General features: G+C 66.2%; 44 protein-coding genes and 1 pseudogene (1 of these 45 running past the window's edge). 26 read left to right on the top strand and 19 right to left on the bottom strand.

Translation table 11 applies throughout. From position 1 onward, the window contains the following. Positions 1-77: pseudogene (locus V9L21_RS06275) on the top strand (superoxide dismutase [Fe]); the annotation flags it as partial. 30 nt (positions 78-107) lie between these two features. Here V9L21_RS06275 and V9L21_RS06270 read toward each other — a convergent pair. Next, complete coding sequence (locus V9L21_RS06270) at positions 108-485, bottom strand: VOC family protein (protein ID WP_337310076.1); 378 nt, start codon at positions 483-485, stop codon at positions 108-110. Between the two features lie 206 nt (positions 486-691). Here V9L21_RS06270 and V9L21_RS06265 point away from each other — a divergent pair, with 206 nt between their 5' ends. Further along, entirely contained in the window at positions 692-1,687 is a 996-nt protein-coding gene (locus V9L21_RS06265; RefSeq protein WP_337310074.1) for a tripartite tricarboxylate transporter substrate binding protein, read from the top strand. Between the two features lie 61 nt (positions 1,688-1,748). Continuing rightward, a complete protein-coding gene (locus V9L21_RS06260; RefSeq protein WP_337310072.1) occupies positions 1,749-2,792 on the top strand; it encodes an MBL fold metallo-hydrolase in 1,044 nt (347 codons plus the stop codon). Positions 2,793-2,925: 133 nt separating this feature from the next. Here V9L21_RS06260 and V9L21_RS06255 read toward each other — a convergent pair whose 3' ends face one another. The 4 genes from V9L21_RS06255 to V9L21_RS06240 form a co-directional block, all read right to left on the bottom strand. After that, complete coding sequence (locus V9L21_RS06255; RefSeq protein WP_337310070.1) at positions 2,926-3,183, bottom strand: hypothetical protein; 258 nt, start codon at positions 3,181-3,183, stop codon at positions 2,926-2,928. 29 nt (positions 3,184-3,212) lie between these two features. Then, positions 3,213-3,977 carry an SDR family NAD(P)-dependent oxidoreductase gene (locus V9L21_RS06250; RefSeq protein ID WP_337310068.1) on the bottom strand — a complete coding sequence of 255 codons (765 nt, stop codon included), beginning with the start codon at positions 3,975-3,977 and terminating at the stop codon, positions 3,213-3,215. Positions 3,978-4,038: 61 nt separating this feature from the next. Then, positions 4,039-4,509: a hypothetical protein gene (locus tag V9L21_RS06245; protein WP_337310066.1), complete on the bottom strand. Its 471-nt coding sequence runs from the start codon at positions 4,507-4,509 to the stop codon at positions 4,039-4,041. Beyond that, complete coding sequence (locus tag V9L21_RS06240) at positions 4,506-5,276, bottom strand: Crp/Fnr family transcriptional regulator (protein ID WP_337310063.1); 771 nt, start codon at positions 5,274-5,276, stop codon at positions 4,506-4,508. The genes V9L21_RS06245 and V9L21_RS06240 overlap by 4 nt, the downstream gene beginning before the upstream one ends. Positions 5,277-5,360: 84 nt before the next feature. Between V9L21_RS06240 and V9L21_RS06235 the strand changes: the two genes are divergently transcribed. The 7 genes from V9L21_RS06235 to V9L21_RS06205 all read left to right on the top strand — a co-directional run bounded on the left by V9L21_RS06235 (position 5,361) and on the right by V9L21_RS06205 (position 13,808). Beyond that, positions 5,361-7,316: an AMP-dependent synthetase/ligase gene (locus V9L21_RS06235; protein ID WP_337310061.1), complete on the top strand. Its 1,956-nt coding sequence runs from the start codon at positions 5,361-5,363 to the stop codon at positions 7,314-7,316. Continuing rightward, entirely contained in the window at positions 7,313-8,101 is a 789-nt protein-coding gene (locus tag V9L21_RS06230; protein ID WP_337310059.1) for an ABC transporter ATP-binding protein, read from the top strand. The genes V9L21_RS06235 and V9L21_RS06230 overlap by 4 nt, the downstream gene beginning before the upstream one ends. 1 nt (position 8,102) lies before the next feature. Continuing rightward, positions 8,103-9,032 carry a branched-chain amino acid ABC transporter permease gene (locus V9L21_RS06225; protein WP_258502809.1) on the top strand — a complete coding sequence of 310 codons (930 nt, stop codon included), beginning with the start codon at positions 8,103-8,105 and terminating at the stop codon, positions 9,030-9,032. Between the two features lies 1 nt (position 9,033). Then, positions 9,034-10,098 (top strand): branched-chain amino acid ABC transporter permease, encoded by a 1,065-nt coding sequence (locus tag V9L21_RS06220; protein ID WP_337298838.1) that lies wholly within the window; start codon positions 9,034-9,036, stop codon positions 10,096-10,098. A 56-nt stretch (positions 10,099-10,154) separates the two neighbouring features. Next, on the top strand, positions 10,155-11,486 hold the full coding sequence (locus V9L21_RS06215) for an ABC transporter substrate-binding protein (RefSeq protein ID WP_337310057.1): 1,332 nt from the start codon (positions 10,155-10,157) through the stop codon (positions 11,484-11,486). Positions 11,487-11,581: 95 nt separating this feature from the next. Then, on the top strand, positions 11,582-12,394 hold the full coding sequence (locus V9L21_RS06210) for an ABC transporter ATP-binding protein (RefSeq protein ID WP_126748491.1): 813 nt from the start codon (positions 11,582-11,584) through the stop codon (positions 12,392-12,394). A 166-nt stretch (positions 12,395-12,560) separates the two neighbouring features. After that, positions 12,561-13,808: a phenylacetate--CoA ligase family protein gene (locus V9L21_RS06205; RefSeq protein WP_337310103.1), complete on the top strand. Its 1,248-nt coding sequence runs from the start codon at positions 12,561-12,563 to the stop codon at positions 13,806-13,808. Here V9L21_RS06205 and V9L21_RS06200 read toward each other — a convergent pair. Then, positions 13,799-14,809, bottom strand: a complete 1,011-nt coding sequence (locus V9L21_RS06200; protein WP_337310055.1) for a hypothetical protein — start codon at positions 14,807-14,809, stop codon at positions 13,799-13,801. The genes V9L21_RS06205 and V9L21_RS06200 overlap by 10 nt on opposite strands. Before the next feature lie 127 nt (positions 14,810-14,936). Next, positions 14,937-16,055, bottom strand: coding sequence for a citrate synthase/methylcitrate synthase (locus tag V9L21_RS06195; RefSeq protein WP_337310053.1), 1,119 nt, complete (start codon positions 16,053-16,055; stop codon positions 14,937-14,939). 77 nt (positions 16,056-16,132) lie between these two features. Between V9L21_RS06195 and V9L21_RS06190 the strand changes: the two genes are divergently transcribed. Beyond that, on the top strand, positions 16,133-17,299 hold the full coding sequence (locus tag V9L21_RS06190) for a citrate synthase (protein ID WP_337310052.1): 1,167 nt from the start codon (positions 16,133-16,135) through the stop codon (positions 17,297-17,299). 24 nt (positions 17,300-17,323) lie between these two features. Here the strand turns inward: V9L21_RS06190 and V9L21_RS06185 are convergent, their stop codons facing one another. Both V9L21_RS06185 and V9L21_RS06180 read right to left on the bottom strand, forming a co-directional pair. After that, on the bottom strand, positions 17,324-17,893 hold the full coding sequence (locus tag V9L21_RS06185; RefSeq protein ID WP_337310050.1) for a type 1 glutamine amidotransferase domain-containing protein: 570 nt from the start codon (positions 17,891-17,893) through the stop codon (positions 17,324-17,326). A 125-nt stretch (positions 17,894-18,018) separates the two neighbouring features. After that, entirely contained in the window at positions 18,019-19,209 is a 1,191-nt protein-coding gene (locus tag V9L21_RS06180; protein WP_337310048.1) for a M48 family metalloprotease, read from the bottom strand. Between the two features lie 203 nt (positions 19,210-19,412). Here V9L21_RS06180 and V9L21_RS06175 point away from each other — a divergent pair, with 203 nt between their 5' ends. Beyond that, entirely contained in the window at positions 19,413-20,390 is a 978-nt protein-coding gene (locus V9L21_RS06175) for a tripartite tricarboxylate transporter substrate-binding protein (RefSeq protein WP_258502815.1), read from the top strand. A gap of 79 nt (positions 20,391-20,469) precedes the next feature. Here the strand turns inward: V9L21_RS06175 and V9L21_RS06170 are convergent, their stop codons facing one another. After that, positions 20,470-22,590: a PQQ-dependent dehydrogenase, methanol/ethanol family gene (locus V9L21_RS06170; RefSeq protein WP_337310046.1), complete on the bottom strand. Its 2,121-nt coding sequence runs from the start codon at positions 22,588-22,590 to the stop codon at positions 20,470-20,472. Positions 22,591-22,750: 160 nt separating this feature from the next. Here V9L21_RS06170 and V9L21_RS06165 point away from each other — a divergent pair, with 160 nt between their 5' ends. Further along, positions 22,751-24,034, top strand: coding sequence for a helix-turn-helix domain-containing protein (locus tag V9L21_RS06165; RefSeq protein ID WP_337310044.1), 1,284 nt, complete (start codon positions 22,751-22,753; stop codon positions 24,032-24,034). A 4-nt stretch (positions 24,035-24,038) separates the two neighbouring features. Here V9L21_RS06165 and V9L21_RS06160 read toward each other — a convergent pair whose 3' ends face one another. The 6 genes from V9L21_RS06160 to V9L21_RS06135 all read right to left on the bottom strand — a co-directional run bounded on the left by V9L21_RS06160 (position 24,039) and on the right by V9L21_RS06135 (position 31,565). Continuing rightward, the gene (locus V9L21_RS06160; RefSeq protein ID WP_337310042.1) at positions 24,039-26,492 is read right to left on the bottom strand and encodes a membrane-bound PQQ-dependent dehydrogenase, glucose/quinate/shikimate family; all 2,454 of its coding nucleotides are present in this window, start codon (positions 26,490-26,492) and stop codon (positions 24,039-24,041) included. 140 nt (positions 26,493-26,632) lie between these two features. Then, the gene (locus V9L21_RS06155) at positions 26,633-27,793 is read right to left on the bottom strand and encodes an ROK family transcriptional regulator (RefSeq protein ID WP_337310040.1); all 1,161 of its coding nucleotides are present in this window, start codon (positions 27,791-27,793) and stop codon (positions 26,633-26,635) included. Between the two features lie 34 nt (positions 27,794-27,827). Continuing rightward, positions 27,828-28,604, bottom strand: a complete 777-nt coding sequence (locus V9L21_RS06150) for an ATP-binding cassette domain-containing protein (RefSeq protein WP_337310038.1) — start codon at positions 28,602-28,604, stop codon at positions 27,828-27,830. A gap of 314 nt (positions 28,605-28,918) precedes the next feature. Then, positions 28,919-30,109, bottom strand: a complete 1,191-nt coding sequence (locus V9L21_RS06145) for a sugar ABC transporter permease (RefSeq protein ID WP_337310036.1) — start codon at positions 30,107-30,109, stop codon at positions 28,919-28,921. Between the two features lie 127 nt (positions 30,110-30,236). Further along, the gene (xylF, locus tag V9L21_RS06140) at positions 30,237-31,259 is read right to left on the bottom strand and encodes a D-xylose ABC transporter substrate-binding protein (protein ID WP_281147070.1); all 1,023 of its coding nucleotides are present in this window, start codon (positions 31,257-31,259) and stop codon (positions 30,237-30,239) included. A 126-nt stretch (positions 31,260-31,385) separates the two neighbouring features. Continuing rightward, on the bottom strand, positions 31,386-31,565 hold the full coding sequence (locus V9L21_RS06135; protein ID WP_337310105.1) for a hypothetical protein: 180 nt from the start codon (positions 31,563-31,565) through the stop codon (positions 31,386-31,388). On the opposite strand from V9L21_RS06135, the gene V9L21_RS06130 reads away from it, so the two are divergent. The 5 genes from V9L21_RS06130 to V9L21_RS06110 all read left to right on the top strand — a co-directional run bounded on the left by V9L21_RS06130 (position 31,555) and on the right by V9L21_RS06110 (position 35,940). Beyond that, positions 31,555-31,995, top strand: a complete 441-nt coding sequence (locus tag V9L21_RS06130) for a VOC family protein (protein WP_337310034.1) — start codon at positions 31,555-31,557, stop codon at positions 31,993-31,995. The genes V9L21_RS06135 and V9L21_RS06130 overlap by 11 nt on opposite strands. 11 nt (positions 31,996-32,006) lie before the next feature. Beyond that, on the top strand, positions 32,007-32,918 hold the full coding sequence (locus V9L21_RS06125) for an amino acid ABC transporter substrate-binding protein (protein WP_337310032.1): 912 nt from the start codon (positions 32,007-32,009) through the stop codon (positions 32,916-32,918). Positions 32,919-32,987: 69 nt separating this feature from the next. After that, positions 32,988-33,875: a LysR family transcriptional regulator gene (locus V9L21_RS06120; RefSeq protein ID WP_337310030.1), complete on the top strand. Its 888-nt coding sequence runs from the start codon at positions 32,988-32,990 to the stop codon at positions 33,873-33,875. 74 nt (positions 33,876-33,949) lie between these two features. Continuing rightward, positions 33,950-34,984: a thiamine pyrophosphate-dependent dehydrogenase E1 component subunit alpha gene (locus V9L21_RS06115; protein WP_337310028.1), complete on the top strand. Its 1,035-nt coding sequence runs from the start codon at positions 33,950-33,952 to the stop codon at positions 34,982-34,984. Then, entirely contained in the window at positions 34,975-35,940 is a 966-nt protein-coding gene (locus tag V9L21_RS06110) for an alpha-ketoacid dehydrogenase subunit beta (protein WP_337310025.1), read from the top strand. The genes V9L21_RS06115 and V9L21_RS06110 overlap by 10 nt, the downstream gene beginning before the upstream one ends. 33 nt (positions 35,941-35,973) lie before the next feature. Here the strand turns inward: V9L21_RS06110 and V9L21_RS06105 are convergent, their stop codons facing one another. After that, a complete protein-coding gene (locus V9L21_RS06105; RefSeq protein WP_337310023.1) occupies positions 35,974-36,738 on the bottom strand; it encodes an SDR family oxidoreductase in 765 nt (254 codons plus the stop codon). A 111-nt stretch (positions 36,739-36,849) separates the two neighbouring features. Between V9L21_RS06105 and V9L21_RS06100 the strand changes: the two genes are divergently transcribed. Both V9L21_RS06100 and V9L21_RS06095 read left to right on the top strand, forming a co-directional pair. Continuing rightward, on the top strand, positions 36,850-37,776 hold the full coding sequence (locus tag V9L21_RS06100) for a LysR family transcriptional regulator (RefSeq protein WP_337310021.1): 927 nt from the start codon (positions 36,850-36,852) through the stop codon (positions 37,774-37,776). Between the two features lie 72 nt (positions 37,777-37,848). Beyond that, entirely contained in the window at positions 37,849-38,865 is a 1,017-nt protein-coding gene (locus V9L21_RS06095) for a Bug family tripartite tricarboxylate transporter substrate binding protein (protein ID WP_337310019.1), read from the top strand. Positions 38,866-38,878: 13 nt separating this feature from the next. Here V9L21_RS06095 and V9L21_RS06090 read toward each other — a convergent pair whose 3' ends face one another. Both V9L21_RS06090 and V9L21_RS06085 read right to left on the bottom strand, forming a co-directional pair. After that, positions 38,879-39,205, bottom strand: coding sequence for a DUF1840 domain-containing protein (locus V9L21_RS06090; RefSeq protein ID WP_337310018.1), 327 nt, complete (start codon positions 39,203-39,205; stop codon positions 38,879-38,881). Positions 39,206-39,217: 12 nt separating this feature from the next. Then, positions 39,218-40,486 (bottom strand): class I SAM-dependent methyltransferase, encoded by a 1,269-nt coding sequence (locus V9L21_RS06085; protein ID WP_337310016.1) that lies wholly within the window; start codon positions 40,484-40,486, stop codon positions 39,218-39,220. A 157-nt stretch (positions 40,487-40,643) separates the two neighbouring features. On the opposite strand from V9L21_RS06085, the gene V9L21_RS06080 reads away from it, so the two are divergent. The 6 genes in view from V9L21_RS06080 to V9L21_RS06055 are tightly spaced (at most 5 nt apart) and all read left to right on the top strand, a layout consistent with a single transcriptional unit that may run on beyond the window. Further along, a complete protein-coding gene (locus V9L21_RS06080; RefSeq protein WP_443304508.1) occupies positions 40,644-42,992 on the top strand; it encodes a bifunctional salicylyl-CoA 5-hydroxylase/oxidoreductase in 2,349 nt (782 codons plus the stop codon). A 1-nt stretch (position 42,993) separates the two neighbouring features. After that, positions 42,994-43,470, top strand: coding sequence for a MarR family winged helix-turn-helix transcriptional regulator (locus tag V9L21_RS06075; protein WP_126748516.1), 477 nt, complete (start codon positions 42,994-42,996; stop codon positions 43,468-43,470). Further along, a complete protein-coding gene (locus tag V9L21_RS06070) occupies positions 43,467-44,321 on the top strand; it encodes an enoyl-CoA hydratase family protein (RefSeq protein ID WP_337298184.1) in 855 nt (284 codons plus the stop codon). The genes V9L21_RS06075 and V9L21_RS06070 overlap by 4 nt, the downstream gene beginning before the upstream one ends. Before the next feature lie 4 nt (positions 44,322-44,325). Then, positions 44,326-45,519, top strand: coding sequence for an acyl-CoA dehydrogenase family protein (locus tag V9L21_RS06065; RefSeq protein WP_337310012.1), 1,194 nt, complete (start codon positions 44,326-44,328; stop codon positions 45,517-45,519). A gap of 5 nt (positions 45,520-45,524) precedes the next feature. Then, a complete protein-coding gene (locus tag V9L21_RS06060) occupies positions 45,525-47,147 on the top strand; it encodes an AMP-binding protein (RefSeq protein ID WP_337310010.1) in 1,623 nt (540 codons plus the stop codon). Continuing rightward, positions 47,144-47,329, top strand: the 5' portion of a protein-coding gene (locus tag V9L21_RS06055) for a RidA family protein (RefSeq protein ID WP_126748520.1). The gene runs 213 nt beyond the window's last position; the window shows 186 of its 399 coding nt (coding positions 1-186); it begins with the start codon at positions 47,144-47,146; its stop codon lies off the right edge, out of view. Before V9L21_RS06060 ends, V9L21_RS06055 begins: the two co-directional genes overlap by 4 nt.

Raw genomic sequence — 47,329 nt, 5'->3', positions numbered from 1 at the left:
ACCTGCGCCCGAAGTTCGTCGAGACCTTCCTGGCCAAGCTGGTGAACTGGGACTTCGCGGCCAAGAACTTCGGCTGACGCCAGCCGAAGTTCCCGCCGGCGGCATCCTCACTCGTTGACGAGGTTGAGGATGTTGCCGTCCGGGTCCTTGAACCAGGCGACCTTCATCTTGTCCATGACATGGACGTCGCCCGCAAGCGTTGTGTTCGGCATGTCGTAGTGCTCGAAGCGCACGCCCTTGGCCTTGAGCGCCGCCACGAGCCCCTCGATGTCGCCACCCACCGCCCAGGTCACGGCCGTGGCCTGGTTGGTTCCGGCAAACGAAGAGCAGTAGACATTGATACGGCTGTTACCGCTGCGATAGGCGATCATGTCCTCGCAATCCGTGTCGGCCGGCGTGAGGCCCAGCGTGTCTTCGTAGAAGCGGCGAGCCACGGCAAGGTCTTTCACCGCGAGGTTGGCCACAGCATTGATATTTCCGAGCATGGCTGTCTCCTGTGTGGATGGGCACCCATCTTCTGCCCCGCAGCGGGCGTGTCAAGCCGCCGTTACCCGATACGGGGCCCATCGCGAACGAAGAAACCGCGGGGCCCGGGTTCCGGCACACTGCACCCTTGGTGCAGTGCTTGGCAAGGCCTGAAAATCTGCCCCGCGATCCGCACCCGACAAGCCCCCGATACAGAGACAAACCCATGATCCGCAAATTCACCCGCCCGCTGGCCCTTGCGCTGGCCCTTCCCCTGGCCGCCCTTTCCCTCACGTTCGCCGCCCCTGCCGCGCAGGCCCAGGCCTACCCCGCCAAGCCCATTCGCATGATCGTGCCCTTCCCGCCCGGCGGCGGCACCGACATCCTGGCGCGCCTCGTGGCCCAGAAGCTCACCGAAACCAACCACTGGACCGTGGTGCCCGACAACCGCGGCGGCGCCGGCGGCACCATCGGCATTGCCGAGGCCGCACGCGCCGCGCCCGGCGGCTACGACATCGTGATGGGCCAGAAGGACAACATGGTCGTCGCGCCGTGGCTCTACAAGAACCTGAGCTACAACCCGGTGAAAGACCTCACCGCCGTCGCCCACGTGGCCTACACGCCGGTGGTGATCGTCACGCAGGCCAACTCCAAATTCAAGACGCTGAACGACGTGGTGACCGCCGCGCGCGCCGCGCCCGACACCGTCACCTACGGCTCGCCCGGCAACGGCACCACCATTCACCTGGCCGGCGAAATCTTCAACGGCGCCGCCCAGATCAAGATGCGCCACGTGCCCTACAAGGGCTCCAACGCGGCCATGATGGACGTGCTGGCGGGCAACGTCGACCTGATGGTGTCGTCGGTGCCTTCGGCGCTGGCGCAGATCAAGGCGGGCAAGCTGCGCCCGCTGGCCGTGACCTCGGCCAAGCGCAGCACCTCGCTGCCCGACACGCCCACCGTGGCCGAGCTCGGCTACAAGGGCTTCGACGTGTCCACCTGGTACGGCCTCTTCGTGCCGGCCAAGACGCCGAAGGACGTGATCGCCACGCTGAATACCGAAGTGAACAAGCTGCTGGCCACACCTGAAATGAAGGCCGCCATCATTGCGCAGGGCGCCGAGCCGCAGGCCATGACGCCCGAGCAATTCGAGACACTGCTGAAGACCGACTACGACAAGTGGAAGGGCATCGTGCAAGCCTCCGGCGCGACTATCGAATAAGCGCCGGGCATCGCAGAATGGTGTCTCCACAACAGGCCGCACCGACGGCACGGAGACAGCGATGGCACTGCGCAAGAATTCCAACAACGCCTTTCTGCTGAACACCACCGCGCTGGCCGCGGTGGCGGTCGCCCTGTTGCAGGGCTGCGCGCAGACGCCGCAGCAGCAGATGGCCCCGTCGCAGGCCAGCGTGGCCGCGCATGTCGCCACCGCCACGCGCGCCGCCGGCTCCGACCTGGCGGCGCTGCTGACCCTCTGCAAACCCGCTCCCGCCGCACGGCCGCCCCAGGCCGAGTTGGACAAGGGCCTTGCGGCATTCATCGCCAGGCCCGCGCCGCCGCCGGGCCAGGCTTTCGACAACCTGTACTTCGTCGGCGCCGACTGGGTCAGCGCCTGGGCGATCAAGACCTCGGACGGCATCATCCTCATCGATGCGCTCAACACACAGGCGGAGGCCGCGGCGCTCATCGAAGGCGGCATGCGCAAGCTGGGCCTCGACCCGGCGCAGATCAAGTACGTGATCGTCACGCACGGCCATGGCGACCACTACGGCGGCGCGCCCTACCTCGCTGAGAAGTACCGTGCGCGCGTGGTGATGAGCGAGGCCGACTGGACCATGACCGAAACCCGGCTCGAGTTTGCGACGCCGATCTGGGGCGCGCCGCCCAAGCGCGGCGCAGGCGGCATTTCCGCGAAGGACGGCGACCGCGTCACGCTCGGCGACACCAGCGTTACGCTGTACCTCACGCCGGGCCACACCATGGGCACGATCTCTCCGGTGTTCGACGTCACGTCGAACGGCCGGAAGCACCGCGCCATGCTATGGGGCGGCACGGGTTTCAATTTCGGCAAGGACGTGCCGCGGCTCGACAGCTACATCGGCGCCACGGAGCGCATGGGCGCCATCGTGCAGACCCAGCGCATCGATGTGCTGCTGTCTAACCACTCGAACATCGACGGCTCGCAAGCCAAGCTCGCCGCGCTGCGGCAGCAGCCTGCTCCGGCCGCAAATCCCTTTGTGCTTGGCACGCCGACGGTCGAGCGGTCGCTGGCGGTAATGGGCGGGTGCGCGCGGGCGCAGCGCGACAGGTTCTTGATGCAGTGACGTTGCCTTGCTCCTTCCCCCTCTGGGGGAAGGCTGGGATGGGGGCAGTTCATGCGCTTGAGGCTGCGCGGCAATGAAAGCCGTCGTGCCCCCACCCCTGCCCTCCCCCGAAAGGGGAGGGAGAAAAGACTGGTCAGTCGGGCGTGAACTTCTTATTGAATATCTCCACGTCCGACGGCAGCTCGAACGTCGCCACCTGCCCCATCTTTCCGTCGCTCAGGCGGCAGGCAGAGAACAGGCTGTAGCGGCCCTTGAAGTAGAACTCGTCCATCACGATCAGCGCGTACGGGTAAGGCACGAAGACCTGATGCTCGAAGACGATGCGGTGCACATTCCTCGGCGAAGGAAAGAGCTTGTACTCGGTGGTGTCGATCGACTTTGCGGTGGCCATGTGCGTTCTCGGTTCTCTGTGCGCGGCGTTCAGGCCGGGTCGCGCACGTCGGCCACGGGGTTGCTGCCGAAATCGGCGCGCGCCAGGTACTTGAGCACCTTGGCTGCGGCAGTCTCGGGGCTGTCGAGCATGCCTTCGTTCTTCAGCTTTTCGAAGCGGCCGCGGTCCGGAAACTTCTCGGCCGATGCGCCGCGCAATTGCACCTGCATGTCGGTGTCGATCACGCCCGGCGCGAGAGACACGATGCGGGCGCCGTTCGGCAGGTGCGCCTCTTCGAGCGCCACGGCGCGCGAGTAGTGGTCCATGCCCGCCTTGGCGGCGCAGTAAGGCGCCTGGCTGCCCATGGCGTTGCGGCCCAGGCCCGACGAGATGTTCAGCACCTTGCGCGCGCCGCGCCATTCGCGGGTGGCGCCCAGGAAGGCGGCGGTCAGCAGCATCGGCGCTTCGAGGCCGATGCGCAGGGCCTGCGCCAGTTCGGCCGGCACCGCGCTTGCGAGCGGCGCCGGGTTGCCGACCGTGCCCGCGTTGTTGATGAGGGTCACGCCGTCGAAGCGCTGGCCGTCGATCGTCTTGAGCCATGCGGAGACGCGCGCCGCCGCGGCGACAGGCTCCGACAGGTCTTGCTCCCATTGGATGAGTTCGGCACCGGCCTTGGCAGCCAGTTCGGCCAGCTGCGGGTCTTGCCTGCGCGAGATGCCGAGCACCATGTGGCCGGCCTGCAGCAGCTGTGCGGCCATGGCACGGCCCAGGCCGCGCGACGCGCCGGTGATCAGGGTGAGTTGGGAGGTAGTCATCAAAAGAACTTTCTTGAACGAAGGCGGAAGGTTAAGCGGTATGCAAACAAGGGCCGGCGGCTCAACCGGTGCGGAACTGCTTGCGCAGGAAGTTGCGGTGCCGCGCGATGTGCTGCAGCTGGGCGGGTGCGATGGTGCCGCCAAGGTCGACTTCGTCCGCACCGTTGAGCACCGCGTTGGCGTGGGTCATGGCGCGCGCCACCACTTCTTCCTCGCTCACGCCGAGTTGCGCTGCAAGGTCGAGTGCCACGCGCCGCATGGCGCGCTGCGAAAGCATCCACATGGCGCCGAAGCGGTCCCACGCAAGAGCAGCCTCGTCGGCCTTCTCGCGTTCGGCAAGAATTTCGGCAAGCGGCTTGGCGAGCACCGCGTCGAGCGCATCGAGCTTCTCGGTGAGCGCCTCGTTGCGCGCCATGGCTTCTTCGAGCGTGGGGCCGGTCTCGCCGGTGTCTGGTTTGCGCGTCTCGGGCGGCGGAACAAGGGCCGCTTCGGCATTGGCGGAAACGATCTGGAGCTGGTCTTGGAGGGTCATGAGGTTTCCGTTTCCCGTGAAGTGTTCTTCTTGTTCGACATTGCGGTTGCGCGCAGGCCGGGCAGGTCGAGCACGCGCAGCCCACCGTACTCCACCCGGATCAACCCCTGCGCCGAAAGGCCGTTGAGCGCCTCGTTCACACGCTGGCGCGAAAGGCCGACCAGGTAGGCCAGCTCCTGCTGCGTGATGCGCAAGACTTCGCCCACGCCGGGGTACAGCACCGGGTTGAACAGCGACACCAGGTTGCGCGCCACGCGCGCGTCGGGGTTGTTGAGGCGGTCGATCTCCAGCGCCGCAATGAACTGGCCGAGCCGCTCGTTGAGCTGGTTCATCACAAAGCGGTTGAAGCCGATGGAGTGATCCAGCAGCCAGTGAAAGCTGTCGATCGGCAGGCCCGCCACCACGCTGCGCCGCAGCGCCTGGATGTTGTAGCGGTAGGGCTCGCGCTTCATGACCGTGCCTTCGCCGAACCAGCCGCCCGGCGGTATGCCGGCATAGGTGACGGAGCCGCCGTCGGCGTTGTCGTTGCTCATCTTGAGCAGGCCCTCGACCACACCGAACCAGTAGGTGGGCGAGCGGCCGACACGGCACACGAGGTCGCCGACCTCGGCCTCGCCCACCACCAGCGCGGCCTCGGCGCGGCGCCGCTCGGTGGGCGTGAGCGCGGGCAGCCACGGAATGCCGTCGAGCTCTTCGGCATTGGGAGAACGCGCGCGGTCCTTGATCGAAGCGCCGTGCAGGCTGTGGTTTGAATGGCCGTGAAGCATCGGGAAACTCCGGGGAGTAGTGTCCCTAGGATTGTCGTTGGAACGACAACCCAGCGTCAAAGTGAGGCCTACGATCCGCCCACTGTGCAAACCACCGACCCCACCTTTCCCCGCCTGCTGCTCGCCCACGCCCAGGCCCAGCCCGATGCGCCCGCCGTTCGCGAGAAGGACCTGGGCATCTGGCAGACCTGGAGCTGGAGCGCCGTGGCCCAAGAGGTGCGCGAGATGGCCTGCGGCCTCGCGAGCCTGGGCTTCAAGCCCTTCGACAACCTGTCCATCGTGGGCGCCAACCGCCCGCACCTGTACATGGCGGTGCTCGCGGCACAAAGCCTGCGCGGCGTGCCGGTGCCGCTTTACCAGGACGCGGTGGCCAGCGAAATGGTCTTCATGCTGCAGGACGCGGCCATCGACTTCGTGATCGTCGAAGACCAGGAGCAGGTCGACAAGCTGCTCGAGTGTCGCGAGCTGCAAAAGAACGAGCAGCACGGCATCCGCCACATCATCTACGACGACCCCAAGGGCCTGCGCCACTACGACCAGCCCGGGCTCATGAGCTACGACCAGCTGCGCGAACTGGGCCGCACATTCGACGCAGCGAACCCCGGCTACTACGACCGTGCGGTGGCCAGCGGCGAGGCCAGCGACGTCGGCGTGATCCTCTACACCTCCGGCACCACCGGCCGCCCCAAGGGCGTGTGCCAGACGCATGCGAGCTTCATCGCGGCGGGCCGCGGCGGCGTGGAAACCGACAAGCTCGGCCCCGGCGACAACATCATGAGCTACCTGCCGATGGCGTGGGTGGGCGACCACTTGTTCTCGGTGGCGCAGTGGCTGGTGGGCGGCTTCACGCTCAACTGCCCGGAGTCGAGCGAGACGGTGATGAACGACATGCGCGAGATCGGGCCGAGCTATTACTTCGGCCCGCCGCGCACCTTCGAAGGGCTGCTCACGGCCGTGTCGATCCGCATGGAAGACGCGGCGGCGCCCAAGCGCTGGCTGTACGCAAAGTTCATGGCGCTTGCGCAGCGCGTGGGCGCGGACATTCTCAACGGCGCGCCGGTGGGCACGGGCGACCGGCTGATGTACAGCCTGGGCAACCTGCTGGTGTACGGGCCGCTGCGCAACGTGCTGGGCATGAGCCGCATCCGCGTGGCGTACACAGCCGGCGCGGCCATCGGGCCCGACCTGTTCCGCTTCTATCGTTCCATCGGCGTCAACCTGAAGCAGTTCTACGGCCAGACCGAAACCTGCGCGTATGTGTGCCTGCAGCAGGACGGCAAGGTCAAGCTGCAGACGGTGGGCACCGCCGCGCCGGGCATCGAACTCAAGATTGCCGACGATGGCGAAGTGCTGGTGCGCGGCGTGTCGGTGCTGAAGGAATACTACAAGCGCCCCGACGCCACCGCCGAAGTGCTCGACGCGAACGGCTACTTCCACACCGGCGATGCGGGCGTGCTCGACAGCGAAGGGCACCTGCGCATCATCGATCGCGCCAAGGACGTGGGCCGGCTCGTGAGCGGCGCGATCTTTGCGCCCAACTACATCGAGAACAAGCTCAAGTTCTTTCCGCAGATCAAGGAAGCCGTGTGCTTTGGCAACGGACGCAACGAGGTCTGCGCGGCCATCAACATCGACTTCGAGGCCGTGGGCAACTGGGCCGAGCGGCGCGGGCTGGCCTACGGCGGCTACGTCGACCTGGCCGGCAAGCCCGAGGTGCTGACGCTGGTGGGCGAATGCATCGCCAAGGTCAATGCCGACCTTGCGAGCGAAGACGGCATGGGCGAGACGCAGATCGCGCGCTTCCTGGTGCTGCACAAGGAGCTCGACCCCGACGACGATGAGCTCACCCGCACGCGCAAGGTGCGCCGGGGCTTCATCGCCGAGAAGTACGCGGTGCTTGTCGATGCGCTCTACGGCCGCAAGACCGAGCAGTTCATCGAGACCCAGGTCAAGTTCGAGGACGGACGCACGGGGGTTGTCAGCGCCACGCTGAAGATCGTCGAGGCCAAGACCTTCCCCATCGTGAAGGCAGCGGCATGAGCAGCAACAGAAAAACCGGCGACGTCATTCTCGACGTGCAGAACATCTCCTTGAGCTTCGGCGGCGTGAAGGCGCTCACCGACATCAGCTTCAACGTGCGCGAGCACGAGGTGCGGGCCATCATCGGTCCCAACGGTGCGGGCAAGAGTTCGATGCTGAATTGCATCAACGGCGTGTACTGGCCGCAGCAGGGCTCCATCACCTTTCGCGGCCAGACCTTCAAGCACATGAACTCGCGCCAGGTGGCCGAGATGGGCGTGGCGCGCACCTTCCAGAACCTTGCGCTCTTCAAGGGCATGAGCGTGCTCGACAACATCATGACGGGCCGCAACCTCAAGATGAAGAGCGGGCTGTTCGCACAGGCGCTGCGCTGGGGCCCGGCCGAGCGCGAGGAGCTGAAGCACCGCGAGTTCGTCGAGCACATCATCGACTTTCTCGAGATTCAGGCGCACCGCAAGACGCCGGTGGGCCGCCTGCCCTACGGCCTGCAAAAGCGCGTCGACCTGGGCCGCGCGCTCGCCATGGAGCCGCAGGTGCTGCTGCTCGACGAGCCGATGGCCGGCATGAACGTGGAAGAAAAGCAGGACATGAGCCGCTTCATCCTCGACGTGAACGACGAGTTCGGCGCCACCATCGTCCTCATCGAGCACGACATGGGCGTGGTGATGGACATCTCCGACCGCGTGGTGGTGCTCGACTACGGCAAGAAGATCGGCGACGGCACGCCCCATGAGGTGCGCAACAACGAAGACGTCATCCGGGCGTATCTGGGTGTGGAGCACTGACATGGGCTTTTTTCTAGAGACATTGTTTGGCGGCCTGATGGTCGGCATGCTCTATTCGCTGATCGCCATCGGCTTCGTGCTGATCTACAAGGCCTCGGGCGTCTTCAACTTTGCGCAGGGCGCAATGGTGCTGTTCGCGGCGCTGGCCATGGCGCGATTTGCCGAATGGTTTCCGCAGTGGTTCGGCTTCGAAAGCCAGATCCTCGCGAACATCCTGGCCTTTGTGGCGGCCATGGGCGTGATGGTGATCGTGGCCTGGCTCATCGAGCGGCTCGCGCTCAGCAAGCTGGTGAACCAGGAAGGCATCACGCTCCTGATGGCCACACTGGGCATTGCCTACTTTCTGGACGGCGTGGGCCAGACGATCTTCGGCAACGACATCTACAAGATCGACGTGGGCATGCCCAAGGAACCGCTGATGGTGCTGCAGGGCACTTTCCAGGGCGGGCTGCTGCTGAGCCAGGAAGACCTGATTGCCGCGCTGGTTGCGGCGGGCCTTGTGGTGGTGCTGGCCATCTTCTTCCAGAAGACCGCCACGGGCCGTGCACTGCGCGCGGTGGCCGACGACCACCAGGCCGCGCAGTCCATCGGCATTCCGCTCAAGCGCATCTGGGTGATCGTGTGGTCGGTAGCCGGCTTCTCGGCGCTGGTGGCCGGGATCATCTGGGGTTCGAAGCTGGGCGTGCAGTTCTCGCTTTCGCTGGTGGCGCTGAAGGCGCTGCCGGTAGTCATTTTGGGCGGTCTCACCTCGATTCCGGGCGCCATCATCGGCGGCCTGCTGATCGGCGTGGGCGAGAAGCTTTCTGAAATTTATCTCGGCCCCATGCTCGGTGGCGGCATCGAGATCTGGTTCGCTTATGTTCTTGCACTGGTCTTCCTGCTCGTGCGGCCTCAAGGGCTGTTCGGCGAAAAGATCATCGATCGGGTCTGAGATGTTCTACAGAGAAAACGGCCAATTCAAGTCGAGCTACAGGGCCGACCAGCAGATCTTTCCGATCGCGCAGGACCGCATCGCCATCCTGGTGCTGCTGCTCGTGGCTTTCATCGTGGTGCCGCTGGGCGTGTCCGACTACTGGATGCGCGCCATCCTCACGCCCTTTCTTATTCTTTCGCTTGCGGCGCTGGGCCTCAACATCCTGGTCGGCTACTGCGGGCAGATCTCTCTGGGCACCGGTGCCTTCATGGCGGTGGGCGCATATGCGGCGTACAACTTCCAGGTGCGCATCGACGGCATGCCGCTGATTGCATCGCTGCTGCTCGGCGGCCTGTGCGCCACGATGATCGGCGTGCTGTTCGGTATTCCCAGCTTGCGCATCAAGGGGCTGTACCTCGCGGTGGCCACGCTGGCGGCGCAGTTCTTTACCGACTGGGCGTTTCTTCGCATCCAGTGGTTCACCAACAATTCGTCTTCGGGTTCTGTGAGCGTGGCGGGGCTCAACGTGTTCGGCGTGCCGATCGAGTCGCCGGTGCAGAAGTACCTGTTCTGCCTGGTCTTTGTGGTGGTGTTCGCATTGCTCGCCAAGAACCTGGTGCGCAGCGCCATCGGCCGCGAGTGGATGGCCATGCGCGACATGGATGTGGCCGCCGCGGTGATCGGCATTCGCCCGGTGTACGCCAAGCTCACGGCCTTTGCGGTGAGCAGCTTCATCGTCGGCGTGGCCGGCGCGCTGTGGGGCTTCATTCACCTGGGCGCCTGGGAGCCGGCAGCATTCAGCATCGACCGCTCGTTCCAGCTGCTCTTCATGGTGATCATCGGCGGGCTCGGCTCGATCATGGGCAGCTTCTTCGGCGCCGCGTTCATCGTGCTGCTGCCGCTCTTTTTGAACCAGCTGCCCGGGTGGCTGGGCTTCTCGATCTCGACCGCGCTGGCCTCGCACCTGGAGACCATGATCTTCGGCGCGCTGATCGTGTTCTTCCTGATCGTGGAGCCGCACGGCCTTGCAAGGCTGTGGTCCACGGGCAAGGAGAAATTGCGGCTCTGGCCCTTCCCACACTGATTTTCTTGATTCGTTCGTAGAAACCGGCACAGAGGTGCCCACATAAGGAGACAGGCATGAAACTGAAATCGCTCGCTCTGACCGCCGCCCTGGTGGCCGGCACCGTCGGCAGCCTACTGGCGCCATCGCTCGCGCAAGCCCAGGCCAAGGAACAGTTCTTCCCGCTGCTGGTGTACCGCACCGGGCCGTACGCGCCCAACGGCACGCCCTGGGCCAACGGCAAGCAGGACTACATCAAGTACGTCAACGCCACCGGCGGCATCAACGGCGTGAAGATCGCGTACGAAGAATGCGAGACCGGCTACGCCACGGACAAGGGCGTGGAGTGCTACGAGCGCCTGAAGGGCCGCCCCGGCGTGACGCTGTTCGACCCGCAGGCCACCGGCATCACCTTTGCGCTGACCGACAAGGTGCCCACCGACAAGATCCCGCTCATCACGCTGGGCTACGGCCTCTCGGCGTCGCAGGACGGCAGCGTGTTCAAGTGGAACTTTCCGCTGATGGGCAGCTACTGGACCGCAGCCGACATCCTGATCCAGCACATCGGCAAGAAGGAAGGCGGCATGGACAAGCTCAAGGGCAAGAAGATCGCCCTTGTCTATCACGACTCGCCTTTCGGCAAGGAACCGATTCCGCTGCTGCAGGAGCGCGCCAAGCAGAACGGCTTCGAGCTGTCGCTCATTCCGGTCACCGCGCCCGGCGTGGAACAAAAGTCCGCCTGGCTGCAGGTGCGCCAGTCGCGGCCCGACTACGTGATGCTGTGGGGCTGGGGCGTGATGAACTCCACCGCCCTGAAGGAAGCGGTGGCCACGGGCTATCCGCGCGAGAAGATGTACGGCGTGTGGTGGGCCGGCGCCGAGCCTGACGTGAAGGACGTGGGCGCCAATGCCAAGGGCTACAACGCGCTGGCGCTCAACACCTCGGGTACCGAGCCCAAGGTGATCCAGGAAATCCTCAAGCAGGTGCACGACAAGGGCCAGGGCACGGGGCCGAAGGAAGAAGTGGGCTCGGTGCTCTACACGCGCGGCGTGATCATCCAGATGCTCGGCGTCGAAGCCGTGAAGCGCGCGCAGGAGCGCTTCGGCAAGGGCAAGGTCATGACGGGCGAGCAGGTGCGCTGGGGCATGGAAAACCTGGCGCTCGACCAGAAGAAGCTCGACTCGCTGGGCTTCTCGGGCGTGCTGCGTCCGCTGAGCACATCGTGCCAGGACCACATGGGCTCGACCTGGGCGCGCGTGCACACCTGGGACGGCGCCAAGTGGGGTGGCATGTCCGACTGGTACCAGGCCGACGAGCAGATCATCAAGCCGATGGTGAAGGTTGCGGCCGAAAAGTACGCGGGCGAGAAGAAGCTCACCCGCCGCGACGCGGCCGACTGCAGTTCCTGATCACTGGTTGATGAACCGTGGCGGCTCGCAAGAGCCGCCATTCGAAAGAACAGCCTCTTTGTGTCGTTGTTCTTTCGAATGCTTCGGACCACACCATGAGCGAATCCAAAATCCTTCTCGACGTCAACGGCATCGAGGTCATCTACAACCACGTGATCCTGGTGCTGAAGGGCGTTTCGCTCACAGTGCCCGAGGGCGGCATCGTGGCACTGCTCGGCGGCAACGGCGCGGGCAAGACAACCACGCTGCGCGCGGTGAGCAACCTGCTCGCGGGCGAACGCGGCGCGGTGACCAAGGGCACCATCGAATTGCGGGGCGAGCGCATCGAGGCGCTCTCGCCCTCCGAGCTGGTGAAGCGCGGGCTGATCCAGGTGATGGAAGGCCGCCATTGCTTCGCGCACCTGACGATCGAGGAAAACCTGATGACCGGCGCCTACACGCGCACCGACGGCAAGGCGGCGGTGCAGCAGACGCTGGAGAAGGTGTATGCGTACTTCCCGCGCCTGAAGACGCGCCGCACATCGCAGGCGGCCTACACCTCGGGTGGCGAACAGCAGATGTGCGCCATCGGCCGCGCGCTGATGGCCAACCCGACGATGGTGCTGCTCGACGAACCCTCGATGGGCTTGGCGCCGCAGATCGTCGAAGAAGTGTTCGAGATCGTGAAAGACCTGAACACCAAGGAGCGCGTGACCTTTCTGCTGGCCGAGCAGAACACCAACATGGCTCTGCGCTACGCCGACTACGGCTACATCCTGGAGAACGGCCGCATCGTGATGGACGGCGAGGCCAAGAGCCTGCGCGAGAACGAGGACGTGAAGGAGTTCTACCTTGGCGTCGGCGGTGCGGACCGAAAGAGTTTTCGCGACGTGAAGAGCTACAAGCGGCGCAAGAGGTGGCTGGCTTGATGGCGTGCATTTCGTGTTGTTCCCTCTCCCTCCGGGAGAGGGCCAGGGTGAGGGTGCAGCGGCACTTGCACATGACCGTCTCTGCTTCGAGGCTGCGGCCCTCACCCCAGCCCTCTCCCCAAGGGGAGAGGGAGCAAGACCGAACCAAAAGATGAAGGGTACGGACATGACCGACCACTACGACAAGCTGGAAATCCGTGACCCCGCCGAACGCGAACGCGACCTCCTGGCCGCGTTGCCGAAGCAGATTGCGCAGGCCCAGACCGCCGCACCCGCTTTCGCAAAGATTTTCGACGGCGTAAAGCCCGCCGACATCACCACACGCGAAGCACTCGCCAGGCTGCCCGTCACGCGCAAGACCGAGCTGCTCGAGTTGCAGAAGCAGCGCCGCGCCGACGATCCCTTCGGCGGCTTCTCGACCATTGGCCGCGGCACCCGCATGCCCCGGGTGTTCGCAAGCCCCGGCACCATCTACGAACCCGAAGGCGAAGCGCGCGACTACTGGCGCACCGCGCGCGCATTGCATGCGGCCGGCTTTCGCACCGGCGAACTCATTCACAACAGCTTCAGCTACCACATGACACCGGCCGGCTCCATCATGGAGAGCGGCGCGCGCGCCATGGGTTGCACCGTGTTTGCGGGCGGCACCGGCCAGACCGAGCAGCAGCTCGAAGCCATGGTCGACCTGAAGCCCGAAGGTTATGCGGGCACACCGAGCTTCTTGAAAATCTTGCTCGAGAAGGCCGAAGAGAAAGGCCTGAAGCTGCCCTCGCTCACCAAGGCCCTTGTTTCCGGCGAAGCCTTTCCGCCGAGCCTGCACGACTGGATTGCCGCGCACGGCGTGAAGGGCACCCAGTGCTATGCCACCGCCGACCTGGGCCTGATCGCTTATGAGACCAGCGCGCGCGAAGGCCTGGTGATCGACGAAGGCGTGCTGGTCGAGATCGTGCGCCCCGGCACCGGAGACCCCGTGCCCGACGGCGAGGTGGGCGAGATCGTGGTGACCACCTTCAACCCCGACTATCCGCTGGTGCGCTTTGGCACCGGTGACCTCTCCGCGGTGCTCGCGGGCACCTGCCCTACGGGCCGCACCAACAAGCGCATCAAGGGCTGGCTCGGCCGGGCCGACCAGACCACCAAGGTGCGCGGCATGTTCGTGCATCCTTCGCAGGTCGCGGAAATCGTGCGGCGTTTTCCGGAGATCGTGCGTGCGCGCCTCGTGGTGTCAGGCGAAATGGGCGACGACCAGATGACCTTCAGGCTCGAGTGCGCCGGCGCACCGGCCGGGCTCGAAGCGCGCATTGCCGATGCGGTGCGCGAAGTGACCAAGCTGCGCGGCACCATCGAGCTGGTGGCGCCGGGCACGCTGCCGAACGACGGCAAGGTGATCGAGGACGCGCGCAGCTACAAGTAGCGGCGGTAGAAGCGGTGCGTGATGGCGCGCACCAGCACCACCAGCAGCACCAGGTAGACCGCCGCCATTGCAACGGCGAGCATCAAGAGGTTGCCGTCGCTGCTTCGGCCCGAAAAGCTTACGCTGGCAACCCACACCAGCCCGCCGACCGCGAGGGCGATGCAGACCGCCTGCAGCAGGGCAAAAGCCGCGACCGCCGCCGCCACGGCCCTGAAGGGACGCGCTTGCGCGGGCGCCGGCGCGGCACCGAGCCATGCGCCCCAGAACGCCAGCCCATAGACCAGCAGCGGCACCGCGAACCAGCCGAGAAGAAGCGGCAGCAGGTCGGAGTCCCTCGAGGTGTCGACCCAGCCGCTCGCAACGTTGCCGATCCACATCTGCAGCGAGACGAACATCGCGGCGATCACGAGCGCCACCGCGCGGCGGGTCGATGCCGCGGCAGCGGGCGTTTCATCCGCGATCGCCACGCTGCGCTCGCGCAGCGCGAAACGGGCGGCAAGCCACACGCTCGCAACGAGAACAATCATCTGGATGACCGACTGCACCAGCATCGACACGGCCATGATCGAGCGCAGGCCGTACATGTCGACCGTCTCGTGCAGCGAGCCGCCCGGCATGAAGAGCACCTGTGCCTGGTAGAAGAGCGGCGTCAATGCAAGCGCGTTGACCACCATCGCCGGCAGGAACACGGCGGCAAAGCGGCTCCCTGGGCTGCGAAGCTGCGCAACACGGGCCGCGCCGCGCTCGTCGAGCGCCTTGCGCGCATGGCACCACGCCAGCGTGGCGGCCAGCAGCCACACCGTGGCAACGCGGGACAGCAGCGGAACCCACACGCCCGGCTGCGCGTACACGCTGCGCATCTGCTCGCTGTGAGGCGACGAGGGCAGCAGCTGCACTGTCATGTTCACGATGAAAAGGGCCGCATCGATCGCCACCACGATCCATGCGAACTCGCTGGGCAGGCGCTGCGCGCGCTCGAAGGAAGATGGGGATGCCGCCATACGATAGGAATACTTTCGCCTTGATGAACCCGTCGCCCGGCATGCATGGGCCGGGCAATTCGAAAACGGCGAGCGTACCGGAACGCGGCGGCAAACCCGAGACCGCGCGATGCGCGCGGTCTCGAGCTCAGTGCGCGAGCGCGGCCTCGGCCTCTTCGGGTGCGGGCCCCACGTACACCGATTGCGGACGTATCAGCCGCCCCTTCTTCACCTGCTCGCGCGCATGCGCAACCCATCCGCTCACACGGCCAGCTGCAAACACGCAGGTGAAGCTCTCGCGGCCGAAGCCCAGGGCTTCGAGCAGCAGCGCGGTGTAGAACTCCACATTGGTTTCCAACGCGCGACCGGGCTTCTTCTCGCGCAGGATGGCGAGCGCGGCTTTCTCGGCGGCCTCGGCGAGTTCGAAGCGCGCCGCATTGACGCTGCCCTCGGCGCCCAACCGGCGCAGTGCCCCCTTGAGCGCATCGGCGCGCGGATCGCGCACGCGGTAGATTCGGTGGCCGAAGCCCATCAGCCGCTGGCCGCCGGCCACGGCCTCTTCGAGCCAAGCACGTGCATTGGCCGCGGTTCCGATGGCGTCGAGCGCATCGAGCACCGGACCGGGCGCACCGCCATGCAAGGGGCCCTTGAGCGCGCTGATGCCGGCGAGCACCGCCGACGCAAGCCCTGCGCCGGTCGAGGCCACCACCCGCGCGGCAAAGGTCGACGCGTTCAAGCCGTGATCGCACACGGTGACCAGGTAGGTGTCGAGCGCCGCAACCTGCGCCCCGGTGGGTGTGCGGCCGTGCAGCATGCGAAGCACGTCGGCGGCTTGCGGCAGCACTTCGTCGGGTGCGAGCGCCTGCACGCCCAGCCGCCAGTGCATCACCGCTGCGGTGTAGACGGCGGGCGCCGCCACCAGCCGCAGCGCGGTGGCCAGGTCGTCACCGTCGGGCAGGCGCGCGAGCAGGGCGCGAACCGCTTCGATGGGCGGCAGCTTGCGCAGCATGGCATCGTCGTTCGGCTGCAGCCGCTCGAAGGCCTCGCGGCGCGCGCGGCCCAGCGCTGCACGCAGGCCGGCCGCATCTGGCAGTTTGTCGAAGAAGCCCTGGAACAGCAGCGCCACCGCGTCTTCGTAGCGCCAGTGCTGCGCAATTTCATCGAGCTCATGGCCGCGGATCACCAGCCGCCCGGCCGCGCCGTCCACTTCGGACAACACCGTGTGCGCGGCCACCACGCCTTCGAGGCCGCCATCTTCGTCTTTCATTCCTTGTGCTCCTTGATGAGATGGCGTTCATTCTGTCGACGCTAACATTGACGTCAATCTTGATTTATTCCATCAACATGACCAAGCCACCGCTCTGGCTGCCCGCCGCCGAGGCGCTCGAACTGATGCAGGTGCGCCCGCAAACGCTCTACGCGAGCGTGAGCCGCGGCCGCATTCGCGCAAAGCCCGACGCAGCGGACCCGCGCCGCAGCCTCTATCACCGCGACGACGTGCAGCGCATTGCCGCGCGCACCCGCGGGCGGCGCAGCAGCGAAGCGGTGGCAAGCGAAGCCATTCAATGGGGCGAGCCGGTGCTGCCCTCCAGCGTGTCGACCGTGGCTGAAGGACGGCTCTGGTACCGCGGGCAGGACGCCTGCCTGCTGGCGGAACATGCAACGCTCGAAGACGTGGCCGGCCTGCTGTGGGAGAGCGCACCGCCGCGCTTCGCATGCACTGACTCCTTACCGGTGAACAACACGAAGCAAGCGACGCCCCTGCAGGCCGGCCTGCTCGCACTCGCGGCACGCGCCGCGGTCGATCCGCCCTCGCGAGGCCGCTCACGCGCGGTGCTGCAGGCCGAGGCAGCGGAAGCGATCGGCACGCTGGCCAATGCACTGCTGGGCCCCGCCTCTTCCGCCGCCCTGCCCTTGCATGCGCGGCTTGCCGCGGCCTGGCGCCGCCCCAAGGCGGCCGATGCATTGCGCCGCGCGCTGGTGCTGATGGCCGACCACGAACTCAACGCATCGACCTTCGCGGCGCGCGTGACTGCATCGACCGGTGCTTCGATGGCGGCGTGCCTGCTCACCGGCCTTTCGACGCTGACAGGTCCGTTGCATGGCGGCGCCGCGGCGGCGGTTCAGGCGCTCGTGCGCGATGCCGCCGCATCCGGCAGCGAGGCCGCGGTGCGCGAATGGCTCGCGCACGATCGTCCACTCGCGGCTTTCGGCCACCCGCTGTATCCGCAAGGCGATGCGCGCTGCGCGGCACTGCTCGCGGACATCGAGCTTCCGCCCGTGTTCGCGGACTTGCGCGCCACCGGCGAAAGGCTGCTGGGCGAAGCGGCGAACATCGACTTTGCGCTGGTGGCCATGGCAGCCGTGCACAAGCTGCCGGCCGATGCGCCGTTCACGCTTTTTGCGCTCGCGCGCACGGTGGGCTGGACAGCCCACGTGCTCGAGCAGCAGGCCACGGGGCAACTGATAAGGCCGCGTGCGCGCTACACGGGGCCGGACTTCACACGCTGAATACCGGCCCCGTTTCAGCTCGCATCAATGAATGGCGTCTTCGTAGGCAAGTTCGAACAGTGTCGTCATCTCGCGGTTGAACGCCGGCAGGTCATCGGGTTTTCGGCTCGTCACCAGGTTCTGGTCAACCACCACTTCCTTGTCGAACCACTTTGCGCCGGCGTTCTGCAGGTCGGCGCGGAGCGACGGCCACGACGTCATCTTGCGGCCCTTGACGCCGTCCGCGTCGATGAGCGTCCAGGGGCCATGGCAGATGGCGGCAATGGGCTTGCCCGCTTCGACGAATGCGCGAACGAAAGCCACGGCCTGCTGGTTGATGCGCAGCGCATCGGGGTTGACGACGCCGCCGGGCAAAAGCAGCGCATCGAATTCATCGGCGTTGGCGTTCTTCAGCGGCACGTCGACTTCGAAGGTGTCGGCCGGGTCGAGATGTTTCCAGCCGCGCACGCTGCCGTCGAGCGGCGAAACGATCTGCGTCTGCGCGCCGGCGCCGTCCAGCGCCTTGCGCGGCTCGGTCATCTCGGCTTGCTCGAAGCCGTCGGACACGAGGATGGCAACCTTCATTCCGTCGAGTGAAGAAGAAATTACGGGCATGGGTGAAGACTCCTTAGACAAGAGTTCACCCTAAGGCCCGCACCCGCGCCGTGCATCGGCACTGGCCGGGTCCGCCTGTCGGACAGTTCGACAGGCGGAAAACTTCTCTTACGCTTCGCCTGCCGTTACTTGCGGCAAGAAACCGGCAAGGCTTTTTGCGACAGGTCGTCGCCGGCCACGCAATTCCACGCAATGCCGTCTTCGGTGGCCGAGGGTTCCATGCGCAGCGTGCCCTTTGCCTTGGGGAGCTCCACATCGACCACCATGGTGTCGGTGTCGAGCGTCAGCACCGAGCCGCCGGGCAAGGCCTCGGGCGCGCCGGCGGTTGCAAGAGATTCGGGGATCTCCTGCTTCTCCTTGTAGTAGTTGCCAAGTGCTTCGCGCACCGGCGCGGCTTCGGACCAAGCCTGCGAAACCGCGGCGCGCGACTCGTAGTCCTTGTAGGCCGGCAGGGCCACCGCAGCCAGCACGCCGATGATGGCGACCACCACCAGCAAGCCCAGCGCACCGCCGCCGGCACGGCCGGTGTAGGGCACGAAGATCGCGAGCACATAGGCCAGCGGATTGCGGCTCGGCAACTTCGCGGCCGGGTCGATGGTGCGCGCCACGCGCTTGGTGAGCCACGGATAGCCGGCGATCAGCTCATGGAACGACGCCCAGAAGCCGCTGTTGCCGGCCGATTGGTTGGCATAGCGCTGCAGGTCGACATTGCGCCATTGCTGCGCGCCGGCCGCCAGTGCCACGAGTGCGCGGGGCGCGGAGTCGGCCTGCTCGCAGCAGGCGGCGCCGTGCAGGTCGCAGGTGTATTCCTGCGCGCGCGAATAGGCGGCGCCGAGCAGCGGAATCCAGAGCACCGGTGCACGCCAGATGTGGCCCGTGAGGTGGCCGCGGCGGATGTGGCCGAGTTCGTGGCCGATGTAGAAGTTGATGCCGTCGGGCTGCGCTTCCATGGCGTCGACCACGTCGGACAGCAGCACGACGAAGTTGCGGCCGAAGAAGCGCGTGGCAAAGGCATTGAAGATGCCGTCGCCGTGCAGCAGGTAGGCCTCGGGCGGCTCCTCGATGCCGAGATAGCCGCAGCACGCCTGGAAGCGTGCATGCAGCTCGGGCAGCTGCGTGGGCGAAAGCTTGACGGCCGTGCCCTTGATCCAGGCAATGACGGCCGATTGCGCGAATACGTAGCCGATGAAACCGAGCAGCACATAGATGAGTGCAATGCCGAAAGTGCCGAGCACCAGCGCCGCCCAGACCAGCAGGCCGAGCCCGAGCGTGATGTTGCCGAGCCAGCGCTCGCGCGGATAAACCCAGGGATCCATTGAAATTCCTCCTCGATGCGGCCTTGGGGCCTGCAGTGTTGTGGTTATTTTTCGCGCCCCCTCAGGCGCGAGTTGCGAGCGCGCATCATGCCCCAGGAAAGGGCATATTTCGGGCCCGCCCTAAGGGCTATTCGCTAGAGGTCAGGTCGCGGTCAGCCCTTATGATCGCGGCCATTTTCAATTTCACCGTCTCCGGAGACACCATGAAGAAACTGCTTGCACTCACGGCGCTTGCCGCTGCCGCCGTCGGCGTCCACGCCCAGGATTTCCCCGCAGGCAAGACCGTCACCATCGTGGTGCCGTTCACGGCCGGCGGCCCGACCGACCGGGTGGCCCGCGACTTGGCCGAATCGCTGCAGAAGACCCTCGGCGCGACCATCGTGGTGGACAACACCGCCGGCGCCGGCAGCTCCATCGGCACCGCCAAGGTGGCCCGCGCCGCACCGGACGGCCACACCCTGCTGTTGAACCACATTGCCATGTCGACCATGCCGGCGCTGTACCGCAAGCTGCCGTTCAACGTCGAGAACGACTTCGAATACCTTGGCATGGTCAATGAAGTGCCGATGACGCTCATCGGCAAGCCCGGCCTGCCGGCCAACAACTACAAGGAACTGACGGGCTGGATCGAGGCCAACAAGGGCAAGATCAACCTCGGCAACGCCGGCCTGGGCGCAGCCTCGCACCTGTGCGGCCTGCTGTTCCAGAGCGCGCTCAAGACCGAAATGACGCCGGTTCCCTACAAGGGCACGGCACCGGCCATTGCCGACCTGCTGGGCGGCCAGATCGACCTGTTGTGCGACCAGACCACCAACACCACGTCGCAGATCGAAGCCAAGAAGGTCAAGGCCTATGCCGTGACCACGTCCAAGCGCCTGACCACGCCGGCGGTGCTGAAAGACCTGCCCACGCTCTCCGAATCGGGCCTGAAGGACTTCGAAGTCACCATCTGGCACGGCGTGTACGCGCCCAAGGGTACGCCGGCGCCGGTGCTGAAGAAGCTCAACGAAGCCATCAAGGCCGCCATGAAGGACCCGGGTTTCATCAAGCGCCAGGAAGGCCTCGGCGCGGTGATCACCACCGACAAGCGCGTGGAGCCGGCCGAGCACAAGAAGTTCGTCTCGGCTGAAATCGCCAAGTGGGGCCCGATCATCAAGGCCGCAGGCGTGTACGCCGACTGATCGTTTTCGAATCTTCGGATAAGTAAAAAGCCGCCGGACCTCAGGTCCGGCGGCTTTTTTCATGCCGCGCCTCCTTGCTCTACTTGGGCCGGATCGCGTCCGCGGTGCCCTGGATGAAGGCCTTGATGCTTTCGATGTCGTCGCCCGAGAGCTTGCCCGTGAAGTCGGGCATGCCGCGCGCCATGGCCGGGCCCTTGAGCACGAACTTGTCGAGATTCTCGATGTACGCCGCGTCCATGTAGCCCAGGTTCGGAATGTTGCCGCCGCGGTCCACACCCGGCACGCCGTGGCAGAACACGCAGTTGCTCACGTAGAGCATGGTGCCGGCCTGCACCTTGGCGGGGTCGTACTTCACGCCTTCGACCAGCTTGCTCATGCGGTACTGCACGAAGTCCGGCATCTTGGCGGTGCCGCCGACGGCAAAGGTGTACACGGTGCCCGGGCCCTGCCTTTCGGTGGCGCGCTGCGCAAGCCCGTAGACGCCGCCCCAGCCCACCGCAACCGACACGTACTGCTTCCCGTCGACCATGTAGGTCGAGGGTGCCGCGACCACGCCGGTGCCCGTGGGGGTTTCCCACAGCTTCTCGCCGGTCTTGGCGTTGTAGGCCAGAAGGCGCCCGTCCGCCGTGCCCTGGAACACCAGGTTGCCCGCGGTGGTGAGCGTGCCGCCGTTCCACGGCGAGGCGTAGTCGACGCCCCAGGCTTCCTTTTGCGCCACCGGGTCCCACGCCACCAGCCGGCCGAAGGGCTTGCTCTTGGGCGGCTCGGCGTTGGCGAACATGGCGGTGTTCCAGCCCATGGCGCCATGCGGGCGGCCAGGCACGTTCTGGTCGAACTTCCAGTCCTTGTCGTCCATCAGGTTGAGCGGCACGTGCTGCGCGGGCACATAGGCCAGGCCGGTCTGCGGGTTGAACGACATCGGGTGCCAGTTGTGCGCGCCGAAGGGCCCCGGAATGCTGTCGCCGGGCTTTTCGTTCTGGCGTGCGGCGGCAATCTCGATGGGCCGTCCGTTGGTGTCGTAGCCCGTGGCCCAGTTCACCTCGACAAAATTCCTGGCCGAGATGAACTTGCCGTTGGTGCGGTCGATGACAAAGAAGAAGCCGTTCTTCGGCGCATGCAGGACTACCTTTCGCGGCTTGCCGCCGATCTGGATGTTGGCCAGGATCATGGGCTGGGTCGAGGTGTAATCCCAGTTGTCGCCGGGCGTTTCCTGGTAGTGCCACACGTACTTGCCGGTGTCGGGGTTGAGGGCCACCACCGAGCCGAGGTAGAGGTTGTCTCCGCCGCCGGGGCTGCGCTTGCTGCGCGCCCACGGCGAGCCGTTGCCGGTGCCCACGTACATCAGGTTGAGCTCGGGATCGAAGGCAAAGGTGTCCCACGCGGTGCCGCCGCCGCCGGCCTCCCAGTACTTGCCGCTGGGGTCCCAGGTCTTGGCCGCGCGCGCCATCGACTCGTCCTCGAAGGGCTTGGACGGATCGCCCGGCACGGTGAACCAGCGCCACTTCTGCTCGCCGGTGGCGGCGTCGTAGGCCGTAACGTAGCCGCGCACGCCGTACTCGGCGCCGCCGTTGCCGATGATGACCTTGCCCTTGAAGACGCGCGGCGCGCCGGTGATGGTGTAGGAGCCCTTCTGCCCCTCGATGGTGTTCTTCTCCCAGACCTTCTGGCCCGTGGCCGCGTCGAGCGCGATGAGGCGCCCGTCGTACGCGCCGACGTAGACCTTGCCCTCGTACAGCGCCACGCCGCGGTTCACCACATCGCAGCAGCCCCTGAAGCCCTTGGACTTGTCGACCTGCGGATCGAAGGTCCAGAGCCTCTGCCCGGTGCGCGTGTCGACGGCGTGCACCACGCTCCACGAGGCCGTGACGTACATGATGCCGTCCACCACCAGCGGCGTGGCCTCCACGCCGCGCGTGGACTCCAGGTTGTACGACCACACCAGGCCCAACTGCTTCACGTTGCCGGCGTTCACCTGGTCGAGCTTGCTGAAGCGCGTCTCGGCGTAGTCGAGGCCGTAGCTTGGCCAGTCGGGTGTCTTCTTCTGGGCTGCGTTGGCGCGAATGAAATCGCCGTTCACCTTCTTGACGGCGGCTCCCGCACGGTCTTGCACGCTGGCGGAACCCTGGGCCGTGGCCATCGGCGCGCACAGGCTCAGCAATGCACCGGCAAGCACAAGCAGGCCGGAGTGGATCTTTTTCATCGTGAGTCTCCTTTGTGCCGCAAGGATCGTTTTTGCCGTCCTCGCGTTCACCCTCGGGATTTCCCCAGTCCGGCGCTGTTCCATTGCGGAACACATTCGCAGGGTCAGCAATTCCCTTTCGTCCCCTTCGATTTTCCCACTTCGAGGAGCAGCGAACAGCATGGCTTTCGAAAGGCTGGGCAAGGCCAACGCGCCGCGCCAACTCTTTTCAACGACGCCGGCGCAGCGCGTGGCGCTCGCGCGGCAGCAGTTCTTCGAGGAAGGCGTGCGGCCCTCGGGCCTGGTCGGCGAAGCGGTGATCCAGTCGTGGCTGCGCTGCACCCGCACGCACAGCGACAGGCAGCGCATCGTTCCCTTCGACGCGGTCACGCCCAGCCGGCTGCACGCCACGCTGGCGCGCAACCGCGAGCTGCTCGAAGTGGCGCGGCAGGAGCTCGCGAGCATGGAAAGCGCGCTCGCGGGCACCGATTGCCGCGTGATCCTGACCGACGGCGAAGGCGTGGTGGTGCATGTCACGCAGCAGCCGGCCGCCGCATACCAGCCGGTGCTGCGCAAGACCGCGCGCGTGGGCGTGAACATTTCCGAGCGCATCGTCGGCACCACCGCGCCGGGCATCGTGGCGACCACCGGGCAGGCCTGCACGGTCGACGGGGCGGAGCATTACTTCGACGTGCTGTCGCAGATGCAATGCGCCGCGGCACCCATTCGCGGCGTGACAGGCCAGCTTGCCGGCGTGCTCGACATCACGATGGAAGCGCGGCGCTTCGGTTTTGACGCGGCGTCGATGGTGGCGCTGTACGCGACGATCATCGAGAACCGCTTGCTGCAGGCGCAGTCGCGCGACCACCTGATCCTGCGCTTTCAGGCCAGCCCCAACCTGCTCGGCACGCCGATGGAAGCGCTGGCCGGCGTGGCGCCCGACGGCACCATCGCCTGGCTGAACGGCGCCGGCGCGCGGCTCATCGGCCGCCTGCCCGAAGACAGCTGCGAGCGCGCCGTGGAGTCGATGCTGGGCCACGATCTGGCGAGCCTGCTCAGGCTGGGCCGGCGCGAAGCCGCGCAGCCGATGCGCCTGGCGAGCGGCCTCGGCGTATGGGTGCAGGCGCGGCTGAAGGCTGCGGACGGCGCGGACTTCAGGCACGCGGTGGCAATGCCCGGCGAGGCCGCGCCGGTGTTGCCGATCGAACCTGCAGCCGCGATGAAGGCGCCCGCGGCAGAAGGTTGCGCGGCCCCGGCCATGCCGAACCCCATGCACGCGGAAGCAGCGCACGGTGAAACCCTGCGCGAGCACAGCCGCAAGCTGATCGAGGAAGCACTGGCGGCGCAAGGCGGCAACGTGTCGCAGGCGGCACGCCAGCTGGGCGTGTCGCGCGGCACGCTGTACCGCCGGTTGCGCGGCTGGCGCGAAGAGGACGGCCAGGGCGCGCCGCTCGCAGCGGGCTGAACCCTCAGCGCTTGGGCAATGCGTAGGCGATCACATGGTCGCCCGTGCGCGTGCCGAGCGAACCATGGCCGCCCGCGGCCACCACCACGTATTGGCGTCCGTCGCTGCCGGTGTAGGTCATGGGCGTGGCCTGCCCGCCGGCCGGCAGGCGGCTGCGCCACAGCTCCTTGCCGTTGGCGACGTCATAGGCGCGCAGGTAGTAGTCGAGCGTGCCCGACAAGAAGGCTACGCCACCGGCCGTCATGATCGGCCCGCCGAGGCTGGGCACGCCCATCGCAAAGGGCAGCGGCAACGGCGAGCTGTCGCGCACGGTGCCGTTCTTGTGCTTCCACACCACCCTGCCGGTGCGCAGGTCGGCTCCCGCCACGTGGCCCCAGGGCGGCGCCTGGCACGGCAGGCCCAGCACCGATGTGAAGGCGCTGAGCTGCACCGCGAACGGCGCGCCGAAGTTCTCGTTGAGCGCGGGCAGGCTGTCGTTGGGGCGGTCCTTGCCCTGCACGTAGAGCGAGGTGTCGTCCTTGCGCGGAATGAGCTTGGACACGAAGGCCAGCGAAGCCGGCGTGGTGAACGCCATCTGCCGCTGCGGATCGACCGCGACGCCGCCCCAGTTGAAGACGCCGAAGTTGCCCGGGTAGATCAGCGAGCCTTCGGTCGAGGGCGGTGTGTAGCGGCCCTCGTAGCGCAACCGGTGGAAAGCGATGCGGCATGCGAGCTGGTCGAACACGGTGCCGCCCCACATATCGGCCGGCGTGAGCGCGGGCGGATCGAAAGACAGGTCTGACACCGGCTGCGTGAGCGATGTGTGGTCGCCTTCGGCCGGGCCTTGCGGCGCGGGCCGCTCATGCACGTTCACCACGGGCTTGCCATCGCGGCGGTCGAGCACGAACAGCTCGCCCTGCTTGGTGGGCTGCACCAGCGCGGGCACTGTTTCATTGCCTACGCGCAAGTCGATGAGGCTGGGCTGCGAGGGAACGTCGTAGTCCCACAAGTCGTGGTGCACAGTCTGGAAGCTCCAGCGCACGCGGCCGGTGGCCAGGTCGAGCGCCACCACCGACGACGAGTAGCGCTCGGCCCCTTCGGTGCGCTTGCCGCCCCACTGGTCGGGCGGCTGGTTGCCGGTGGGCACATAGACCATGCCCAGCGCCTCGTCGACGCTGGAGATCGACCAGCTGTTCGGCGAATTGGCGGTGTACGTGCGGTCGGCCGCAATGGGCGCAGTGTCGTCGGGGTTCCCCGAGTCCCAGTTCCACACCAGCGCGCCGGTGTCGATGTCGAAGGCGCGGATCACGCCCGAGGTCTCCTGGGTCGAGACGTTGTCGAGCACGGTGCCGCCGACGATGATGAGCGAGCGCGTCACGACCACCGGAGAAGTGGAGTAGTACGAGCCCGGCTTCACGTTGGGCATGTTCTTCCAGAGATCGATCTGCCCGGTGCCGCCGCCGAAGCGCATGCAGGGTTTGCCGCTCTCGGGGTTGAGCGCGAGGATGCGGCCATCCGCGGTGGGCATGAAGAGCTTGGCGTCGCAATCGCCACCGGCGGGTGCTGGTGCAGCGGGTGCCGGGGTGGCGGTGGAAGCAGCCGCAGGCCGAACGGCACTGCCCGGGTCATACGAAAGGCCGCGGCAGGTCAGGTGCTGCAATGCCAGCGGGCGGCGGATTTCGGGCGTGTAGCGCCACAGCTGCTCGCCGGTGGTCGCGTTCAGCGCCACCACCGACTGGTGCGGCGTGCAAAGAAAAAGCCGCTCGCCGATTTTCAGCGGCGTGACCTCGAAGGTCGTCTCCTCGGGGTCGCCGCTCTGGCCGCGCACGTCGCCGGTGCGAAAGTGCCACGCCTCCTGGAGCTGGCCGACATTGGCCGGCGTGATCTGGTCGAGCGCCGAATAGCGCTGGCCCATGCCGTTGCCGCCGTAGGCTGTCCAGTCCTGCTTGGGGGGCGGTGGGCTGGCGGGTGTGGCGGCGGCGGCCACAGGTGCCGTGGGTGCGGGCATGGTGCCTTCCACACGCGTGGCGGGGTCTCGCGTCCACGAGACCACCGCGGCGAGCAGAAAGGCCAGCAACACCACGCCAAGAAAACCGCGCGCGGGCGCCACGCCGGCGGCATTGCGGCGCGCGAGTGCGCGCGCCACCCACGGCGTGAGCAGGAACACGCCGATCACGAAGAACACATCGCCCCGCGCCGCCAGCGGCCACCAATCGAAGCCCACCTCCCACAAGGCCCACGCCAACGTGAATGCCACCACGAGCGCATAGACCCACAGGCCAGCGCCGCCGCCGCGCGGCAGCAGCACCGCGGCAAGGATGAGCCCGAGCCCCGCGGCCAGGTAGTACCAGGAGCCGCCGAGCACGACGAGCCATGCGCCCGCCGCAGCCAACGCCAGGCCCGCAAGGCCGATGACGACGGCAGTGACAGTCAGCAGCGCGGAAGATGGCGCACGTAGGCGCGCGGCGGCGTCGGGCATGGCATGAAGCTCCTTGTTGTTCCCGGGTTCTTGGAGACTGCGAAGTGAAGAACCTAGGCCAAGGCCACGGCGACGTGCGTAGGCGGTTTGCGCATGTGGCCGTGCAACGCCAGTGGCGATGCCGCGTTGAAGAGAGTCTTTTAGTTCGAAGGTACTCGGTCTTCGCGCGCGGCGCGGGCACGGCGCGTGCGCGCATCGGGCTGCAGCGGCCGCAGGTATTCATGCAGCGCCAACGCGGCCGCGCCGACAGCGGCTGCAAGCTCGCCGTAACGCGCCAAGCGCAAATCGGGCGCGGGCATGCCGACCACGTCGGCCTGTCGCCTGACCACCTCGAAGGCCGCTTGCAACAGGGCGCGATGGTTGGTGCACGATTTGCCGCCGAGCACGATGGCGCGCGGATCGAAGGTGACCCACAGGTTCTGCAGCAGCACGCCCAGCACCGCGGCCGCATGCGCCATGCCGGGGCCTTCGCGTTCCAGCGCACGCGAGCCGAAGAAGGCCTCGGCGCAGCCATGTCGGCCGCACGAACACAACGGCCCGTCGATCTGCAGGATGGTGTGGCCGATCTCGCCGGCCATGCCTTGCGCACCGGTGAAGAGGCGGTCGTTCAGCACCACGCCGGCACCCACGCCAACGTCGCAGCTGACGAAGATCAGCGGGTCTCCGCCTTCGCTGCCAAAAAATTCATACTCGCCGAGCGCGCCGGCATCGGCATCGTTCTGCAGTTGCACGGTCACACCCGGCAGGCCCGCCGCGGAAAAGGCTTTTTCGAGCGCAGGCAGCAAGCTCACATTGCGCCAGCCGAGGTTGGGTGCAAAGCGGACCACACCGGTGCAGTCGTCCACCGCACCCGGCACGCCGACACCGATGCTCGACAGGCGCAGCCCGAGGCCTTTCAGCTGCGCATGCGCCGCCGCGGCCATGCGCGCGACCTGCGCGCACACGCCCGCGGGCGTGCCGTCGGCCAATGCCTGCGTGTCGGCATGAAGCACCTCGCCCTGCAGCGAGACGCAGACGAGGCGCACGGTTTCGACTGCGATCTCGACGCCCATCAATGCGCGCACGCCGACGTTGATCTGCAGCGGCGTAGAGGGCCGCCCCAAGCCATCGGCAACAGTGGCACCCGCTTCGCTGAGCCAGCCCTCGTCGAGCAGTTCGCGCACCAGCAGGCTCACGGTCGATTTGGTAAGGCCGCTTTCTGCGGCCAGCCGCGCACGTGAGAGGCCGGGCCGCGCGCGCAGCAGGCGCAGCAGTGCGCTGCGGTTCATTCGCTTGAGCAGTTGCTGGTCGCCGATGGTCATGACCCAGCCTCCGGCGCACGGACCACGACCGCGTTCACCTGTGCGCCTGCTCTTTTCCTTCGGGGCGCTTGCCGGCGATGATCATGCCGAGCACTTCGTCTTCGGTAACGTCAGCGGTGCGGTAGGTGCCCACGAGCTTGCCGTTCTTCATGACGGCGACGCGGTCGCTGAGCGAGAACACATCGGGCATGTCGTGCGTGATCAGGAAGATGCCGACACCGTCGGCCTTGAGCTGCTTCACGAGCCCGCCGACCATGGCGGTTTCTTCGGGGCCGAGGGCGGCACAGGGCTCGTCCATGATGAGAATGCGCGCGTTGAAATACAGCGCACGCGAGATCGCCACCACCTGCCGCTGTCCACCCGAGAGCCTGCGCACCGGAATGCGAATGTTGGTGAAGTTCTTGTTCAGGCGCTGGAACACCCTGCGCGCCTGCACTTCCATGAAATGATCGTCGAGCGTGTTCCAGCGCGTCATCTTCTCGCGGCCGAGAAAGAGGTTGGACACGGAGTCGAGGTTGTCGGCCAGCGCGAGCGTCTGGTAGATGGTCTCGATGCCCAGCGCCTGCGCCTCGGCGGGGGTGCGGATGTGGACCTTCTCGCCCGCGATCAGCGTGTCGCCCGAATCGATGGGGTAGGCGCCCGCGAGCATCTTCATGAGCGTGGACTTGCCTGCGCCGTTGTGGCCCAGCACTGCGACCACTTCTCCGGGGTGGAGGTTGATGCTCACACCGTCCACGGCTTTTACGCCGCCGAAGGCCTTGCGGATTTCGCGCAGTTCGACGAGGGGGGCTGAGGTGTCAGGCGTGGTCATCTGGTTTCTGTTGCGATTTGCGCGATGTTGTTCAGGGCGTGTGCAAAGGCCACCGGGTACTCCCCTCCGCGAATGTCCCCCGGCCTTCGGCCTCCTCCTTTATTTCGCTGCGGGGAGCACCCGATGCCCTGTGCACCAGGGCACGCTGCTGGTGTATCGCTGATCAACCACTGCTCTGTGCAACGCACCCGCTGGCGGGGTGCCTTGCGCAGCGAAATAAAGGAGGAGGCCGCAGGCCGGGGGACATTCGCGGAGAAAGGTACCCCGTCGGCGGGTGCGCGCCCCGAACCAGACCGTGAACGACGCAAGTTCATCTAGTTCTCCCCAAACTTCCGCCGATACAGCACGTCGAACACAACGGCCACGATCAGCACCTGCCCGATGATCACCATGCGCTTGCCGATCGGTACGTCGAGCAGCAGCATGCCGCTGTCGAGCGACTGCATGATGAGTGCGCCCAGCACCGAGCCAAAGATGGAGCCGGTGCCGCCCGCGAGTGCGGTGCCGCCGATAACGGCCGCCGCAATCACGTACAGCTCCATGCCGGTGCCCAGCGAGTTGGTGCCGGCATTGAGGCGTGCAATCGACACGATCGCCGCCACCGTAACCAGCACCGCCAGCAACGCGAACAGCATCAGCGTGACGCGCTTTACCGGAATGCCCACCAGCGCCGCCGCATCGGGGTTGCCGCCCATCGCGAAAACGTAGCGGCCGAAACGCGTGCGGTGCACGATGAACGACAGCACGATGGCCACCACCGCCCAGATCAGCACCGGGATCGGCAGGCCTTGCGGCGCATCCTTCGAGGCAATCTGGTAGTTGTTCATGACCGCCGCGAAGACGAACACCACGGCTGCTGGCACTGCCGTCAGCAGCACCTCCATCCACAGCGGCTCGTTGGGCATTTCATGGTGGGCGCGGGCGCGGCGCTTCTGCAGCATGCGGGCGAACAGCACCAGCGCCACGAAGACCGCGATGGCCCATGTTGCGGTGGTGCCGATGCCGCCGTCGTAGCCTCCGCCGAGCCGCTGAAAGAACTCGTCGTTCACGGGCTGCGTCTTGCCGTCGGCCACCAGGAAGGCCGCGCCGCGAAACGACATCAGGCCGCCCAGCGTGACCACGAAAGACGGTACGCCCAGCATGGCGGTGAGCCAGCCCTGGTAGATGGACACCAGCAGTGCGACGGCAAGGCCCGCCAGGCAGGCCGTGGGCCACGACCAGCCCGAGGTGTATTGCAGGTAGGCGATCAGCACGCCGACGAAGCCCATGACCGAACCGACCGAGAGGTCGATGTGGCGCGCGACGATGACGAGCACCATCACCGTCGACACGATGCCCACCACGGCCGTCTGCTGCGCCACGTTGTAGAGGTTCTCGGGCGAAAGAAACACGCCGCCGGACATTACGTTGAAGACCACGCCCATGGCGATCAGCAGCACGCTCATCAACAGCAGCCGCAGGTCGACGCCGGTGCGCCGCCACCAGCCTGGTGTTTGGTTGCTCATTTTTTTGCCCTCTCGAAGGTACGGGTGCGCGGCGGCTCTCCGGCCGGGCCCGCGGGCCGGCCGGCGCAGTGCTGCGCGGATCAATTGCGAGCGGCTGTGTTCGCCGCTGTGGCTGTCGCTACTGTTGCTACTTGCAGGCCGCGGGCGCGCTGGCCGCCGGAACGCCCTTGCAGAGCTCGTCCTTCTTTATCCAGCCGGCCTTCACGACCACGTCGAGGTTGTCGCGCGTGACAGGCACCGGCGTGAGCAGGCGGGATGACAGCGAAATCTTCTTCGGCCCCGAATTCCACGGCGCGGCCTTTTCGACCGGCTTGCCTTGCGACAGCGCGATGGCGGCGCTGGCGGCTTCACGCCCAAGCTCGCGCGAGTCCTTGAAGATGGTGGCGGTCTGCGTGCCGAGTGCGATGCGGTTGAGCGCCGCGAAGTCGGCGTCCTGGCCCGACACCGGAATGCCGCGCAGGCCCTTGGCCGTGAGCGCGGCCACCGCACCGCCGGCGGTGCCATCGTTCGCTGCCACCACCGCGTCGACCTTGTTGCCGTTCTTGGTGAGGATCTGCTCCATGTTCTTTTGCGCGACCTCGGGCTTCCAGCCTTCGGTGTATTCGTCGCCGACGATCTTGATGTCGCCCTTCTTCACGGCGGCGTCCAGCACCTCTTGCTGGCCCGCACGCAAAAAGTCGGCGTTCGGGTCGCTTGGGGAGCCCTTGATGATCACGTAGTTGCCCTTGGGCTTGACCTTGAACACCTCGCGCGCCTCCATGCGGCCGACCTCAACGTTGTCGAACGTGATGTAGAAAACACCGGGCGCTTCGATCAACCGGTCATACGCCACCACGGGCACCTTCTGGCGCGTGGCCTTGGTGATGGCGGGCAGGATCGCATCCTTGTCCATTGCCAGCACGATGAGCGCCTTGGCACCCTTGGACATCAGCCCCTCGATGTCGCCCAGCTGCTTTTCAGGCGAGCCACCCGCATCGGCGCTGATGTACTTGGCGCCGAGCTTCTCGAGCTGGGCCTTGATGGCGGCCTCGTCCGTCTTCCATCGCTCTTCCTGGAAGTTGGACCAGCTCACGCCGACCACGGTCTGGGCCAGTGCGCTCACTGCGGTGAGGCCGAAGGCCATGGCGGCCAAGGTGTGCTTGAGTTGCATCGATGTCTCTCCTGTGGTGGTGCCCGGCGAAAACGCCGTGTAAGAAATTAGTTAGTTTGAAGGGCGAACTAACTATCCCATTGCTGCCCGGCCAAGGTCATCCGGGAATTCCCGATAAGCCTGGTTTCAAAGTGCAAGGCGATTTCGTGCGCGGGTGGCACGCGAGACACGCAATAGAAGAGCGCCGGTGGTGCGCTGCAAAGCATTGAAAAAATCGATGCTCAGCAAGTAAATATATCGTTTTCGGTTATGAGGCTCGCTGCTTAAAGTTTGCCCACCTTCAACTCCAGCCGCGATGTCAGCCATGAATGCTCCCCACGAAAGAATCCCTTTTCACCTGGCTTTTCCGGTGCGCGACATTGCCGAAGCCCGTGCGTTCTATGGCGATCTGCTCGGATGCCCCGAGGGCCGCAGCGCGCCCGAATGGGTCGACTTCGATTTCTACGGCCACCAGATCGTGGCGCACCTTGCACCCGACGAATGCGGCCACAAGGCCAGCAGCGCGGTGGACGGCCACGACGTGCCGGTGCGCCATTTCGGCGCCATTCTTCCAATGGACAAGTGGCAGGCCATGGCCGACAAGCTCGTCGCGCGGCAAACCAAATTCGTGATCGAGCCCTACATCCGCTTCAAGGGCGAGCCGGGCGAACAGGCGACGATGTTCTTTCTCGACCCCTCGGGCAATGCCATCGAGATGAAGTCGTTCGCGAATCTGGATTCGCTGTTCGCCGTTTGAGAAAGCGCCGCGTGAAAACACATTTGCTCATCGCGGGCGCCACTGCCGCGGCCCTTTTGCTTTCGGCAGTAAACGCTGCCGCGCAAACCGATACCCTGAAGAAGATCAAGGAGTCCGGCGCCATCACCATGGGCGTGCGAGACGCTTCGGGCGCCATGTCCTTCACGCTCGGACCGGGCAGCTACACGGGCTTTCATGTCGAAGTCTGCGAGCGTGTCATCGCCGACATTCGAAAGACGTTGCAGCTCGAAAAGATCAACGTGAAGTACCAGCTGGTCACGCCGCAGAACCGCATTGTCCTGGTGCAGAACGGAACGGTCGACATCGAATGCGGCACCACCACCAACAACACGGCGCGCCAGAAAGACGTGGCGTTTGCGCCTACGCTCTATGTCGAAGGGGTTCGCATCGCCGTCAAGGCAAGCTCGGGCATTGCTTCTGCGGCGCAATTGGCCGGCAAGGCCGTGGCCGCGACAACGGGCACCACGTCTGTGCAGATCCTGCGAAAGCTCAAGCGCGACGGTGCGGGCGAAATTGCGGAGGTGCTGGCCAAGGACAACAGCGAGGGCTTCCTGCTGCTCGAATCGGGTCGCGTGGACGGCTTTGCAGCCGATGGCCAGATTCTTGCCACGCTGATTTCCAAGAGCAGGGAGCCGGCGCAGTACAGGCTGCTCGACCAGGTGCTCAGCGTGGAGCCGATTGCAATCATGCTTCCGAAGGGCGACGCGGCATTCAAGAAGCTCGTCGACCAGAGCGTGGTGTCGCTCGCCAGGAGCGGAGAGGCCGCGCGCATTTACGACAAGTGGTTTGTGCAGCCCATTCCGCCTCACAACTCGAAGGTCGGTCTGCCGGCGAGCGCACTGACCAAAGCGGCATGGGTGAACCCGACCGACAAGCCGATGGAAGAGTACGAGGCGCGATGACGCTGGGCAATGCATGGCTCGAAGCGATGAATCGTTGAACCGGGCATCGATTCTTGAGATGCTCGGGCCATGATCAACGAGCTCAGAACCTTCATCGCCGTGTGCCGACACGGCACCTTTGCCGCCGCGGGCGAGCGCATCGGCCTGACGCAATCGGCCGTCAGCAGCCAGATCAAGCGGCTCGAAGAGGCGCTGGGGTTCGAGCTCTTCGACAGGACGGGCCGGTCGGCCACCCTGAATGCGGCCGGCGAGACGACGCTGGCACGCGCGGAGGAGATCTGCGCGCTCTATGCAAAGCTTGGCGAGCTGCCGGAGGATGCCGCCCACGGTGGGCTGCTGCGGATCGGCGCCATTGCATCGACCCAATCGACGCTGCTCGCGCGTGCGCTTGCCAGCCTGCGCAAGGAGCTTCCGCAACTTCGCGTGCATGTGTCGCCCGGTGTGTCGATGCGGCTGATGGACGACCTGGATGCCGGTGTCATCGACGCCGCAGTCATCATCCGGCCGCCTTTCGGGATTCTTCCGGACCTGACGTGGCAATCGCTGGTGCACGAGCCGTACGTGCTCATCGCGCCCAAGAAGATGCCGGGGAAGGACTGGCGCACCCTCATCCAGGAGCAACCGTTTCTTCGCTACGACCGGGCATCGTTCGGCGGGCGCATGGTGGAACGGTTCCTGCGCCGCGAAGGCATCGTGGTCAACGATTCGATCGAGCTCGACGAAATACCGGGGCTCATCCACATGACTTCCAAAGGGCTGGGCGTTGCCCTGGTGCCGCTGGTGGAGGCGCACCTTCCGCTGCCTGCGAGCGTTCGCGTGCTCTCGCTCGGCGAGCTGACGTTCTACAGGGAGGTGGGCCTTCTCCAACGAAAGCCGCGGGCCAGTCCGCCCATCGTGGGACGGCTCGCGCACTGCTTGCAAGAAGCGGCCGAAGCAACCGAGACACCTCGGGGGTAAGCCCCGTGCCGAAGGGTTGTCGCGCTTGATACCATTTTTTCCATCGCGCCAGCATCACCGGCGCTGGAGACGAAATGGATTCGAGCAATTCAAACGCCACGCCAAAGATCATCGGCGAGGCGCTGTACCGCACCATGGTGCGCATTCGCGCATTCGAGAACGCCGCTGAAGCGGCCAGCCAGGGCGGCGTGAGCGCTTATGGCCAGCAGGCCGCCGGCTCTGCCAAGGTGCGCGGACCGCTGCATCTTTCAACCGGCCAAGAGGCGGTGCCGGCCGGCGTGTGCGCCCACCTGCGCGCGAGCGATTACCTCACCTCCACGCATCGCGGCCACGGCCACACGCTGGCCAAGGGCGCGGACCTGGTTCGCATGATGTGCGAGCTGTTCGGCAAGGCCACGGGCTTCAACGGCGGCAAGGGCGGCTCGATGCACATTGCGGATTTTTCGGTCGGCATGCTGGGCGCGAACGGCGTGGTGGCGGCCGGCCTGCCGATTGCCGTGGGCGCGGCACACGCGCAAAAGGTGCTCAAGAAAAGCGGTGACATCACGGTCTGCTTTTTCGGCGACGGCGCAATCAACCGCGGGCCTTTTCTCGAAGCACTGAACTGGGCGCGCGTGTACGACCTGCCGGTACTCTTCGTTTGCGAGGACAACCGCTGGAGCGCCACCACGGCGAGTGGGCCGATGACGGCGGGCGAAGGCGCATCGGCACGCGCCGCATCGATGGACATTGCGGCCACGCAGGTCGATGGCAACGACGTGTTCGCGGTGCACGAAACCGCCGCACGGCTGGTGCGCGAAGTGCGCGACGGCGGCGGGCCGCGCCTGCTGCATGCGCTGACTTACCGGGTGAAGGGGCATGTCTCGGTGGATCTCGCGGCGTACCGCGATCCGGCCGAACTCGCCGCGGCTCTGGAAACGGATCCGATTGCACGGGCGCGCGGGCACCTGCTTTCGCATGGCGTGAGCGCCGCCACGCTCGACGCCATCGAGAACGCTGCTCGCGACGAGGTCGATACCGCCCTGGCCATTGCCGATGCGGCGCCCTGGCCCGACGCCAGCACCGCTTTCACCGACGTGCAGACCATCGGAGCCGGCCAATGGCGCTGAGCAAGGATCTAAGCTACTCCGAAGCCGCGGTGCTCGCGGTTCAGCGCGAGATGGAAGCCGATGCACGCGTGGTGGTGCTCGGCGAAGACGTGGGCCGCGGCGGCATCTTCGGCCAGTACAAGGGGCTGCAGCAGACCTTCGGCGCCGAGCGCGTGATCGATACGCCGATCAGCGAGGCCGCGATCATGGGTGCCGGCGTGGGCATGGCGCTCGCGGGCCTGCGCCCGGTGGTCGAGATGCGCGTGGTCGACTTCGCGCTCTGCGGCATGGATGAGCTGGTGAACCAGGCCGCCAAGAACCGCTTCATGTTCGGCGGGCAGGGGCGGGTGCCGCTGGTGGCGCGCACGCCGGGCGGCATCTGGGACGCCTCGGCTGCGCAGCATTCGCAGTCACTCGAAGCCTGGTTCGCGCACCTGCCGGGCGTGGTGGTGGTGAGCCCTTCGACGCCGCAGGACAACTACAGCCTGCTGCGCGCCGCGCTGCAGTGCGGCGATCCGGTGGTCTACATCGAGCACAAGACGCTGTGGGGCCTGCGCGGTAATGTGGACGAAGACATGGCCGTGCCGCTTGGCAAGGCGCGGCGCGTGCGCGAAGGCAACGCCATCACGATCGTGAGCTGGAGCAAGCAGGTGCAGGCATGCGCGGCCGCCTGCGATGCGCTAGCGGCCGAAGGCATTGCGGCCGACCTGATCGACCTGCGCACGCTCTGGCCGTGGGACCGCGAGACGGTGCTTGCTTCTTGCGCGCGCACGCAGCGGCTGCTGGTGGTGCACGAGGCGGTGCAGGCGGCCGGCTTCGGCGCCGAGATTGCGGCCAGCGCCGCCGAAGCCACCGGGTGCCGCGTCGCGCGGCTCGGCGCGCCGCGCATTCCGGTCGGCTATGCGCCGGTGCTGGAGGCGCAATCGCGCGTCGGTGCCGAAGCCGTGGTGGCGGCCGCAAAAAAACTGCTGGGCTGATGCCGGGCCCTGAGGGCCCATCAGTTCAGCTGTTCAGGCCGCGAAGCCGCCGTCGATGTTGAGGCTCGCGCCCGTCACAAAGGCGGCCTCGGGGCTGGACAGGTAAGCCACCATGCCTGCGATTTCTTCCGGGTGCGCATGGCGGGCGAGCGCCATCAGGCCGTGCATGGCGGCGGCGTTCGGGCCGTCGACCGGATTCATGTCGGTGTTGACCGGGCCGGGCTGCACGTTGTTGACCGTGATGCCGCGCGGACCAAGGTCGCGCGCAAGGCCCTGCACCAGCCCCTTCAGCGCCGACTTGCTCATGGCATAGGCGCTGCCGCCAGGCCAGGGCATGCGCTCGGCATTCGTGCTGCCGATGTTGATGATGCGGCCGCCTTCGCCCATGTGGCGCGAGGCCGCCTTGGCCGCAACGAACACGGCGCGCACGTTGATGTCGAGCGTCTTGTCGAAGTCCTCGAGCGAGAAGTCGTCGAGGCTGCCGCCCAGGAACACGCCCGCGTTGTTCACCAGCACGTCGATCTTGCCGAACGCGCGGGCCGCTTCGTCGATACCGGCCGTGAGCGCCGCGGCGTCGGCGCTGTCGATCTTCAGTGCCAGTGCGCGGCCGCCTTCCGCTTCGATGCTGCGTGCGAGCTCGTCGGCCGGAGCGCTGGAGCTGGCGTAGCTAAAGGCCACGGCGGCGCCGTCGCGAACCAGGCGGCGCACGATGGCGGCGCCGATTCCGCGCGAACCGCCGGTGACGAAAGCGACCTTGCCGGCCAGGACGGGAGTGGTGGGTTGGGGAGTGGAGGCCATGTGGTTTCCTGAAGTTGTGAGCTGGAAGACCTTCAGTGTCAGGATTTAATTACCTTCCCGGTAGCCGTCAATTGGTGCAATCAAATTCAACCATTGGTTGAAAATGAGCGGATGGAACCGCTCAATCACCTCGATTCCTTTGTCCAGAGCGCGGAAAGCGGCAGCTTCTCGGCCGCCGCCCGGCGGCTGGGGCTCACGCCTGCGGCGGTCAGCAAGAATGTTGCGCGACTCGAAGCGCGCCTCGGCGTCCGGCTCTTTCAGCGCAGCACGCGCCGGCTGACGCTGACGGAGGGCGGCGAGCGATTCCTGGGGCAGATCGGCGGGGCGCTCGCAACGCTGAAAGACGCCGTGGCCGATGTTTCGAAGGACGACGGCCAACCTGCCGGAACGCTGAAGGTGAGCATGGGCCAGGCGTTCGGCCGCGAGCATGTGTTGCCGCTGATGGGCGACTTTCTTGCGCGCTACCCGTCGATCCTGCCCGACTGGCACTTCGACAACCAGCAGGTGGACCTGGTGGGTGAGGGCTTCGACGCGGCCATTGGCGGGGGCATCGAGCTGTCGCCCGGCATGGTGGCGCGTGAGCTGGCGCGCATTCATGTGGTGGCAGTGGCCGCCCCGGGGTATCTGGCAGGCCGCGCGTTGCCCGGCCATCCGGCGGATCTGGTGCAGTTCGACGCGCTGCTGCGCCGTTCTTCGCCCACGGGCCGGCTGCGCAGCTGGACGCTGCAGCACGCCAAGGGCGACCAGACCACGGTGGAGCTGCCCCGGCCGCGCGCGATCTTCAACGATCCGGAAGCAATTGCACATGCCGCGCTGATGGGCCTGGGCGTGGCCATGCTGCCGATGCCTTTCGTCGAGCGGGGCCTGCGCAGCGGCGAACTGGTGCGCCTGCTGCCGGAGTGGCATTTCGATGCGGGCGCGGTCTGGCTTTATTACCCGAGCAAGAAGCTGCTGCCGGCCAAGACGCGGGTGTTCGTCGACTTTGTGCTCGAGCGCTTTCGCCGCGAGCGCTTCGCCGAGCGGATGCAGGTGGCCTAACCGGCATACCCGGCGCGCCACCGGGGTTTTTACCCGCGACGCACGATGCCGTTCACCTGTACAAACGCGCGCATGACTTCTTCAACTTTCAAATCGAATCGCCGGGTTGCGCTTGCCGCTTCCGCGGCAGTGATCGCCCTTGCGGCTGCTCCTTCCTGGGCCCAGAACACCTGGCCGAACAAGCCGGTGCGCATCGTCGTGCCCTTTGCAGCCGGCGGCACCACCGACATCCTGGCGCGCGCCGTTGCGCCCGAGCTCTCGAAGGCCTTCGGCCAGCAGTTCATCGTCGACAACCGCGCGGGCGCGGGCGGCAACGTGGGCGCAGAAATCGTCGCGCGCGCGCCGAACGACGGCTACACGCTGCTGATGGGCACGGTAGGCACGCACGGCATCAACCGCGCGCTCTATCCCAAGCTGCCGTTCGACCCCATCAAGGATTTCGCGCCGATCACGCTGGTGGCGGCCGTGCCCAACGTAATGGAAATGAACGCCGACAAGGCCAAGACCCTGAACATCCGCAACGTGCAGGATTTCATCAAGTACGCCAAGGCCAACCCGGGCAAGCTCAACATGGCTTCGAGCGGCAGCGGCACGTCCATCCACCTGGCGGGCGAGCTCTTCAAGAGCATGACCGGCACCTACATGGCGCACATTCCGTACAAGGGCTCGGGCCCGGCGCTGCTGGACATGGTGGGCGGCAATGCCGACGTGATGTTCGACAACCTGCCCTCGTCGATGGCTCAGATCAAGGGCGGCAAGCTCACGGCGCTGGCCGTGACCAGCGCCCAGCGCTCGCCGGCACTGCCTGATATTCCGACGGTCGAGGAAGCGGGTGGCCCGGCGCTCAAGGGCTTCGAGGCGAGTTCCTGGTTCGGCTTGCTCGCGCCGGCCGGCACCCCGCCCGACATCGTGAATCGCATCCAGCAGGAAGTGGCCAAGTCGCTCGGCACGCCAGCCATCAAGGAAAAGATGCTGGCCCAGGGCGCTATTCCGAGCGGCAATTCACCCGCCGACTTCACGAAGCTGATTGCCAGCGAGCATGTGAAGTGGGCAAAGGTGGTGAAGGACTCGGGCGCAAAGGTCGACTAACCCCCCGGCCTGGTCAGGTGCTCCAGGTGACGTCTTTTTCCTCGGCCAGCGAATCCCTCAGCATGTGAAGCAGCGGCGCGGCGCGCTGGTGCAGGCTCACATGCTGCTTTTCGGCGTCGTCGGCATGGCCTTCGACGACGTGGTCGTCGTGGTTATGGGGGGCGTTGCTTGCTTCGCGAGCCAGCGCGGACTCGAGCGCCGCGATGGCGGCAGGAATCTGCTCGACGGTGATGATGCCCTGGGGTGCAGCCGGCTTGCCGACGATGTCGAGCAGCTGGCGCGCATGCACCTCCAGCATCACGAAGTCAGGCGTAGCCCGCGACTGGAATTTGTACAGCATGGTTGTTTTTACTCACTTGTAGATGTAGTCACGGGCAAAAGGGTACACCGATTGCGAACCGCGCAGCGCACCGTGCTCCACCCTGCCGTCCGGCTTGGTGGAAAGCATCTGGTGCAGTGAGATCCAACCCTGCTCGAAGCTCATGGCGGAGCCCGCCAGGTACAGGCGATAGGCCCGCAAGATGCGCTCGGCATTCCGGCTTTGCGCCCCCCCGGAGCGCTCGAGCACCTCGCGCGCGGTGCCAAGCTGCGCCTCGAGCGCGTCAGACCAAGCCCAGAGCGTGCGCGCGTAGTGCGGCCGCAGGCTTTCGGTATCGACCATCTCCAGCCCCGCAGCGGCCGTTTCGCGCAGCACATGCGTCACATGCAGCAGCTCGCCGCCCGGAAAGATGTACTTCTCGATGAAGTCGCCCATGCCCGCGCCCAGCTGCCGGTAGTCGAGCTGGCCCGAGGTGATGCCGTGGTTCAGCACCAGGCCGCCGGGCTTCAGCAGCGAATGGATCTTGCGGAAATAGGTCGGCATGTTGGCCGCACCCACATGCTCGAACATGCCGACCGACGCGATCTTGTCGAAAGGCGCGTCGGCGGAAAGCTCGCGGTAGTCGCGCAGCTCCACCCGCACCCGGCCCTGAAGGCCTTTTTCCTCGATGAGCTGTTGAACATGCGCGTGCTGGTTCTTCGACAGCGTGATGCCGGTGGCGTCCACGCCGTAGTGCTCGGCCGCCCACATCAGCAGGCCGCCCCAGCCGGAGCCGATGTCCAGGAAACGCTCGCCGGGCTGCAGCAGCAGCTTGCGGCAGATGTGGTCGAGCTTGGCCTCCTGCGCCTGTGCAAGCGTCAGCTCCGGGGTGCGGAAGTAGGCGCACGAGTAGACCCGGCGCGGGTCGAGCCACAGCGCGTAGAAGTCGTCCGAAACGTCGTAGTGGAACTGGATCTGCTCCGCATCCTTGTTCAGTGAGTGCGAGCCGCGGGACTTGGCCAGCCGCGCCAGGCGGGTCCACCAGGTGGTGTCGGTCTCGGCGGGGTTGCCGGGCAGCATGCCGACCGTTGCGTCGACCAGGTCGCGCATTGCGCCTTCGATCTGGACCTTGCCTTCTACATACGCCTCGCCAATGGCGCCCACCTGACGGGCGGCCAGCTTGGCCAGCGCCGACCACTCGCTGAACGCCAGGGTGACGCGGGACCCCGGCTTGGCAACTCTTCGGCCATCAGGCAATTCCAGCGCGATGGGCACGGGCAGCGACGCAAGCTGCGACTCGATCTTGGGTATCAAGCTTTGCATGGTGCGGCCATGGTATTGATTTTTTCAGTTTTTTGCATGACATCGCACAACCCATGCGGTACCCCCTGTGGTAGTGGTCCCGTTGACATCAGATTGTTTATGCTTAAACTATTCAATCATGAACAGCCTTACTGTCGGCGCTTCAGCCGCCCCCGCCATGGACCTTCAACGCATCCTGTGCATCGGCGGCGGCCCTGCCGGGCTGTATTTCGCGCTGCTGATGAAGGCGCGCAACCCGGCGCTCGACATCACCGTGGTCGAGCGCAACCGCCCCTTCGACACCTTCGGCTGGGGCGTGGTGCTCAGCGACCAGACGCTGGCCAACCTGGCGGCAGCGGACGGCGAGACCGCGGCGCTCATCGGCAACGAGTTCCATCACTGGGACGACATCCAGGTGTTCTTCAAGGGCCGCCAGGTGCGCTCCGGCGGGCACGGCTTCTGCGGCATCGGCCGCAAGCGGCTGCTGAACATCCTGCAGGAGCGCTGCTTGGCGCTGGGCGTGAAGCTGGTGTTCGAAACCGACGCGACGGACGACCAGGCGATTGCCGCCCAGTACAACGCCGACCTGGTGATTGCCAGCGACGGCCTCAACAGCCGCATCCGCCAGCGTTATGCCGATGTATTCAAGCCCGACATCGACCTGCGCAACTGCCGCTTCGTGTGGCTGGGCACGAACCAGACTTTCGACGCATTTACCTTTGCTTTCGAGCAGACCGAGCACGGCTGGTTCCAGGCGCATGCCTACCAGTTCGACGACAAGACCTCCACCTTCATCGTCGAAACGCCCGAGGCGGTGTGGAAGGCCCACGGCCTCGACCAGATGGAGCAGCCGGAGGCCATCGCCTTCTGCGAAAAGCTGTTCGCCAAGTACCTGGGCGGGCATCCGCTCATCAGCAACGCCACGCACCTGCGCGGCTCGGCCAACTGGATCCGCTTTCCGCGCGTGGTGTGCGAGCGCTGGACGCACCGCATCGACGTGCAGGGCCGCTCGGTGCCCGTGGTGCTGATGGGCGACGCGGCGCACACGGCGCACTTCTCGATCGGCTCGGGCACCAAGCTCGCGCTGGAAGACGCGATCGACCTGGCCAATGAATTCGCGCAGGGCGGCACGGTCGACCACGTGCTCGAGGGCTACGAGGCGCGCCGCAGCGTCGAGGTGCTCAAGATACAGAACGCGGCCCGCAACTCCACCGAATGGTTCGAAAACGTGCCGCGCTATACCGGCATGCAGATCGAGCAGTTCGCCTATTCGCTGCTCACACGCTCGCAGCGCATCAGCCACGAGAACCTGCGCGTGCGCGACACCGAATGGCTCGGCGGCTACGAACGGTGGCTCGCGGGCGGAAAGCCCGTGGCGCCCATGCTGATGCCTCTTACGGTGCGCGGGCTCACGCTGAAGAACCGCATCCTGGTGTCGCCGATGGCCACCTACAGCGCGGTCGACGGCGTGCCTCAAGACTTCTTGCTGGTGCACCTGGGTGCGCGCGCGCTCGGCGGCGCCGCCATGGTGTTCGTCGAAATGACGAGCCCGACGCCCGAGGGCCGCATCACCCCCGGCTGCACCGGCCTCTACAACGACACGCAGCAGGCCGCGTTCAAGCGCATCGTCGACTTCGTGCACACGCAGTCGAGCGCAAAGATCGCCATGCAGCTCGGCCACAGTGGGGCCAAGGGCTCGACGCGCGTGGGCTGGGAGGGCACCGACGAGCCTTTGGAGAGCGGCAACTGGCCGCTGCTGTCCGCAAGCGCGGTGGCCTATGGCGAGCAGAACCAGTTGCCGGCCGCAATGACGCGCGAGCAGATGGACGACATGCGCGAGCGGTTCGTCGAATCCACCCGCCGCGCGGCCGAATGCGGCTTCGACTGGCTCGAGCTGCACTGCGCGCACGGCTACCTGCTGTCGGCCTTCATCAGCCCCCTGACCAACCTGCGCACCGATGAGTACGGCGGAGGCATCGAAGCGCGCTGCCGCTATCCGCTCGAAGTGTTCCGCGCGATGCGCGCCGCCTGGCCTGAAGACAAGCCCATGAGCGTGCGGATCTCGGCGCACGACTGGGCGCCGGGCGGCAACACCGATGCGGACGCGGTCATCGTCGCGCGCCTCTTCAAGGAAGCCGGCGCCGATTTCATCGACGTGTCTTCCGGCCAGACCACGCGCGCCGCCAAGCCGGTGTACGGCCGCATGTACCAGACGCCGTTCTCGGACCGCATTCGCAACGAAATCGGCATCTCGACCATTGCAGTGGGTGCCATCACCGATGCGGACCAGGCCAACAGCATCATCGCGGCGGGGCGCGCCGACCTCTGCGCCATCGCGCGCCCGCACCTCGCCGACCCCGCCTGGACGCTGCACGAGGCGGCCAAGCTGCAGAGCCGCGATGTCGATTGGCCGAAGCAATACCTGAGCGGGCGGGACCAGATGTACCGCGAGATCGCCAAGCAGCAGCAGATGGCTGCGGCGGCCAATGCCGCAATGGCCGCGCAGAACAACGAGGAGACGCACTGACATGGACCTCGAAGCGCGCGCCCACAGCGAACACCCCGAGGCCCTGCGGCTCTGGCTGCGGCTCCTCACCTGCACGCAGCTGATCGAGAAGCAGGTGCGCAACGAACTGCGTTCGCAGTTCTCGACCACGCTGCCGCGCTTCGATTTGATGTCGCAGCTCGAGCGTGCGCCTGACGGCCTGAAGATGAACGAGCTCTCGCGCCGCATGATGGTGACGGGCGGCAACGTGACCGGCATCACCGACCAGCTCGTGACCGAAGGGCTGGTGGAGCGCGTAGACGTCGAGGGCGACCGGCGCGCCTGGCGCGTGCGTCTTACCGCGCGCGGCCGCAAGCTCTTCAACGAAATGGCGCAGCAGCACGAAGACTGGATCGTCGATGCCTTCGCGGGCCTCAGCGCCAAGGAAATCGCGCAGCTTCACAAGCTGCTAGGCAAGGTCAAGCAACACTCACACAGCCAGATGGCGGAGGCCGAATGAAGCACTACATCGGAGCGGGCAATCCCATGCGCGCGCAATTCGAGGCCAAGGCGCCTTACGAGGCCAAGCACTTCGCGTGGAGCTACGAGGCCGGCGTAGGCACCGTCACGCTGAACCGACCCGAGCGAAAGAACCCGCTCACTTTCGATTCGTACGCCGAACTGCGCGACCTGTTCCGCGCGTTGAACTACGCCACCGACGTAAAGGCCATCGTCATTACCGGCGCGGGCGGCAACTTCTGCTCGGGCGGCGACGTGCACGAGATCATCGGCCCGCTCACTGGCATGCGCATGCCCGAACTGCTGGAGTTCACGCGCATGACGGGCGACCTGGTGAAGGCGATCCGCGCATGCCCGCAACCCATCGTAGGTGCGATCGACGGCGTGTGCGCCGGCGCCGGCGCGATGATCGCGCTGGCCTGCGACCTGCGCTACGGGTCACCCGCCACGCGCACTGCATTTCTTTTCACACGCGTGGGCCTTGCCGGTGCGGACATGGGTGCCTGCGCACTGCTGCCGCGCGTGATCGGCCAAGGCCGTGCATCGGAGCTGCTCTTCACCGGCCGCGCAATGACGGCGCAGGAAGGCCACGCCTGGGGCTTCTTCAATGCGCTGCACGAAAGCGATGCACTGCTCGAGGCTGCCACCAAGGTGGCGCGCGAACTGGCCGAAGGCCCGAGCTTCGCGCACGGCATGACCAAGACGATGCTCTCGCAGGAATGGTCGATGACGATCGACCAGGCCATCGAAGCCGAAGCGCAGGCGCAGGCCATCTGCATGCAGACCGAAGACTTCAAGCGCGCCTACGAAGCCTTCGCGGCCAAGCGCAAGCCGGTGTTCGGTGGGGACTGACGCCATGATGACGAAGATCCCCGCACCACCTTCGACGGCGCACCTCGCGCTGCCCTTCTTCGACGAAGCCCATCGCTCGCTCGCGCGCGACCTGCTGCCCTGGTGCGCAGCGCAAGAGATCGATGAGCGCGACGACCGCGCGGCTTGCCGCGAATGGGTGCGCCGCCTCGGCGACGGCGGCTGGCTGCGCTATGCGGTGCCCGGCAGCGCGGGTGGCGCGCTCGAGCGTCTCGATTCGCGCGCGCTCGTGCTGCTGCGTGAAACACTGGGCTACCACTCGCCGCTGGCCGACTTCGCGTTTGCGATGCAAGGCCTGGGAAGCGGAGCCATCACGCTCGCGGGTACACCCGAGCAGCAGTCGCAGTACCTCACGGCCGTGGGCAAGGGCGAGAAGATCGCGGCCTTTGCGCTGAGCGAACCCGATGCGGGATCGGACGTGGCCGCGATGGCGATGAGCGCCGAACCCACGGCCGAAGGCTGGCGACTGAACGGCGCGAAGACGTGGATCAGCAATGGCGGCATCGCCGACTTCTATTGCGTGTTCGCAAAGACCGACCCCACGGGCGGTACGCGCGGCATCACGGTTTTCATCGTCGATGCGAAGACGCCCGGGCTCGACACCTCCGAGCACATCGACGTGATGGCGCCGCACCCGCTGGCCACCCTGCGCTTCGACAATTGCGTTGTGCCGCGCACGGCGCAGTTGGGCGAGCTCAACGGTGGCTTCAAGCTGGCTATGCGCACGCTCGACATCTTTCGCGCCTCGGTGGCGGCCGCCGCGCTCGGCATGGGGCGCCGTGCACTCGCCGAGGCCATCGCGCATGCGAAGAGTCGCCGGATGTTCGGGCAGACGCTTGCCGACTTCCAGCTCACGCAGGCCAAGCTGGGCGAGATGGCCGCATTGATCGACAGCGCCGCATTGCTCACTTATCGCGCCGCGTGGATGCGCGATGACGCCGAGCAGCGCGGTGCAGCCGCGGTGGGCGATGTGTCCGCTGCGGCGGCCATGGCCAAGATGTGCGCCACCGAGAACGCGAGCCGCGTGATCGACATGGCACTGCAGATGCACGGCGGCCTTGGCGTGAAGGTTGGCACGAAGATTGAAAGCCTCTACCGCGACATCCGCTCGCTGCGCATCTATGAAGGCGCGACGGAGGTTCAACAACTGATCATTGGCAAATCCGTTCTGCGGGGATAAATACCGTGTCTGCCCAAGTCGACCGCTTCGTTCACGACCGCCTGCCGCCCGCCGAGCAGTTGCCGGTCTTCCGCTACGACCTTCCGGAGTTGCAGCTGTCCGATCAGCTGAACCTGGTCGAAGAGCTTCTGGACAAGGCCCCCGCCAAGGGGTTCGGCGACAAGCCGATGCTGCGTTCGCCGACCGGCACGCTGACCTACTCGCAGGCGGCCGTCGAGGTCAACCGTATCGCGCAGGTGCTCACCGAAGACCTGGCGCTCGTGCCGGGTAACCGAGTGCTGCTGCGCGGCGGCAATTCGGTGGCCATGGCGCTGGCGTGGCTCGCAGTGGTCAAGGCCGGCCTGATTGCAGTGGCCACCATGCCGCTGCTTCGCGCCAAGGAACTGGGCGACATCATCGAGAAGGCGCAGCCGGTGGCGGCGCTGTGCGATGGCCGGCTGCTCGACGAACTCTCGATTGCGCAGCGGGAGCATCCGGTGCTTGCATCGGTGATCGCCTTCAACAAACCCGATGCGCCCGATTCGCTGTCCGCACGCGCGGCGGGCAAGAGCGGTGTGTTCGCGGCGTGCCCCACGGCGTCGGACGACATTGCGTTGCTTGCATTCACATCGGGCACCACCGGCAAGCCCAAGGCACCGGTCACCACGCACCGCGACGTGCTCGCGATGTGCGAAACGTGGCCGCGCCACGTGCTGCAGGCACGAAGCGACGACATCGTGATCGGCTCGCCGCCGCTGGCCTTTACCTTCGGACTTGGCGGGCTGCTGGTGTTTCCGATGTGGGCCGGCGCCTCGGTGTACTTTGCCGATGCACCGTTCACGCCCGAAGGGCTCGTGAAGCTCATCAACCAGGTCGGTGCGACCATCTGCTACACCGCGCCCACCTTCTACCGACAGATGGCGCCCTTCGTTCGCCAGCACGGCGCGCCGAGCCTGCGCATCTGCGTAAGCGCGGGCGAGGCGCTGCCCGACGCGACGCGGCAGCTCTGGAAGGAAGCCGCCGGCATCGAGATGCTCGACGGCATCGGCGGCACCGAGGTGTTCCACATCTACATTTCCGCAGCGGGCGACCAGGTGCGCCGGGGTGCGGTCGGCAAGGTGGTACCGGGTTTCACGGCAAAGGTGGTGGACGACCAAGGCAACGAAGTCCCACGCGGCACGGTCGGCAAGCTGGCGCTGCAGGGCCCGGTGGGCTGCCGCTATCTGGACGATCCGCGCCAGGCCGACTATGTGAAGAACGGCTGGAACTACCCCGGCGATTCGTTCGTGCAGGACGACGACGGCTACTTCTTCTACCAGGCGCGCGCCGACGACATGATCATCACGGCCGGCTACAACGTTGGCGGTCCAGAGGTGGAAGATGCGCTGCTCAAGCACCCGGCCGTGGCCGAGTGCGGCGTCATCGGCAAGCCCGATCCGGACCGCGGCATGATCGTCAAAGCCTTCTGCGTGCTGAAGCCCGGCCATGAAGGCGACGACGCACTCGTCAAGGCGCTGCAGGACCACGTGAAGGCCAGCATCGCGCCGTTCAAATACCCGCGGGAGATCGAGTTTGTGACGGTGCTTCCGCGCACCGAGACCGGCAAGCTCCAGCGATTCAAACTGAGACAACTCAACAGCACAACATGATGAACAAACTCTTGCAGCCACCGGGCTGGCTACCCCCCAAGGGCTATGCGAATGGCGTGGCCGCACGCGGCACCATGGTGTTCGTCGGCGGACAGATCGGCTGGAATGCACAGCAGCAGTTCGAGTCGGACGACTTCATCGACCAATGCGGCCTGGCGCTGCGCAACATTGCCGAAGTGCTG

It is taken from the genome of Variovorax sp. CCNWLW235 (genome assembly GCF_037204085.1).
Taxonomy (GTDB): Bacteria; Pseudomonadota; Gammaproteobacteria; order Burkholderiales; family Burkholderiaceae_C; genus Variovorax.
This window is presented reverse-complemented; position numbering and strand designations above follow the sequence as displayed.

Bases quoted from the DNA above. Each gene is read 5' to 3' on its own strand.
- V9L21_RS06250 (WP_337310068.1), bottom strand. From the start codon at position 3,977: ATGACTACCTCCCAACTCACCCTGATCACCGGCGCGTCGCGCGGCCTG.
- V9L21_RS06200 (WP_337310055.1), bottom strand. From the start codon at position 14,809: ATGGCGGCATCCCCATCTTCCTTCGAGCGCGCGCAGCGCCTGCCCAGC.
- V9L21_RS06155 (WP_337310040.1), bottom strand. From the start codon at position 27,793: ATGACCATCGGCGACCAGCAACTGCTCAAGCGAATGAACCGCAGCGCA.
- V9L21_RS06185 (WP_337310050.1), bottom strand. From the start codon at position 17,893: ATGCCCGTAATTTCTTCTTCACTCGACGGAATGAAGGTTGCCATCCTC.
- V9L21_RS06090 (WP_337310018.1), bottom strand. From the start codon at position 39,205: ATGCTGTACAAATTCCAGTCGCGGGCTACGCCTGACTTCGTGATGCTG.
- V9L21_RS06095 (WP_337310019.1), top strand. From the start codon at position 37,849: ATGACTTCTTCAACTTTCAAATCGAATCGCCGGGTTGCGCTTGCCGCT.
- V9L21_RS06100 (WP_337310021.1), top strand. From the start codon at position 36,850: ATGGAACCGCTCAATCACCTCGATTCCTTTGTCCAGAGCGCGGAAAGC.
- V9L21_RS06075 (WP_126748516.1), top strand. From the start codon at position 42,994: ATGGACCTCGAAGCGCGCGCCCACAGCGAACACCCCGAGGCCCTGCGG.
- V9L21_RS06265 (WP_337310074.1), top strand. From the start codon at position 692: ATGATCCGCAAATTCACCCGCCCGCTGGCCCTTGCGCTGGCCCTTCCC.
- V9L21_RS06145 (WP_337310036.1), bottom strand. From the start codon at position 30,109: ATGAGCAACCAAACACCAGGCTGGTGGCGGCGCACCGGCGTCGACCTG.
- V9L21_RS06240 (WP_337310063.1), bottom strand. From the start codon at position 5,276: ATGCTTCACGGCCATTCAAACCACAGCCTGCACGGCGCTTCGATCAAG.
- V9L21_RS06270 (WP_337310076.1), bottom strand. From the start codon at position 485: ATGCTCGGAAATATCAATGCTGTGGCCAACCTCGCGGTGAAAGACCTT.
- V9L21_RS06070 (WP_337298184.1), top strand. From the start codon at position 43,467: ATGAAGCACTACATCGGAGCGGGCAATCCCATGCGCGCGCAATTCGAG.
- V9L21_RS06230 (WP_337310059.1), top strand. From the start codon at position 7,313: ATGAGCAGCAACAGAAAAACCGGCGACGTCATTCTCGACGTGCAGAAC.
- V9L21_RS06180 (WP_337310048.1), bottom strand. From the start codon at position 19,209: ATGGATCCCTGGGTTTATCCGCGCGAGCGCTGGCTCGGCAACATCACG.
- V9L21_RS06245 (WP_337310066.1), bottom strand. From the start codon at position 4,509: ATGACCCTCCAAGACCAGCTCCAGATCGTTTCCGCCAATGCCGAAGCG.
- V9L21_RS06080 (WP_443304508.1), top strand. From the start codon at position 40,644: ATGGACCTTCAACGCATCCTGTGCATCGGCGGCGGCCCTGCCGGGCTG.
- V9L21_RS06215 (WP_337310057.1), top strand. From the start codon at position 10,155: ATGAAACTGAAATCGCTCGCTCTGACCGCCGCCCTGGTGGCCGGCACC.
- V9L21_RS06195 (WP_337310053.1), bottom strand. From the start codon at position 16,055: ATGAAAGACGAAGATGGCGGCCTCGAAGGCGTGGTGGCCGCGCACACG.
- V9L21_RS06175 (WP_258502815.1), top strand. From the start codon at position 19,413: ATGAAGAAACTGCTTGCACTCACGGCGCTTGCCGCTGCCGCCGTCGGC.
- V9L21_RS06220 (WP_337298838.1), top strand. From the start codon at position 9,034: ATGTTCTACAGAGAAAACGGCCAATTCAAGTCGAGCTACAGGGCCGAC.
- V9L21_RS06105 (WP_337310023.1), bottom strand. From the start codon at position 36,738: ATGGCCTCCACTCCCCAACCCACCACTCCCGTCCTGGCCGGCAAGGTC.
- V9L21_RS06115 (WP_337310028.1), top strand. From the start codon at position 33,950: ATGGATTCGAGCAATTCAAACGCCACGCCAAAGATCATCGGCGAGGCG.
- V9L21_RS06110 (WP_337310025.1), top strand. From the start codon at position 34,975: ATGGCGCTGAGCAAGGATCTAAGCTACTCCGAAGCCGCGGTGCTCGCG.
- V9L21_RS06260 (WP_337310072.1), top strand. From the start codon at position 1,749: ATGGCACTGCGCAAGAATTCCAACAACGCCTTTCTGCTGAACACCACC.
- V9L21_RS06120 (WP_337310030.1), top strand. From the start codon at position 32,988: ATGATCAACGAGCTCAGAACCTTCATCGCCGTGTGCCGACACGGCACC.
- V9L21_RS06205 (WP_337310103.1), top strand. From the start codon at position 12,561: ATGACCGACCACTACGACAAGCTGGAAATCCGTGACCCCGCCGAACGC.
- V9L21_RS06165 (WP_337310044.1), top strand. From the start codon at position 22,751: ATGGCTTTCGAAAGGCTGGGCAAGGCCAACGCGCCGCGCCAACTCTTT.
- V9L21_RS06255 (WP_337310070.1), bottom strand. From the start codon at position 3,183: ATGGCCACCGCAAAGTCGATCGACACCACCGAGTACAAGCTCTTTCCT.
- V9L21_RS06135 (WP_337310105.1), bottom strand. From the start codon at position 31,565: ATGGCTGACATCGCGGCTGGAGTTGAAGGTGGGCAAACTTTAAGCAGC.
- V9L21_RS06085 (WP_337310016.1), bottom strand. From the start codon at position 40,486: ATGCAAAGCTTGATACCCAAGATCGAGTCGCAGCTTGCGTCGCTGCCC.
- V9L21_RS06190 (WP_337310052.1), top strand. From the start codon at position 16,133: ATGACCAAGCCACCGCTCTGGCTGCCCGCCGCCGAGGCGCTCGAACTG.
- V9L21_RS06150 (WP_337310038.1), bottom strand. From the start codon at position 28,604: ATGACCACGCCTGACACCTCAGCCCCCCTCGTCGAACTGCGCGAAATC.
- V9L21_RS06065 (WP_337310012.1), top strand. From the start codon at position 44,326: ATGATGACGAAGATCCCCGCACCACCTTCGACGGCGCACCTCGCGCTG.
- V9L21_RS06170 (WP_337310046.1), bottom strand. From the start codon at position 22,590: ATGAAAAAGATCCACTCCGGCCTGCTTGTGCTTGCCGGTGCATTGCTG.
- V9L21_RS06160 (WP_337310042.1), bottom strand. From the start codon at position 26,492: ATGCCCGACGCCGCCGCGCGCCTACGTGCGCCATCTTCCGCGCTGCTG.
- V9L21_RS06130 (WP_337310034.1), top strand. From the start codon at position 31,555: ATGTCAGCCATGAATGCTCCCCACGAAAGAATCCCTTTTCACCTGGCT.
- V9L21_RS06210 (WP_126748491.1), top strand. From the start codon at position 11,582: ATGAGCGAATCCAAAATCCTTCTCGACGTCAACGGCATCGAGGTCATC.
- xylF (WP_281147070.1), bottom strand. From the start codon at position 31,259: ATGCAACTCAAGCACACCTTGGCCGCCATGGCCTTCGGCCTCACCGCA.
- V9L21_RS06225 (WP_258502809.1), top strand. From the start codon at position 8,103: ATGGGCTTTTTTCTAGAGACATTGTTTGGCGGCCTGATGGTCGGCATG.